Below are 45,128 nucleotides of genomic sequence, written 5' to 3' on the forward strand. Positions count from 1 at the left end.
TTTTTGTGGTCGTCTTCTTGGTGGCGTTTTCTTCCCCCCCCCCTTTGCCCCCCGGGGGGGGGGGGGGGGGGGGGGGGGGGGGGTGGGGTTGGGGTTAGGGGAGGTGGGTGGTGGCTTGGCGGCCGGCGGCTGCTGCTGCCAGGAAGTAGGCGTGGTCGGCGTCCAGGGGGCGGCCCATGGTGGACAGGGGGACGGGGCTGGCGCGCAGCGCGGCGTCGAGGCCGGCGGTGGGCACCTGCACGATCCGGTGCCGGGCCGCCAGCGGCGCCAGGGCGGCGTCGACCTCGGCGGCCAGGGCCGGGTCCAGGCCGTCGGGCACCACCAACTCCGCCGGGGCGAGCGCCACCCGGCCGTACGCGGTGAGGCTGTGGTGCGACACCCCGTTGTGCCGGGGGCGGGGGTCGGCGTCGGAGATGCGCAGCGAGCCGACCGGCCGCCCGCCGAGCGTGGCGATCGCGTTGACCGCCTCACCGACGGCGACACCGGAGAAGCCCCACCGGGTGCCGGTGCCCAGGTTGCCGGGGCCCTGCGCCACGATCGCCACGTCGGCGCGCAGCACGTGGTGGGCGGCGAGCAGACCGCCGTGCAGGGTGGTGGCCTCGAGGTCACCGCCGAACGCCTGCCCGACGGTGATCGTCCCGACCAGCTCGTCGCGCAGCCCGGCCAGGGTGCGGGAGAACCAGGCCGGCAGCGCGCCACCGTCGGTGAGCAGGTACGCGACCCGCGCCCGAGGGGCGTCGGCCCGGATGCCGGCCAGGATCGCCGGCAACGCCGAGTGCAGGTCGGCGGTGACCACGGGCAGGCCGCCCAGGTCGTCGGCGTCGGCCAGCATGGCCCGGTGCGGGGACGCCTCCTCGTCGACACCGAGCAGGATCGGCTGCAACGGCGTGTAGCGGGCCTTGACCAGGTGCCCGGCGTCGCGGGTGTCGCCGGCGTCCGGCGGGTCCGGGGGCAGCCGGTCCGGCACCGCCACCACGAGGGCGTACCCGCCGGTGCCCAGCCCCATCAGCAGCGCGCCGGCGTTGAGCAGCACCCGGTCGCCGGGCTCGGGCGTGCCGACCAGCTCGGGATAGGCCAGCGCCCGCATGCGCGTGCCGTCGGGCAGGTCGACGTCGAGTTCCACCGCCCCGGTCCACTGCCGTCGCAGCGCCGCCACCGTCCCCGTACGCCATCGCACCATGACGGGCACGCTAGCCGCGCGGGCGCGGCGGACCGCGACCGGGTGCGACGCCGCTCGGGTTCAGGTCCGCTCGTCGCCGGGGGAGGCGGGCGGCGCGGCCTGGGTGTGGCGGGCGGTGCCGGTGGCGCCCGGCAGTGAGCGGGTCGGGTCGAGGAAGACGAACCGGATCTCCGGGTAGCGCTCGGTGAGCCGCCGCTCGGCCTCGTCGGCCGTGGTCTCGATCTGCGCGCCGGTGGCCTCGTCGCGGAAGTCGACCTTCGCGGCGACGAGGATGTCGTCCGGGCCGAGCTGCATGGTCAGCAGGGTGTCGATGCGTTCCACCTCGGGCAGGCCGGCCAGTTCCTGCTCGATCTCGCGACGCAGCCGCTCCGGGACGGCCCGGCCGACCAGCAGCGACAGGTTGTTGCTGGCGAGGATCCCGGCGACGGTCAGCAGCAGCAGGCCGATGAGGATCGACGCGACGCCGTCCCACACCTCGTCGCCGGTGGCGTGCGACAGGCCGACGCCGAGCCCCGCGAGCACCAGGCCGATCAGGGCCGCGCTGTCCTCCAGGAAGACGGCCTTGACGGTGGTGTCGGCGGTGAGCCGCAGGAACCGTCGCGGGGTGGTCTGCCAGCGCTCGGACTCGCGCCGGACCTGCCGCACGGCCCGGGCCAGCGAGATCGACTCGATGACGAACGAGACCGCCAGCACGATGTACGACACGAGGTAGTCGCCGCTGTGCTCGTGCACGAGGATCGTGGTGACGCCGTGGGTGACGGCGAAACCGGCGCCGGCCACGAAGGTGAACATCGCGGCGAAGAACGCCCAGACGTAGCTCTCCTTGCCGTACCCGAAGGGGTGCCGTTTGTCGGCCGGCCGGGCGCCCCGGCGCAGCGCCTGAAACAGCAGCACCTCGGTGGTGGTGTCGGCGACCGAGTGCGCCGCCTCGGACAGCATCGCGGCCGACCCCGAGATCAGCCCGGCGACCAGCTTGGCGACCGCGATGGCGAGGTTGGCGACGCCCGCGACGACCACGGTGCCGACGCTCTCGCTCTCGGTCTTCATCCCGGCTTGCGACATGAGGGAAACCCTATGGCGGTGAGCGGCGGCGCGCCGGGGGAGGACCCGATCCGAACAAGTGTGCGGCACGCCCCGCGTGGGTGCACGATGTGGGCGCGTCGGCTGCTAGCGTCTACCGCGTGTCGCGGACCCGCACCGAACGCCTGGTCAACCTGGTGATCTGCCTGCTGTCCACGCGACGGTTCCTGACCGCCGCGCAGATCGCCGCGACCGTGCCCGGCTACGAGCACGATCCCGACGACGCGCGCGACCACGAGGCGTTCCAGCGCAAGTTCGAGCGGGACAAGGCCGAGCTGCGCGAGTTGGGCGTCCCCCTGGAGACCGGCACGGCCAGCGTCTTCGACGCCGAGCCCGGCTACCGCATCGCCCACCGCGAGTACGCGCTGCCCGACATCCCCCTCGAACCGGACGAGGCCGCCGCCGTCGGCATCGCCGCCCGGCTGTGGCAGCACGCCGGGCTGGCCGCCGCCGCGTCCTCCGGGCTGGCCAAGCTGCGCGCCGCCGGGGTGGACGTCGACCCGCAGGCCACCCTCGGCCTGGAGCCGATGGTCACCGTCGACCCGGCGTTCGCGCCGCTGACCGCCGCCGCCCGGGACCGCCGGGAGGTGGGCTTCGACTACCGGGTACCCGACCGGGACGCCCCCAGCCGCCGCCGGCTCCAACCGTGGGGCGTGGTCTGCTGGCGGGGCCGGTGGTACGTGGTCGGCCACGACCTGGACCGGGACGCCACCCGCTGCTTCCGCCTCTCCCGGGTGGTCGGCGCCGTCCGGGTGACCGGCGCGTCCGGCGCCTACGAGCCGCCGCTGGGAGAAGACCTGATCAGTCACGTGGCCCGCTGGTCCGGGCCGGTGGAGCGCACCGGCCGGGCGACCGTGCTGGCCGCGCCCGGCCGGGCCGCCGGGCTGCGTCGGTGGGCGGTCGAGGTGACCGCCGGGCCGGACGGCGACCGCCTGGTCCTGCCGTACGCCGACCCGGACGGTCTGGCCGGCCACCTTGTCGGGTACGGGCCGGACGTCCGCGTGCTCGACCCGCCGGAGGTCCGCGAGGCGGTCATCCAGCGGCTCAAGGAGATCGCGGTCCGCCACGACGAGCTGGCGGTTTCCGGGGGTGCCCGGTGACCCGCCCGGCCGCCCGCGGCGGTTCCAAGACCTCCGCCGACCGGTTGGCGCGCCTGCTCAACCTGGTGCCCTACCTGCTGGCCCGACCGGGCATCGAGGTCGCCGAGGCGGCCGGTGACCTGGGTGTCACCGAACGACAGCTCCGGGAGGACCTGGAGCTGCTGTGGGTGTGCGGGCTGCCCGGTTACGGCCCCGGTGATCTGATCGACATGGCGTTCGACGGCGACCGGGTGACCATCACCTACGACGCCGGCATCGACCGGCCGCTGCGGCTCACCCCCGACGAGGCCCTCGCGCTCGTGGTGGCGCTGCGGATGCTCGCCGAGACCCCCGGCGTCGCCAACCGGGACGCCATCGAACGGGCCCTCGCCAAGATCGAGGACGCCGCCGGTGACCTGGTGGGCGCGCCGGTCGCGGTCCGGCTCCCCGGGGACACCCGGCGGGTCGAGGCGCTGCGCGCCGCCGTGGAGGGCGGCCGAGCGCTGCGGATCACCTACTACACGGCGGCCCGGGACGAGACCACCGAGCGGGTGATCGACCCGCTGCGGATGCTGATGGTCGGCGGTCGGGCGTACGTGGAGGCGTGGTGCCGGCGCGCGGAGGCGGTGCGGCTGTTCCGCGCCGACCGGATCGACGCGATAACCGAGCTGGACGAGCCGGCCGCCGTTCCGCCGCAGGCCGTCCCGCACGATCGCACCGAGGGGGTCTTCCGGCCGTCGCCCGACCTGCCGCTGATCACCCTGCGGATCGGGCGCGGCGAACGGTGGATCACCGAGTACTACCCGTGCGAGCGGGTCGAGGCCGGCGACGGTGACCAGTGGCTCGTCTCGCTGCGCGTGACCGACCTGGGGTGGGCGCGACGGTTCGTGCTCGGCCTCGGCCCGGACGTCACCGTGGTCGCCCCCGTCGAGCTGGCCGAGCAGGTCCGGGCGACCGCGTCCGCCGCGCTCGACGCGTACGCGGTGCCCGCGCCGGTGACGCGGCTGCCCGACGACGACCGCACGGCCGCGGCCCCCGGAGCGCCGTCGGGCGATCCGGCGGTGGCCGGCCGCACCCAGTAGGCTGGCCGGCGTGCTGATCTGGATCGTGCTCGCGCTGGTGCTGCTCCCGCTCGTGGCGCTCGCGCTGGCCGTACGCCCGGTGCTGGCCCGGCTGCCCAAGCTGCGCCGCGCCGCCGAGGCGTTGCAGCGCCGGGCCGGTGAGGCGGAGGCGCTGCGGGAGACCGCCGAGGCGTTGCAGCAGCGCGCCGAGGGCGTCCAACGTCAGCTCGACACCGCCCAGCAGCGCCTTGAGCTGATCAAGGCCAAGCGCGGCTGACCGCGCCGTCGGCCCAGGTGGTTGACGGATCATCGCGCGTTGGTCAAGACTTCACCGGCCGGGCCGATCCATCACCACCCGGCGGGTGGCATCGCACCGATCCGCACGTACGATGGGCTGCGTACCACCCCCCGGACACAGAGCGACTGGAGCTTCTCATGGGTGCCCTCAAGCCGTGGCACATCGCCGTTCTCGTGGTTGTGCTGATCCTGCTCTTCGGTGCGAAGCGGCTTCCGGACGCGGCCCGTTCGCTGGGTCGCTCGCTGCGGATCATCAAGGCCGAGACCAAGAGCCTGCAGGACGACGACCGCGACCTGGCCGAGAAGGCCGACGCGCAGGCCGGCTACCAGCCGTTGCCGCCGCACGCCGGGCAGCAGGCGCCGTACGCCGGGCAGCCGCAGCAGCCGCCGTACCAGCAGGCGCCGGCGCAGCAGCCGGTCGTCGACCCGGTGCACCGCGTCCGCGACAACTGACCGAAGGGCCTTCGCACCGTGGCCTTCGCCCTGCGTAAGCGCGGCCCGAGCACGTTCGAGCGGGCCGCCGACGGCTCGATGACGCTCATCGAGCACGTCCGTGAGCTGCGCAACCGTCTGTTCCGCGCCTCGCTGGCGATCCTGGTCGGTTTCGGCTTCGGCATCTGGCTGGCCGAGCCGGTGCGGCATTTGCTGTCGCAGCCGTACTGCGACCTGCCGGGGTCGAAGGACGCGTCCGGCAAGTGCCTGTTCGTCCAGCTCGGCCCGGCGGACCTCTTCCTGCTGAACCTGAAGATCGGCCTCTGGGTGGGCCTGATCATCGCGGCGCCGATCTGGCTCTACCAGCTCTGGGCGTTCATCGCGCCCGGGTTGCACCGGCACGAGCGGCGCTACGCGTACGCGTTCACGGCCCTGGCGGCGCCGCTGTTCGCCGCCGGCGCGGTGTTGGCCTTCTTCGTCACCGCCAAGGGCCTCGAGTTCCTGATGAACGTGTCCGGCGATGACATCTCGACCACGCTGGAAGTCACCCGGTACATCTCCTTCGTCACCAACCTGATCCTGCTGTTCGGGGTGGCGTTCGAGTTCCCGCTGATCGTGCTGATGCTCAACTTCGTCGGCCTGGCCAGCGCGAAGCGGCTGCTGAGCTGGTGGCGGGTGGCGATCTTCGTGTTCTTCGCGTTCTCCGCCGTGGTCACCCCCACCCCCGACCCGTTCGGGATGACCGCCCTGGCGGTCTGCCTCTCCGCGCTCTACTTCGGCGCGGTGGGCATCGCGTTCATCAACGACCGGCGGCGGGGTCGCGGCAAGGAGGTCTACGCCGGTCTCGACGACGACGAGGTCTCGCCGCTGGAGTTCGACCCGGACCCGGTCGTGGCCGGGCAGCGGGTCGACGCGACCGCGCCGATCGGCGCTCCGGAGCCGATCGCGAAGCCGGCGCCGATCGAACGCCGTTACGACGACATGACCTGACGGCCCCGCGCCGCCAGAGCCAGCCGACGCCGTCCCCGCCAGGTGGGGGCGGCGTCGCTGTGTCCGCCGTCGACCGATTCGAGCCGCCCGGTGGGTTGGGAGCGCTACCTCCGCACGATGAACATCAGATGTACGACGAGTACGGTGCTGGCCGTGACCGTGAAAGAGTTTCGGCCCGGACCGGCGGAGGACGCCGCGTCGGCCGCCGGCCCGGTGGCCGTGCTCGCCAACCCGACGGCCGGCCGGGGACGGCGGCGGGCCCTGCTGCCCCGACTGCTGGACGGGCTGTCCGCCGCCGGCCGGCCGGTGACGGTGCTGTCGGCGTCCACCCCCGATGAGGCGGAGGTGGCCTGTCGGACGGCGGTCGCCGAGGGCGCGGGCGCGCTGGTCGCGATCGGCGGAGACGGCACCGTGCACCGGGCGCTGCAGGCCGTGGCCGGCACCGACATCCCGTTCGGACCGGTGCCCGCCGGCACCGGCAACGACTTCGCGATCGACACCGGTTTTCCCGCCGATCCGGTCGCCGCCGTGGAGGTGATCGCCGAGGCGCTGCGTACCGGCCGGAGCCGCGAGGTCGACCTGGCCCGGATGACGGGCGTCGATGGCGCGCAACGCTGGTACGGCGCGGTCCTCGCGGCGGGCTTCGACGCGATCGTCAACGAGCGGGCCAACCGGATGCGGTGGCCGCGCGGCCCCCGCCGGTACGACCTGGCGATCCTGATCGAGATGGCCCGCCTGAAGCCGCGGCGCTACACGATGCGCCTCGACGGGGTGGTGCACGACATGGACGCGGTGCTGGTGGCGGTGGGCAACTGCCCGTCGTACGGCGGTGGGATGCGGATCTGCCCCGACGCCGACCCGACCGACGGGCTGCTGGACGTGGTGGTGGCCGGTCGGGCGGACCGGCGCACGATGATCCGGGTGAAGCCGCACATCTACCAGGGCACCCACGTCGAGCACCCGGTGGTGAGCAGCTACCGGGCCCGTACGGTGGAGTTGGCCGCCGACGGGATCGTCACGTACGCCGACGGGGAACGCTCGCTCGGCCTCCCGGTGACGATCACCGCAGTGCCCGGGGCCCTGCGACTGCTGCGCTGACCCGTACCGCGCCGATGCTGGCGGCGATGACCAACACGATGGCGACGCACTCCGACACGGTCAGCGCCTGGCGCAGCACCAGCCAGCCGGCGAGGGTGGCGACGGCTGGGCCGAGACTCATCAGCACCGCGAAGGTGGCGGTGGGCATCCGGCGCAGCGCCAGCAGTTCCAGGGTGTACGGCAGGCCGGAGGCGAGCACCGCGAGGGCCGCGCCGAACGCGAGCACCTGCGGGTCGAGCAGGACCGCGCCGCCGTCGACGATGCCCAGCGGCAGGGTGACCAGCGCGGCCAGGGTGAGCGCGAGGGCGAGCCCGTCCGCGCCGGGGAACCGGCCGCCGACGCGGGCGCTGAGCACGATGTACGCGGCCCACATCGTGCCCGCGCCGAACGCGAACGCCACGCCGGCCGGATTGAGCCGGTCGAAGCCGCCCTGCCCGAGCAGCGCCACCCCGGCCAGCGCGAGTCCCGCCCAGCACCAGCTCGCCAGCCGGCGGGCGGTGAACACCGACAGGGCGAGGGGACCGAGCACCTCAAGCGTCACCGTCGGTCCGAGCGGGATGCGTTCGATGGCCTGGTAGAACAGCGAGTTCATGCCGGCCAGGGCCAGCCCGAACGCGCCGACGGCGAGCCAGGCCGAGCGGTCGTGTCCGCGCAGTCGCGGCCGGCACACGACGAGCAGCAACACCGCCGAGATCGTCAGCCGCAGGGTGACCGCCCCGGCCACGCCGGTACGCGGAAAGAGCAGCGCGGCGACGGCGGAGCCGAACTGGACCGACAGCGCCCCGCCGAGCACCAGCCCCACGGCGAGGACACCACCGTGCCGCTGTGGGGGCGCGTCGGTCGGTGTCGACGCAGGCAGGAGGGTGTCCGTCACGGCCCTGACGCTAGGCGGTGGGCTCCGGGGACGCGCGGGCGGCCTCGACGCGGATCAGCCCGGGGTCAGGCGGGCAGGGCCAGGTCGAGGACCGCGCCCAGCCCGTTCTCCCGGCCCGGCTCGGCGGCCGGCAGCACCAGCACCGCGCAGCCGGCGGCCACCGCGCCCGCGTCGGCCGGGCTGTCGCCGACCATCAACGTCTGCTCCGGGTCGACGCCCAGCATCCCGCAGGCGCGCCAGAAGATCGCCGGGTCGGGCTTGCAGCGCCCCACCTCGTACGACAGCACGAACGCGTCGACGAGGTCGGTCAACCCCCAGGCGTCGAAGTGCGGGCGCAGGTCGAAACCGATGTTGCTGACCACCGCGACGCGTACGCCGGCGTCGCGCAGCGCGGCCAGCGTGGGGGCCGTGTCCGGGTAGGGCACCCAGCCCTCGGCGATCAGCAGCCGCTCGTAGAGCGCGTCGGGCAAGCCCTCGATGCCGGCGTCCACGGTCTCGGCCAGCCCGGTGTACGCCCCCCGGTGGGCGTGCGGGTAGAGGTCCCGGTCGGCCCACAGCTCGGCCAGCCGGGGCGGCACCCGGGCCGGTAGCGGGCCGCCCGCGCGGCCGGCGGTCAGCAGGCGGTCGGCCAGCGAGGTGGCGCGGACCCGGTCCAGGGTGACCCCGCACGCCGCCGCGGCCTCCAGCACCCACTGCCGAGGCTCCTCCACCTGGGCCAGGGTGCCGTGGAAGTCGAAGAGCACCGCCTTCACGGGCCGTCGGGACGTCCGGCGGGCGGTGGCGCTGCCCGGCGGAGTGGTCTGGGGCGGTTCGGCATGGTCCGGCACGCCGTGCACCCTACCGACCCTCGCCGACAGCCCTGCCGGACGGCCTTGTGGGGTGCACTGTGCCGGCACGCACTAATCTTGGTGCCATGTCGAGCCCCGCCGAGCGGTACGCCGCGGCGCGCCGCCGGACCGCGCAGGCCTCCGAGTTTCCGGCGTTGGACGAGTTCGCCCTGGACCTGGGGTTCGACCTCGACGACTTCCAGCGCGAGGCGTGTCAGTCGTTGGAGCGGGGCAGCGGTGTGCTGGTGTGCGCCCCGACCGGCGCCGGCAAGACCGTGGTCGGCGAGTTCGCCGTACACCTGGCTCTGCGGGGGCGGCCCGACGACCCGGCGGCGGCCGGCGGCGCGACGCCGCCGACGACCCGGCGCAAGTGCTTCTACACGACGCCGATCAAGGCGCTGTCCAACCAGAAGTACCACGACCTCGTCGACCGGTACGGCGCCGAGCAGGTTGGCCTGTTGACCGGCGACAACGCGATCAACGGCGACGCGCCCGTGGTGGTGATGACCACCGAGGTGCTGCGCAACATGCTCTACGCGGGCTCCAGCACGTTGCAGGGGCTCGCCTACGTGGTGATGGACGAGGTGCACTACCTCGCCGACCGGTTCCGCGGCGGCGTGTGGGAAGAGGTGATCATCCACCTGCCGGAGTCGGTCACCCTGGTCTCGTTGTCGGCGACCGTGTCGAACGCCGAGGAGTTCGCCGACTGGCTGGTCACCGTGCGCGGCGAGACCGCCGTGGTGGTCAGCGAGCACCGGCCGGTGCCGCTGTGGCAGCACATGCTGGTCGGCAAGCGGATGTTCGACCTGTTCCACGACGCCGACGCCGCCCGCAAGCACGACGTGCACCCGGAGCTGCTGCGCTACACCCGCGACACGATGCGCCGGCTGGAGCTGGGCGAGGGGCGCAGCGCCGGGCCGGGCTCCGGACGCCGAGGTCCGCGCTGGCGCGGCCCGATCCGCCCGGACATCGTGGACCGGCTGGACCGGGAGGGTCTGCTGCCGGCCATCCTGTTCATCTTCAGCCGCGCGGGCTGCGCCGCCGCCGTGCAGCAGTGCCTGGCCGCCGGGCTGCGGCTCACCTCGCCCGAGGAGCGCGCCGAGATCCGCCGGGTGGTCGAGTCCCGGGTCACCGCCATCCCCGGCGAGGACCTGACGGTGCTGGGCTACTGGGAGTGGCTGGACGGCCTGGAGCGCGGCCTCGCCGCCCACCACGCCGGCATGCTGCCGGTGTTCAAGGAGGTCGTCGAGGAGCTGTTCGTCCGGGGCCTGGTCAAGGCGGTCTTCGCCACCGAGACCCTTGCGCTGGGCATCAACATGCCGGCGCGCTGTGTGGTGCTGGAACGCCTCGTCAAGTACAACGGCGAGGCGCACGTCGACCTGACCCCGGGGGAGTACACGCAGCTCACCGGCCGCGCCGGCCGGCGGGGCATCGACGTCGAGGGGCACGCCGTGGTGGTGTGGTCCCCGGAGACCGACCCGCGGCACGTGGCCGGGCTCGCCTCCACCCGCACCTATCCGCTGCGGTCCAGCTTCCGCCCGTCGTACAACATGGCGGTGAACCTGGTCGGCTCGGTCGGCGCGGAGCCCGCCCGGGCGCTGCTGGAGTCGTCGTTCGCCCAGTTCCAGGCCGACCGGTCGGTGGTCGGTCTGGCGCGGCAGGTGCAGCGCAACACCGAGACCATCGAGGCGTACGGCGCGGAGGCCGCCTGCCACCACGGCGACTTCGACGAGTACTTCGCGCTGCGGGTGGCGATCGCCGACCGGGAGAAGGCCATCGCCCGGCAGGGGCAGACCCAGCGCAAGGCCGCGGCCGTGGCGTCGCTGGAGCGGCTGCGTATCGGCGACGTGATCCGTGTTCCGTCGGGCCGGCGGGCCGGTCTGGCCGTCGTGCTGGACCCGGCGACCGGCGGGTTCGGCGAACCTCGTCCGCTGGTGCTCACCCAGGACCGCTGGGCGGGGCGGGTCAGCCCGGGGGACTTCACCACGCCCGCCGAGGTGTTGGCCCGGATCCGGGTGCCCAAGCACTTCAACCACCGCTCGCCGGGGGCCCGGCGGGACCTCGCCGCCGAGGTCAGCGGCACCGGCCTGGACCGGCACGGTGGCCGCCGAGGTGGCCGCTCCCGGCAGGCGCCCGGCGAGGACCACCGGCTCAGCCAGCTCCGCACCGAGCTGCGTAACCACCCCTGTCACGCCTGCCCGGAGCGGGAGGAGCACGCCCGCTGGGCGGAGCGTCGCCGTCGTCTCGAACGGGACACCGACGAGCTGCGTGAGCGGGTGTCCGGGCGTACCGGGTCCCTCGCCCGGACGTTCGACCGGATCGTCGCGCTGCTGACCGAGCGTGGATACCTCGGCCGCGACGGCGCGGTCACCGACGCCGGTCGGATGCTTGGCCGGATCTGGACCGAGGCGGATCTGCTGGTCGCCGAGTGTCTGCGTCGACGCGTGTGGGACGGGCTCTCCCCGGCCGAGCTGGCCGCCGCGGTGTCCGTGGTGGTCTTCGAGGCGCGCCGCGACGTCGACGAGCGGGCCTCCCTGCCGCGCGGCCCGGTCTCCGACGCCGTGGACGAGACGCTGAAGCTGTGGGGCGAGATCGAGGCCGACGAGGCCGCCCGTGGGCTGGCCGCTACCCGCGAGCCGGATCTGGGCTTCGCCTGGCCGGTCTACCGGTGGGCCCGGGGCGAGGCCCTGGCGAAGGTGCTCGGCAGCGGGCACGAGATTGACGGCGAGATGCCGGCCGGCGACTTCGTCCGGTGGGCGCGGCAGGTGGTCGACCTTCTTGGTCAACTTTCCGACTCGGGCGGCGCGTCGCCGGAGCTGCGTGCCACGGCCCGGCAGGCCATAGCGGCCATCAACCGGGGAGTGCTCGCGTACCACACCTCCGCCTGATGATCACTTTCGGTCAACCGGGTCGGTGAATCGACGCATCGGACGGTCACCGTGACGGCACCCCACGAATAGCCCGGGGGTGCTATTGCGCCTGCTCGGAGCACCCCTGATCATTGCCCGGGCGCTGTGCATACGCGCCGGTAACGAGTGGGGAGAAACATCGCCGTGGCGGACATCAATCACTTTGAGTACGGGTGGATCACGCCCGCGCTGAGCTACGCGCTGTCGGTGCTCGGGTCGGTCCTGGGGCTCGTCTGCGCCGGCCGCATCCGCACGGCCCGTACCGCCCGCCAGCGCGCCTGGTGGGGCCTGCTGGCCGCCTGGGCGCTCGGCGGCACCGCCATCTGGGCCATGCACTTCATGGCCATGCTCGGCTTCGCCGTCGACGGCACCCGCATCCGGTATGACGTGCCACTGACCGCCGCCAGCACCGCCATCGCGGTGGTCGCCGTCGGCATCGGCCTGGCGATCGTCGGCACCGGCCGGCTGAACCCGGTACGCCTCATCGCCGGCGGCGTGTTCACCGGCGCCGGGGTCGCCGCCATGCACTACACCGGCATGGCGGCGATGCGCCTCAATGGCAGCCTCGGCTACGACACCATCCGGGTCGTCCTCTCCGTGGTCATCGCGGTCGTCGCCGCGACCGTGGCCCTGTGGCTCGCGATGACCGTCCGGCGCGGCCTGGCGATCTTCGCCTCCGCTCTGGTCATGGGCGTCGCGGTGAACGGCATGCACTTCACCGGCATGAGCGCCCTCTCGGTGCACCTGCACGAGCGCTCGGGCGGAGTGACCGGTGCCGGGGTGAGCGCCCTGCTGGTGCCGATCGTCGTGGCGGTGATCTTCGGCGTGGTCGGGCTGCTCTACGCCCTGCTCGCCGCCCCCACCGACGACGACCTGGCCGCCGCCGCGTACCTGGACGCGCGCCGGACCCCGGAGCCCACCCCGGCCGCGCCGGCAGCCGCCCCGGACCCGGTCGGGCTGCGCGCCCGCTCCACCCTCGGGCAGCCCGGCACCCCGTTCCCCTCCCGCCGGGACACCCCGCCGCGCTGACGCCGGCCGGTGCCGTCCGGCGCTGAGGCGACCCGGACCACATGATCCACACGACATCAGCGATGTGGGGGTGACCTGTTCTTGGGTCACCCCCACATCGGCGATCCGATGTCGATCGTCGCGCCACCCGGCCGACGCGGCGCGGTGGCCGCGTCCCAGTCCGCCGACCGAGGTGATCCCGCTGTGCGGGCGGCGAGGCGTGTCGGTGTTGAATGCGGTGGTGTCCGCCACCCCCCGCGATTCAGCCGGACACAGAGGAGGGTGAGATGAACTTCCAGCGCCTCGGCCCGAGCGGCCAGGAGATCCCGGTCGTCCAGCACGACGGTACGGCCTTCGACCTGCGGCCACTCACCGCCGACCTGGACGGGGCGTTCTGGGCGTCAGACGGGATCGCCCGGACGCGCGGCGCGCTCGACCGGGGCGAGCTGACCGAGCTGCCCGGGGCCGCGTCGCTGCGGGTGGGCGCTCCGGTGGCGCGTCCAGCGAAGATCGTCTGCATCGGACTCAACTACCGCGACCACGCCGCGGAGACCGGCGCGGCGCTGCCCGCCGAGCCGGTGGTCTTCATGAAGGACCCGATGACCATCGTCGGGCCGTACGACGACGTGCTCGTTCCCCGTGGCTCGACCAAGACCGACTGGGAGGTCGAACTCGCGGTCGTCGTCGGGACGACCATCCGCTACGCCGACACTCCGGAGCAGGCGTTGCGGCACGTCGCCGGGTACGCGGTGTCGCACGACGTCTCCGAGCGCGCCTTCCAGTTGGAGCGCGGCGGCCAGTGGGACAAGGGCAAGAGCTGCGAGACCTTCAACCCGCTGGGGCCGGGTCTCGTGCCGGCCGACGAGGTCAAGGACCCGCAGTCGCTCGCGCTGCGTCTGTGGGTCAACGGCGTGCTCCGCCAGGACGGGTCCACCGCCAACATGATCTTCCCGGTGGCGCACGTGCTCTGGTACCTGAGCCAGTTCATGGTCCTGTACCCGGGCGACGTCATCAACACGGGAACGCCGGCCGGGGTGGCGCTGGGTCTTCCGGATCACCCGTACCTGCGCGCCGGTGACGTCGTGGAGCTGGAGGTCGCCGGCCTGGGCCGGGCACGCCAGACGCTGGTGGCGGCATGACCGCGGAGTTCGCCGGGCTGGCCGCGATCGTCACGGGCGGCTCGTCCGGCATCGGACGCGCCACCGCCGTGGAGTTGCGCGCTCGGGGCGCCCGGGTGGCGGTTCTCGACCTCGACCCGAGCGGGCTTGACGACGGCATCGCGGGCATCACCGCCGACGTGTCGAGCCGGCCATCGGTGGACGCGGCGGTCGCCGAGGCGGCCACCGTGCTCGGCGGCCTCGACGTGGTGGTCAACAACGCCGGCATCGGCGCGACCGGCACCGTCGCCGACCAGGGCGACGACGAGTGGCACCGGGTGCTCGACGTCAACGTGGTCGGCATGGCCCGGGTGGTCAGCGCCGCGCTGCCCTGGCTGCGCCGCTCGGAGCACGCGTCGGTCGTCAACATCTCGTCCATCGCGGCGCTCAACGGGCTGCCGGGCCGCGCGCTCTACTCGGCCAGCAAGGGCGCCGTGCTGTCGCTGACCCTCGCCATGGCCACCGACCATGTCCGCGAGGGCATCCGGTTCAACTGCGTCTGCCCCGGCACGGCCGACACGCCGTGGGTGGGACGACTGCTCGCGCAGGCGGGCGACCCGGCGGCCGAGCGCGCGGCGCTGCGGGCCCGCCAACCCATCGGACGGCTGGTCACCCCGGAGGAGGTCGCCAACGCGATCCTCTACCTCGCGTCACCCCGATCGGCGTCGACCACGGGTACGGTGTTGGACGTCGACGGTGGGGTCACCCACCTGCGGGTCCGACCGTGACGACGGGCGGGGGTGTGCCGTGCGGATCGCGCTCTTCGTGACCTGCCTGGCCGACACCATGTTCCCGCAGGCGGCCACGGCGACCGTACGGCTGCTGGAACGGCTCGGCCACGAGGTCGTCTTCCCGACCGAGCAGACCTGCTGCGGGCAGATGCACGTCAACACCGGCTACCGGCGCGAGGCCGTGCCGCTGGTCCGCCGCCACGTGCGTACCTTCGATCCGTACGACGTGATCGTCGCGCCGTCGGGCTCCTGCGTCGGGTCGGTCCGGCACCAGCACGCGATGGTGGCCCGGCAGGCGGGCGACGAGGGCCTGGCCGACCGGGCCGAGTCGGTGGCCGCGCGGACGTACGAGTTGTCGGAGCTGCTCGTGGACGTGCTCGGCGTGACCGACGTCGGCGCGTACTACCCGCGCCGGGTCACCTACCACCCGACCTGCCACTCGCTGCGGATGCTGCGGGTGGGCGACCGGCCGCGACAGCTGCTGCGCGAGGTGCGCGGCCTCGACCTGGTCGAGTTGCCGGCGGCGGAGCAGTGCTGCGGCTTCGGTGGCACGTTCGCCGTGAAGAACCCGGAGACGTCCACGGCCATGCTGGCGGACAAGATGCGCCACGTGCTGGACACTGGCGCCGACGTGTGCGCCGCCGGTGACGTGTCCTGCCTCATGCACATCGGCGGTGGACTGTCCCGGCTGCGCACCGGGGTGCGTACCGTGCACCTCGCCGAGATCCTGGCGTCGACGGAGACCAGCGGCGCAGCGGCGGCCCGGTCGTGACCCGCCGCACGTTCCTCGGCATGCCGGCGACCGCGCCGCCCGGCGTGGGGCACCTGCGCGGCGACGAGTCGTTCCCGACCGCAGCGCGGCGCAGCCTGGCCGACCCGCAACTGCGGCGGAACCTGCGGCACGCGACGACGACGATCCGGACCAAGTCCGGGTCAGTGATCGCCGAGCAGGCCGACTGGGAGCAGTTGCGCGCGGCCGGCGCGGCCATCAAGACCGACACCCTGCACCGCCTTCCCGAGCTGCTGGAACAGCTCGAGACGAAGGTCGCGGCGGCCGGCGGTGTGGTGCACTGGGCGACGGACGCGATCGAGGCCAACCGCATCGTCACCGACCTCGTCCAGGCGGCCGGCGCGGACCGCGTCATCAAGGTCAAGTCGATGGCGACCCAGGAGATCGGCCTCAACGAGGCCCTGGAGGCGGCCGGGATCACCGCCGTCGAGACCGACCTCGCGGAGCTGATCGTGCAGCTCGGCGATGACCGGCCGAGCCACATCCTGGTACCCGCGATCCACCGCAACCGCGCCGAGATCCGTGAGATCTTCCTGCGCGAGATGCCCGGCGTCGACCCCGCGCTCACCGACGACCCGACCGCCCTGGCAGCCGCCGCGCGCCGGTTCCTGCGCCAGACCTTCCTGAGTACGCCGGTGGCGGTGTCCGGCGCGAACTTCGCCGTCGCCGAGACCGGCACCCTCGCCGTGGTGGAGTCCGAGGGCAACGGCCGGATGTGCCTCACCCTGCCGGAAACCCTCATCACCGTCATGGGCGTGGAGAAGGTGGTGCCCACCTGGCGCGATCTGGAGGTTTTCCTCCAACTCCTGCCGCGCGCGTCGACGGGGGAGCGGATGAACCCGTACACCTCGATGTGGACGGGCGTCACCCCCGGCGACGGGCCGCAGGCGTTTCACCTGGTCCTGCTGGACAACGGGCGCAGCGCGGTGCTCGCCGACGAGCTGGGTCGGCAGGCGCTGCGGTGCATCCGCTGCTCGGCGTGCCTCAACGTGTGCCCGGTGTACGAGCGCGCGGGCGGGCACGCGTACGGATCGGTGTATCCCGGGCCCATCGGGGCGGTGCTGTCTCCCCAGCTCACCGGCATCGAGGACAATGCTTCCCTGCCGTACGCGTCGACGCTCTGCGGCGCCTGCTACGACGCCTGCCCGGTGAAGATCAACATCCCGGAGTTGCTGGTGCACCTGCGCGCCGAGGCCGTCGAGGCGCGGCAGCGACCCACGGCCGAGTCGATCGCGATGGCCGCCGCCGCGTACACGATGGACCGACCCCGGTTGTACGCGGCCGGGCAGCGCGCGGCCCGGCTGAGCCGGCTCGCCGGTCGGCGGGGTCGGGGCCTGCCCCCGCCGCTGAACGGCTGGACCGCCAGCCGCGACCTGCCCGACCCGCCGGAGCAGACGTTCCGCGAATGGTGGGCCGATCGGTGACGTCCCGCGACCTCGTCCTCGGCCGGCTGCGTGCCGCGCTCGCCGGCAGTCCCGCCGATCCGGTGCCGGTGCCGCGCGACTACCGGCGGGCCGCCGACGCGGACCTCGACCAGTTGGCGCAGCGGCTGACCGACTACCGGGCCCACGTACACCGGATTCCCGAGGCCGCCGTCGCCGACACGATCGCCGACATTCTGCCGGCGGGCGGCACGGTCGTCGTACCCCCGGGTCTGGCCCCCGCCTGGCTGCCGGCGACGGTGACCGCGCTGCCCGACGACGGCCTCGACCACGCGCGGATCGGCGCGGCGGACGGGGTCGTCACCGCCGCTGCGGTCGCGATCGCCGAGACCGGGACGGTGGTCCTCGACGGCTCGCCCGACCAGGGACGCCGCGTGCTCAGCCTCCTGCCGGACCTGCACATCTGCGTGGTCCGCGCCGACCAGGTGGTGGCCACCGTTCCCGAGGCCCTGGCCCGGCTGACGCCGCAGCGCCCGCTGACCTGGATCAGCGGGCCGTCGGCGACCAGCGACATCGAGCTGATCCGCGTCGAGGGCGTGCACGGCCCGCGTCGCCTGCACGTCCTCCTGTTGCCCTGACCCACGACTGTCACGGTGTGTGACGGCACTCATGTGGGCTCCCTTAATCGAACGGACTAGTCTGTTCGATTAAGGGAGGGGTCATGGCTACGAAGATCAGGAAGACCACCACCGAGGAGCGGATCCTCAACACCGCCGCCGAGCTGTTCTACGCCCACGGACTGCGGGGTGTCGGCATCGAGCAGGTCATCGCCGAGAGCGGGGTGGCCAAGTCGACCCTGTACGTCCACTTCCGTACCAAGAACGACCTTGTGGCCGCCTACCTGCGCCGCACCGACGACTCGTGGATGGCGCAGTTGCAGCGGGCCGCCGAGCGCGCCGGCGCTCGGCCGGCGGACCAGCTCGTCGGTCTCTTCGACGCCCTCCTGGACGCGTTCGACCGACACGGCTTTTTCGGATGCCCCTTCGTCAGCGCTGCCGTGGAGGCATCGTTGGACTCGGAAGCCCGCGCCATCACCATCCGGCACACCGAGCGGCGCCAGACGTGGCTCACCGAGTTGACCAGGCAGGCCGGTGCGAGCGATCCGGCCGGCCTCGCCCGCCAGATCGGGCTCCTGATCGACGGCGCGTTGGCCTCGGGTCGCCTCCTGCAGGACCGGGTGGTCGTGCACGAGGCGAAGAACGCCGCCCGGTCGCTGGTCGCTCACCAGACGACATGACAAAGACCAACAATGTGCTCATCAGCAGTGGAAAGGGTGAGGTAGCGCCATGCGCGCGGTAGTGCTCAACGAGTTCGGCGGCCCGCTCGTCGTCGAGGAGGTCGACACGCCGGTCCCCGGCGCGGGGCAGGTGCTCGTCCGAATCGCGGCCAGTGGCGTCAACCCCCTGGACGCCAAGATCCGGGAGGGGAAGGCGCCGCACGCCCGGAACCATCCGCCCGTCGTCCTCGGCCTGGACCTGGCCGGAGTCGTGGCGGAGGTCGGGCCGGGTGTCGTCGGCTTCGCCGAGGGTGACGAGGTGTACGGCCTCACCGGCGGAGTCGGTGATGTTCAGGGGTCGCTCGCCGAGTACGCGGCCGTCGACGCCCGGCTGCTGGCCCGCACCGCGAAGGCATGGAGCCTGCGCGAGGCGGCGGCGCTGCCGCTGGCCGTCATCACCAGTTGGGAGGCGCTGGTGCACCGAGCGCAGGTGCGCGCCGGCCAGCGGGTCCTGGTGCACGGCGGCGCGGGTGGCGTCGGACAGGCCGCCATCCAGATCGCCCGCGCCCGGGGCGCGGAGGTCTTCGCCACCGGTTCACCCCGGAACCTGGAGACCATCGCACGGCTCGGCGCGACGCCGATCGACTACAACGCCACCGAGGTCGCGGACTACGTGGCCGCGCACACCGGCGGCGAGGGCTTCGACGTCGTCTTCGACACCGTCGGCGGCGCCACCCTGGACAAGTCCTTCACCGCCGTGCGCACCTACACCGGCCGCGTGGTGAGCGCGCTCGGTTGGGGTACGCACAGCCTGGCACCGTTGTCGTTCCGGGGTGCCACCTACTCCGGCGTCTTCACCCTGCTGCCACTGCTGACCGGTCAGGGGCGCGACGCGCACGGCGAGATCCTGCGCGAGGCCAGCGCCCTCGGCGACGCGGGCGCGCTGCGGCCGATCGTCGACCCCCGACGGTTCACGCTGGACACCGTCGCGGACGCCCACGCTCTCGTGGAAGCCGGCGCCAGCACCGGCAAGATCGTCATCGACGTGCCCTGAGCAGGCGGGGCCTGTTAATCGGATTGCTCCGCTTCAGCCACGTAGAGACCCTTACCGGGATGTCCCTCGACCAACCCGCGATCCTTCAGGATCGTCGTGACCCGGTTGATCGGGGAGATGTGCACGCCGTGCTGTCCGGCCAGTTCCCGCGTGGACGGTAGCTTCTCGCCCGGCGCAAGCTCGCCGGACTTGATCCTTCCTGCTATCTCGTTCGCTATGCGCCGGTAGTCCACTCGCTCGGTCGGCATCAACCGCTCACCGTGGGTCGGAGTTGGCTCAGGACGGTGGGGTCGGTGATGCGGTCGTCGGCGGCCAGCATGATCGCCTTGGACAGGATCGTGGCGAGCATGGGGTCGTCGTCGAACGGCAGGTGCAGGCGACCGGTCTGGGTGCGCGCGGCGACGATGCAGAGGTACCTGTCATCGGGCTCCATCATGATGTTGCCCGACCCGAGGTGGATGCGGTACGCGCGCAGGTTGCCCCGCACCCGCAGGTACCGCTCCGTGAGGTCCACCCGGTCCGCGATGGCCATCCGGGGCAGCAGCCGGGCGAGCGCGTCCCGACGTACCTGCGCGGACGGAGTCAGCTCGGCCACCGCTGTCCGGTGCCAGTAGACGGAGAAGCGGTCCTCACCACGGTCGGCCCACTGCGGGTCGGTGGCGATCGAGGTGACGCCGACGAACAGGTCCACGTCGCGCATGGCCTCGGTGAACACCAGCGGTGGCACGTCGATGATCCGCGCGGGTTGCCACGTCTTGCCGTCGTGCCGGGCGAAGCGCACCTGGTCGGTCGAGCAGTACTCGACGTCGTGGCGGCGCTCGTGCGGGTCGTCGACGAGCGCGTGGTGGAAGGACGCTTGCCACGCGCCGCCGCCGAAGACCTTGGTGGCCTCGCTGTCGTACCCGCCGTCCCACGTGCCCAGGTAGCCCGCCTGCCAGCCGCGGGCGCGCAGCAGGGCGTTGGCCTGCCGGTAGCGCAGGATGTGCGCGGCGAAGCGGTTCGAGTAGGTCTCCGTCTTCTCCTCCGCCGGCGTGCGCAGGTAGACCTCGCGGAACGCCTGTTTGAACGGCTGCGTCAGGCCGGCGGCGACCAGGTGCGCGCGCCAGGCCAGCACCTCGGCCGTGTCCGCGCGGGCCGGATGCCACAACCGGACCGATCCCTGGGCGAGGGCGTGGCCGTCCCGATCGACGATCGCCCACCCGTCGCCGTTGCGCCGGGGCAGACCGGCCGTCCAGCGCCGGCCGTCGGCGCTGGTCTCCCACAGCAGACGCCGCCCGTAGGTCGCGGTCACCGGGTGGTCGAGCAAGCGCGACGACCAGTCGGGGTACGACCAGACGCGCTCCTCGGACAGCAGCCCCTCGACCCGCTGACGTTCGCTGACCAGCGTCGCGCCGATCCGCTTGACCAGGCCCCGCAGCTCGGCGAGGTCGTCCTCGTGGGACTGCTTCACCTGGGCCGGAACGCCCTTCATGTCGACCCCGTCGCGGGCGAAGACCAGGCGCGCCCGTTCGCCCACGATCTCGACCGTCGCCTCGTACGGGCCGACCGTCCTGCGCAGCCGCCCGTCCGGTCCGAGCCCGTGGTCGTCGACGGCCAGTTCCATGACCTCGCTGAGCGACCAGCCACGCCGGGCCCCGAGCTGGGTCAGCGCGCTCTGGACCCGGCTCCGTACGGCCTTGTTGCGGACCGTCACCGCGAGGCGGGCCAGCGTGCGCAGCGGCACGTCACCGTCCCGGTCGGCCAGCAGCCGTACCGCCGCGATGGCGGTCCGCGAGGCGTACGGGAATCCGGCGGCCTGGCGTGGCGCGGACGCCGCGCTCGTGGTGGCCCGGGCCAGCAGCTCCGTCGCCCGCTCGTCGCGCTCGCGGGACAGCGCCCAGACCAGCCCGCGCAGGAGGCGGTCCGTGTCGTCGTGCACGCTCCGCCCGTGGGCGGCGAACGCCTCGAGGAGCCGGCGGACGACCTGCCGGCCGCCGTGCGCGGCCACGAGCAGTTCGTCGAGGCGACGCAGCCACTTCGCGGTCGCCGCCGGTTTCTCCAACGCGGCGCAGTGCTCCAGCAGCTCCGGCACGCCGGGTGCGGCGAGGTCGGCGTCCAGGTCGGCGCGGACGGCGGGCCCGAAGCTGTCCCCGTGGTGCAGCAACCACGCCGGCAGGCGGCTGCCGGTGGCGCGGTCGATGGCCTGGCCGAGCAGCGTGACGGTACGCCGTCGGGTCGCCGCCGTGACGAAGTAGTCGTCGAGCAGCTCGCTGTTCAGGGCGGACAGCGCCGGCACCAGGTCGGCCAGCTCGGCGGCCGTCAGGCGCGGCGCGATCAGGGCGGGTAGTTCCAGGTCGGTGCCGTCGTCGACGCCGCCTCGGCGAGCGACCACGTCCAGGCACCACAGCAGGTCCGCCCGCGTGAAGGGGACATCCTCGGTGGCGAGATCGGGCATCACCCCGCTCATCCCGGACGCCGACTCCCGGTGCAGGGCCAGGGCAGCGCGGCGGCGCTCCCCGGCCGACCACGACTCCACCGTGGACCACTCGGGCACGTTCGTCACCGAGGATCCCCAGTAGTAGGTGCTGGCGATGCGCAGCACCGCGCGGATCCGTTCGTCGGCCTCGGCGAGACCGGTCTCCACCTGCCGCCGGTCCGCGTCGCTCAGGTGGGGGAGCAGTGCCGTCCAGTCACCCATGTCAGCCGCCCACCAGCGCGACGAGCCGGACGAACGCCACGTCGAGGTCGGATCGCAGGTCGATCTCCTCGTCGAGGTCGTCGACCTGGTGGTCGCCGACCAGCAGCAGGAAACCGTTGTGGGAGAACGCGGCACAGGCCCGGTCCGCCTGCGCCTCCCAGTCGAGTCGCCGGCCCGGGGCGACCCGGTAGCCGTTCAGGGTGGCCTCCGTGTCGGTCGGCTGCACCAGGCCCCGGAAGTGCCGCGGCCGCGCGGCGTTGAACCGCGCCACCTCCTCGCGGACCCGCAGCCGGACCAACTCCCGCGCGGAGATGCGCTCCGGCAGGCCCGTCAACGGCCAACTGTCGACGGCTCTGCCGGTCGCCGTCTCGTCCCGAACCATCACCGTGACCATGCGTTGCGCTCCTCGCCCTGAAGGTGAGCGGCAGCATGGCACGACCGTCCGACGAAAACGCGCCCCCAGCGCGTCGGGCCAGCCGCTAGGGTGCAGCCGATCGGATCACGGGAGAGGGCGGTTGTGAGCTACACCTTCCACGTCGACCTGCGCGGCATCGTCGACCTGCTCAGTCACCACCTGTACGCCAGCCCACGCGTCTACGTCCGCGAGCTGATGCAGAACGCCGTCGACGCGATCACCGCCCGTCGGGCGGGCGAGCCCGGCGCGCCGGGCTCGATCCGGATCTACCCACCGGAGTCCACCGGGGACGGCACGCTGCGCGTCGAGGACACCGGCGTCGGTCTGACCGAGGCGCAGGTGCACGAACTGCTCGCCACGATCGGCCGCAGCTCCAAGCGGGACGAGCTGGGATTCGCCCGACACGAGTTCCTCGGCCAGTTCGGCATCGGGCTGCTCTCCTGCTTCCTGGTCGCCGACGAGATCCGGGTGTCCACCCGTGCGGCCGACTCGCCGACCGTCGAGTGGATCGGCTACGGCGACGGGCGCTACGAGCTGCACATCGCCCCGGCCGAGCGGGAACGCCCCGCGCAGGGCACCACGGTGACCCTGGTGCCCCGGCGCGGCGCCGAGCACTGGCTGCGCAGGGACACCGTCGTCGAGATCGCCGCGCTGTACGGGTCGCTGCTGCCGATCGACGTCCACGTCGAGCACGAGGCCATCACCACCGGCCTCGCCCCCTGGGAGAACGACCCGGCCGAGCCGGCGGCGGCACGGCGGGAGCGTCTCGACGCGTACGCCCAGGAGGTCTTCGGTTTTCCGCCCTTCGACGTGATCGACCTGGCGGTTCCCGCGGCGGGCCTGCGCGGGGTGGCGTTCGTGCTGCCCATGCCGGCCAACCCGACGTCGCGGGTGGCCCACCGGGTCTACCTCAAACAGATGCTCCTCTCCGAGGACATCGAACGGCTGCTGCCGGAGTGGGCCTTCTTCGTCCGGTGCGTGGTCGACACCACCGAGTTGCGCCCGACCGCGAGTCGGGAGGCGCTCTACGAGGACGCGCTGCTCGACGAGGTCCGCGACGCGCTGGGCGACACCCTGCGCGGCTGGATGACCCGGCTCGGACGCACCGACCCGCGTCGCCTCCAGGCCTTCCTGCGGGTGCACCACCTGGGCGTCAAGGCCCTGGCGGTGCACGACGACGAGATGCTGCGCCTGGTCGAGCAGTGGTGGCCGTTCGAGACGAACATGGGCCCACTGACGCTCGCCGAGTTCCGGGATCGGCACGGCGTGGTGCGGTACACGCCGTCGGTGGACGAGTTCCGGCAGCTCGCCGCGGTCGCCGCCGCCCAGGGGATCGCCGTGGTCAACGCGGGCTACGTGTACGACGCCGAGTTGCTGCGTCGGCTGCCCGACGTGGACAGCGGCGTCGTCACCGAGATCCTCACGGCGAGTGACCTGGCGACCCGGCTGGAACCGCTCGACCCGGACGTCGAGCTGGCCGTGCGGCCCTTCCTCGTCCTGGCGCAGCGGACCCTCGACCGGCTCGGCGTGCAGGTGCTGGTGCGTGCCTTCGAACCGGCCAGCATGCCGGCGCTGCACCTGCTCGACGGCGACACCGCCCTGGCGGTGGACCTGCGTCAGGGGCAGGAGCAGGCCGACGAACTGTGGTCGTCGATCCTCGGCACCTTCACGCAGGGCCGCGACGAGCGACCGCAGCTCGTGTTCAACCACCGCAACCCCCTCGTCCGGCAGGCCATCGCCGCCGGCGACGACGAGCTGACGACGCTGGCGATCGAGGGCCTGTACGTGCAGGCGCTGCTGCTGGGCCACCAGCCGCTGCGGCCCGCCGACACGGCCGCGTTGAACCAGTCGTTCCTCGGTCTGCTCGCCCGCGCCATGGAGGGAACCCGATGACCACCTCCGAGCAGGAGCTGCGGGACCGCCTGGCGCAGGCGTACGCGCTGCCACGTGGTCCGGCCCGCTTCGCCGCGCTGGACGCGGTCTTCCGGCACGCGGACGCGGCCGGCGACGTGCCGTTCGCCTTCTCGGCCCGGATGAACGCCATCAGCGACTTCCACCACGGCGGCGACCCGACCCGGGCGTTCCTCGCCTTCTCCTGGTGCCTGGCGACGGCCGACCGGCAGCCCGAGGTGGTCGAGGCCTACCACACCCGCACGTTGCTGTGGGACTTCAAGTGGATCGTCTGGGCGCTGCCCCAGTTCCCGGACATCCCGCTGGAGCGCACCAGGGCGGTGCTTGACGACATGCAGCGCCGCTACCGGCTCGCCGGGCACAGCCTGCACGCGGTCCACCAGCACCGCTGGCTCGTGGCGCACCACGTGGGGGACATGGATGCCGCCCAGGAGGCGTACGACCGGATGGCCACCGCCAAGCGCGACTCGATGTCGGACTGCCAGGCGTGTGTTCCGTCGGGGCAGGTCCGGCACCTCACGTCGCTCGGCAGGTTCGACGAGGCCATCACCATCGGGGAGCCGTACAAGCGCGGCGGCTGCACCGAACAGCCACAGTGGATGCTCAGCGAGCTGCTCACGCCGTACCTGCGGACGGGCCGTTACGACGAGGCCGTCGAGGCCCACCGGGACGGCTACCGCCGCATCCGCGACGACCGTCACCACCTCGACAACCTCGCCCAGCACGTGCTGTTCTGCGGGCTGACCGGCAACGAGGCGCGGGGCCTGGAGCTGGTGGAGCGGCACCTGAGCTGGCTGGAGCGCCCCTCGTCGCCGTACGCGGCGATGGAGTTCGCCGCGTCCGCCGCGCTGGTGCTCGGCCGGCTGCGCGCGGCGGGCCACGCCGACCTGGTGGTGTCCCGCCGCTCGGACGACGGCACCCGCCGCTGGGAGGCGACGGTCGCCGAGGTCCACGACGAGGTGGCCGCGCAGGCCCGCGCGATCGCCGCCCGGTTCGACGTCCGCAACGGCAACCGGCACCAGAGCGAGCGGGTCGAGGCGCGGATGGCGGCGACGCCGGTGGCGCGGCACGTGCCGCTCACCGTCCTCGCCGGGCGGGTCACCACGTCCGAGCGGGCAGCCGACCCGGCGCTGGCCGCGCTCGTCGAACGGGTCGCCGCGCTCACCGCGGCCGGCGACCAGGCCGGCGCCGCGCGGACCCGGCTCGACGTGGCGCACACCCTGCGCAACGCGGGCCGGCAGGAGGACGCGATCGAGGCCGCCGAGGAGGCGGTCCGCAGCCTCGACCGGGTCGGTCTGCGCGACGACGCGCTGCGCTGCCGCCACCTGCTGTGGGAGCTGTACCGCCGGGGCTACCACCACCGCGATGCCGCGCGGGTGGTGCTGGCCGAGCTGATCCGGGCCGGGGAGCTGCCCGACGGGCTGCCGCCGCTGGCGGCTGTCCTGGAGGACGCCGCCGACCTGCTCCACGGTACGGAGGGGTTCACGCACCTGGTCACGGCCGCCGACCGGCACCGGGCCAACGGTGACGCCGACGCCGAGCTGCGGGTGCTGCGCAAGGCGCTGGGCCGGCTCGCCAACCGGCCGCCGGACGACGTCGCCTGGGCGGTGCTGGCGCGCGTCGACGCCCTCGGCGCGGCAGCGCGGCCCACCTCCGCCGAGCTGTCGGGCCGGGACCAGGTGGCCGCCGCGCAGTTGCTGGACCGCGCCGGCCGTACCGGCGAGGCGCTCGACCGGCTCGACAGGGCCGTCACCCTGTTCGACGGCGACGAGCTGGCGGACGGTCGTCGCTCGGCCCGGCTGCACCGGGCACGGTTGCGGTTGCGCCTCGGCGAGCCGGCCCGCGCCGAGGCGGAGGCCCGGGAGGTGCTGGCCGAGGACCCCGACGAGTACGGCTACGAGGCCACCGCGGTGCTGACCCTCGCGCTGCGGGCGCAGGGTCGCGCCGACGAGGCCGAGAAGACGCTGGCCGCGCAGGACATGGACGAGGAGGACCTCGACTACTACGAGCAGGACCTCGAACCGGACGACGACGAGGACTGACGGGCCGGGCGGGCGCAGCCGACGACGAGGGTGGCCAACAGGGCGGGGTGATCGGTCGCCCCGTCCAGGTCCACCGACCGGGCGCAGCACATGCTGATGTCGTCGCTGGCCACGATGTGCTGCACCGCCCCGTCACCGACGCGGGGATGACCGGGCGGCACGCAGGACCCGACGTCGCCGGGGCGCAGGTTGAAATCGCCGCTCAGCACCGTTGGGGCGTACCCGGCGCTGCGGGCGATGGCGGGCAGGATCCCGTCGATCAGGTGGCCGCACTGGGTGAGCGCGACGCTGCGGCTGGTGGCCGCCAGGTGGGTGGTGCAGGCGTTGAACCCGCCCTCGACGTGCACGCACAGCCAGGGTCGTTCCTCGGGGTCGGCGAGGTCCTGCGCCGGGTGGATCCCACCGTGCACCGTGTACCGGCTGACCGTCGTCGGCAGTCGGGCCAGCAGACCGATGCCGTACGCCCGGCCGTTGCGGCACCGGGTGTCGGCGCCGCTGGGCCGGTCGCCGGCAGCCTGGAAGGCGGACGTGACTCTCGCGCGGCCGTGGACCGTCGCGAACACCGCCTCCAGCGTGGGCACGTCGTCCTGGCAGATCTCGTTGAGGGTGACCAGATCGGGCCGCTCGGTCCTGATCAGTTCGGCGGCCCTGGGCACCGCCCGGCCGGCGTAGCAGGCGGCGCGACCGCTGTCGCACAGGTTCATCTGCGCCACCCACAGGGTCGTGGGCCCGGGGGAGGCGGGGACGGGCCGGGCCGGCACAGCGGCGACGACGACGAGACAGCCGACGGCGAGGGCCCGGCGAATCGCGCGGAACGGGCCGTTCGCGCGCCGACCAGGGACGGTCGTGCCCCGGCGGCGGTCGGTGTCGCCGGGCGGATCGTCGGACATGCGGACTCCGGCAGCAGGGCGGCACTCTTCGCCGAGGTGTCCGCGATCCTACTGCCGGCCGCCCGGAGCTCTATGGTGGACCGATGATCACCTGCGTCGTGCACTACACCATCGACCCCGCGCAGATCGAGGCGTTCGAACGGTTCGCCCGCGCGTGGATGCGGCTCGTGGCCCGGCACGGCGGCGTGCACCACGGCTACTTTCTGCCCGCCGAGGGCGCCAGCGACCGGGCCGAGGCGTTGTTCAGCTTCGACAGCCTCGCGGCGTACGAGCGGTACCGCGCACGGTTCGGCCAGGACCCGGAGTTCGTCGCGGCCGAGGCGATCCGTGACGAGTCGGGTTGCGTGGTGCGCTACGAGCGGACGTTCATGCGTCCGCTCCTGCCCGATGACGACATGACGGTGGCCCGCTGACACGGGCCGTGCGGGGAGGGTGGACCCCGCACGACCCGTGCCGGTTCAGCGGTGCGGCCGGGGCGCGACGCGCGGCAGGACGTACGGCGGGCCGGCGAAGATCAGATCCGACTTCAGCTCCTGGTACGCCCGTTTGGGCTGGTAGTTCTCGTCGTAGATGGTGGCCAGGCCCTCGGGCGGGTCGTTGAACCAGTCCGGCACCCACGAGTACTTGTCGCTGAAACCCCAGACGGTGTACGACAGGCAGTCGCGTACGGCGAGGCACGCCTTCATCAGCACGCTGAAGTTGGCGGCCGACGCCTGCAACCGGGGATTGATCTCCTCGGAGTTGCCGGCCCGGACGCCCTCGGTCAGCTGGCTCCGGACGTCGACCTCGGTGAACGCGGTGGCCAGGCCGAGCGCGGAGAAGCGCTTCAGGGCGGCGGTCACCTGCAGGGTGTCGAAGTTGCCGTACTGGGTGCCCAGGTGGCCCTGCGAGCCGACGCCGTCGATCGGGACGCCCTTGGCGCGTAGGCCCTTGGCCATGTCGTAGACGAACTGCGTCTTGTCGTCGGCCGGGTTGCCCGAGCCGAACGCCTCGATGTTGTAGTCGTTGTAGAACAGCAGCGCCTTCGGGTCGGCGGCGCGGGCCCAGCGGAACGCGTCGGCGATGTAGTCCGGGCCCAGGTTCTGCGCCCAGAAACCCTTGTAGTGCAGCGTCGACGGGGTGTCCCAGGGGTCGCTGACCGCCTCGTTGACGACGTCCCACTGCCAGATCTTGCCCTTGAAGTGGTCGACGACGGTGGTGATGTGCTTGCGCAGCAGCTCGCGCAGCTCCTGCTTGCTGATGGTGCCGTCGGCGACGCCGCTGGTGAGCCAGGCGGGCAGTTGGTTGTGCCAGACCAGCACGTGGCCCCGGACGCTCTGGTGGTTGCGCTGGGCGAACTGGATGAGCTGGTCGGCGGCCGTCCAGTCGTAGGTGCCCCGGGTGGGCTCCAGGCTCTCCCACTTCATCGCGTTCTCGGCGGTGACCGAGGAGAACTCTGAGGCGGCGAGCTGGCGGTAGCGCGGGTCGTTGGCGTCGTTGAGGGCCTCTGCGTTGACCGCGGTGCCGATCTTCAGGCCGTGGCGCTGGCCGAGGGCCGCGAGCGTCTGGCTGGTCGGGTCGTACGGCCGGCTCGCGGTGGCCGGAACCGCGTTCAACGCCGCAGCGGTCGCGACGGCGACGACGCCGGCGCTGATCCACCGTCTTGGCTTCATCTGCCTACCTCTCGATAATGATCGACAAGTGTCGATCTTTGAAGGAAGGGTGCGGCCCGGGATGAAAGGGCGCGGGGAGTGGCTTCGAAGGACCGGAAACTCGTTCGAAACATTATGGCCGTCGATGGGCCCCGTCAACTCTGAAAACTTCCGGAAAATAGTCGGGTGAGCTGCGCGACTGTGGATAGTCATCGGATGAAAGTTTCGCCGCTGCGCCGAGCGGCAGGGCGTCAACGACAGCGGGGACGGCACCGACCCGGATGGGTCGGCGCCGTCCCCACTCAGCGGGACCGGCGGCGGATCAAGCGTTCAGCCGCGCCTCGATCGCCTCGATGACGCGCGGACGCAGCTCCGCGGCGCGGATGACGGCGTCCACCGAGCCGACCTCGACGGCCCGTTGGATGTTGTGCACCCGGTCGAACTCGGTAGCCACCTCGCCGAGCTTCTCCGCCCGCACCGAGGACCGCAGCTCGTCGAGCTCGGCCGTCAACGCGGCGCGCTCGGTGCCGGACGCGGCGGCGACACGGGCCTCCAGGGCGCGTACCCGCTCGTCGGCGGCCGTCCGGGCGTTGACGTCGGCGGAGAACACCACCGCGGCGGCGGGAGCGCCACCGAGCACCGAGGCGAACGACCCTTCCAACGCGAGCACCGTCATGCTCGGGTTCAGCGCCTTCGAGAACACCACGAACGCGCCGCCGTGGTACCGCGAGATCACGCAGAACACGATCGGGCCCTGGAAGTTGACGATCGCCCGGCCGATCTCCGCGCCGTACTCCAGTTGCAGCTTGCGCATCGACTCGGGCGAGCCGTCGAAGCCCGACAGGTTGGCCAGCACGACCAGCGGCCGGTTGCCGCTGGCCGCGTTGATGGCCCGCGCGGCCTTCTTCGACGAGCGGGGGAAGAGCGTGCCCGCCGTGTAGGTGTCCGGGCCGTCGGTGGGCGGGAACCCCCGACGCGGCACCGACCGGGACTCGATACCGAGCAGGCACACCGGGATGCCGCCCAGGTGGGCGTCCTGCACGACCGCCGTGTCGGCGTCGGCCATGCCCGCCCACCGCTCCAGCACCGGGCGGTCCTGGTCGGCGATGGCCCGCAGCACCGTCCGGATGTCGAACGGCTTCTTGCGGTCCGGGTTGGCCTCGGCGGAGAAGATCTCGCCGACCGTACGGAACGGGCTGCCCGCCACGTCGTGCGGGAACTCCGAGATGTCCCGGTCCACCGGGTCGGTGGTGGTCGCGCGACGCGGCGCGTCCTCGCCGGGCGCGACGTACGTGTGGTCGTAGTGGGCCATCAGCACGTCCCGCGCGGCGGTCAGGTTCGGCGCCCAGTACTGCGCCTGCCCGTTCGGACCCATCACCCGGTCGTACCCGCCGATGCCGAAGTTGTCCTCGGCGGAGACGCCGCCGGAGAAGTCCAACGACTGCTTGCCGGTGAGCACCATCGCCGAGTCCGGGGTCATCACCAGGACACCCTTGGTGTGCATGAGCATCGTGGCCTCGGCGTTCCAGTACGGCTGCGCGCCCACGTTGATGCCCGCGACCACGATGTTGATCTCACCGCCGGCCTGGGTGAACTCGACGATGCGCTTGAGCGCCGCCGCCACCCAGTCCATGTTCTCGGTACCCGAGGTCATCGAGATCCTGGCCCCGGCCGACAGCGCCCACCACTCCAGCGGCACCCGCATCCGCTCCGCCAGGTCCAGGGCGGCGATCACCCGCCGGCACTCCGGCTCGGACAGCGCGCCCAACGACTTCGTCGGGTCGCCGAGCAGCACGACCCGGGTCACGCCCTGCGGGTGTCGCTCGGTGGGCGCGGTGACGACACCGGCGACGATGGCGGCGCGGTTGCGCCCCTTGGGCCGGTCCACCGGCACCAGCACGTGCGCGTCGTCGAGGTCGTGCTCGACGAACTCACCGAGCCGACCGGTCAGCTCGTACGGGTACACCGTGTTGCGGCTGCTGGCCCGCAGCACCTTCAGCCGGTACTCGTCGAGCGGCTCGACGGGCTCGGCCGGCGGCTCGCCGACGGTCAGCTCCGCGCCGCCCTGGGCGTCGAACGAGATCCGTACGGCGATCTTGGTCAGCTCGCCGGTGCGGCGGTCGCGCTGACGCGCGATGAACAGGATCTCCTCCAGGCCGGCGCCCACCGTCGTCGGGCGCACCCGCCCGGCGATCATCTCCATCTCCTCGCGGGTCAGCTCGCTCGGCGGCCACACGTAGACGACGATCCGGTTGGTGGTGAAGCGCGTCTTCGACGGCCGGCGCGACTGGGCCCGGCGGATCGAGTCGAGGCAGGCCGCCACCGCGTCCTCGGCGGTGGGCAGCGCCACCAGCCGGCCGTCCTGCTCGCGCAGCTCGGTCAGGTCACGCACCTGGGCGAACGCCACCAGGCGCTCGTCGGCCGGGTTCTCCCGCGCCACGCACTGGAAGAGGTAGACCTCCTCGTCCGACGACGGCAGCCGGGTCAGGTCGAACTTGTGCAGCCGCTCCAACTGCATCCGCTGCGCGATGTACGGGTGCAGACCGCGGATCAGCCGGTCCTCGACCATCCCGGCGTCCGACGGGCGGAAGGTGAAGTGGTGGTGCATGACCGCCCCGCCGCGACCCGCGACGGTGGCGGTGAGCCGACGGACCCGCGCCGGCAACGGATGGGCGGCGAGCACGTCGCGCAGCGCGGCGGCCATCGCGTCGAAGTCCTCCGGCTGGTTCTCCCAGCCGAGGTAGATGTCGGCGTCGACGGAATCCTCGGCGCCGGCCAGCTCGGCGAGCCCGCGCAGCGCGTCGCCCAGCCCGTCGAAGCGGACGGCCGCGGAGACCACGGTGGAGTCCGCGCGCTCGGCGACCACGAAGGAGCAGTCGGCGACCTCGCGGGTCCGCACCCGGTTGAGCGCCTTGTTGCCGTAGTAGCGGCGGGTGAGCACCTCCAGCATGACCGTGTTGTCCAGGTGGTGCCGCACGAGGCGCTGGCCCAGCAGTCGGACCAGTGGCTCGGTGCTGCGGACCATCTCGGCGACGCGCTCGGCGCGGTCGGGCGAATCCGGGTGGGCGTCCAGGTGTCGCAGGTGGGCCCGTACCTGCGCGTAGACGCGGGCGCGGTTGCGGCGCAGCAGCGGCTGCGCGAACCAGGCGAACACCACGCCCCGGGCCAGGTCGGCGATCGCGGGGAAGCGGACCTGCGTCGCGGCCACCAGCCGCTCCAACGCCAGACCGGCGGGCTCGCGCAGCGACTCGTCCGGCGGCGTCTCGCGCAGCCACTCCCGCAGCAGCGACGCCACGACGGTGGCGTCGACGGACGCGCGCTGCTGGGCCAGGAAGATCCGGAACACCGCGGCTTCCAGGCCGGGGGAGCGCTCCAGGTCGGTCACGCCGTAGTGGCTGAGCGCCTTGGCGAGCTTGGCCTGGAAGGCGTCCGGCAGACCGGCCCGCTCCACGTCGAGGCTCTGCAGGTAGGTGTGCAGGTACTCCCGGTCGCTGCGCGCGTGCGCGCCGCCGTCCTCGCCGGTCGGCCGGTTGCGGCTCAGCTCGGCCAGGTCGGCGAACGCGTCGACGAGGTCCAGCTCGGCGGCCAGCGGCCGGTGCCCGTCCTCGGCCGCCAACCGGCGTACGACGAGATAGTCGTCGAGCACCCGCCGGTCGTCGTGCGGGTCGACGTCGAAGCCGAGCAGCAGGCCGCGCAGGTCCTCCTGACCGCGCCGGCTGCGCTCGTACGCCGACAGGCCGGCGTCGGCGGCGGGCAGGTCCAGCTCGACGGTGGGGCCGCTCGGGGCGGCCACGGTGTCGGCGGCCTCGTCGGCGACCGGCTCCAGCCGCAGCAGCGGCGCACCGGCCTCCACCTGGCTGCCCACCGAGACGGCGCACTCCTTGAGTCGGGCCCGGAACGGCGCGCGCAGCACCGTCTCCATCTTCATGGCCTCCAGCACCAGCACCGGCGCGCCCGCCTCGACCTCGGCGCCCACCTCCAGCGGGGTGGCGACGACGAGCGCGGGCATGGGGGAGCGCAGGACGCCGCCCTCGTCGCGGCTGACCCGGTGCGTCACGCCGTCCACCTCGACGAGGTGGGTCGGGCCGTGCGTGCCGGTGAGCAGCCGGTACCGGATGCCGTTGACGGCGATCTGGCCGGTGTGCCGGTCGAAGCGGTCCAGCTCGACGTCGGCCGTGCGGACGTCGCCGCCCGCCTCGATGCCGACACGGAACCGGTGCGCGCCGATCCGGGCCACCCGCAGCCGGTAGGTGACGCCGCGCAGCTTGAGGTCCAGCGGTCGGCCGCTGGCGTGCTGCACCTGCGGACGCCCACCGGCGGCGGTCGACAGGAGCCGCTGCCGCTCGGCGTGCTCCTCCTCCTCGTACGACTCGATCGCGGCGGCGGCCAGCGCGACCGCGGAGTGCCGGTGCGTGACGAGCCGGCCCTCGCCCCGGACCCGGTCGATCCAGCCGGTGTCGGCGCTGGCGTCGATGACCTCCGGCTGGTCGAGCAGGTCGAGCACGAAGCTCTTGTTCGTCGCGCCACCGTCGATGATGACGGTGGTGTCGGCCATCGCCCGCCGTAGCTTGCCCAGCGCCTCGTCCCGGTTCCGCCCGTACGCGATGATCTTCGCGATCATCGAGTCGAAGTCGGCCGGGATGGTGTCGCCCTCGCTGACGCCGGTGTCCACCCGGATGCCCGGCCCGGCGGGCAGGTCGAGCCGCGCGATCCGCCCCGGCGACGGCGCGAAGTCACGGTCGGGGTCCTCGGCGTTGAGTCGGGCCTCGATGGCGTGCCCGCGCTCCACCGGCGGGTCACCCACGAGCCGGCCGCCCGACGCGACGTGCAGCTGCGCCTTGACCAGGTCGAATCCGGTGGTCAGCTCGGTGATCGGGTGCTCGACCTGCAGGCGGGTGTTGACCTCCAGGAACGCGAACAGCCGGTCGCCGGGGTGGTAGAGGAACTCGACGGTCGCCGCGCCCCGGTAGCCGACCGCCACGGCGAGCCGCTCCGCCGACGTCTTCAGCTCGGCGGCCTGCGCCTTGTCGAGCACCGGCGAGGCCGACTCCTCGATGACCTTCTGGTTGCGCCGCTGCACCGAGCAGTCCCGCACGCCCAGCGCCCACGCGGTGCCCTGACCGTCGGCGATCACCTGGACCTCGACGTGCCGGGCACCGGTGACCAGGCGCTCCAGGAACACGATGCCGCTGCCGAACGCCCGCGCCGCCTCCTGGCTGGTGCGCTCGTACGCGTCGGCGAGTTCGGCGTCGCTGGTGACCACGCGGATGCCGCGCCCGCCGCCGCCGGCCGTCGCCTTGAGCATCAGCGGGTAGCCGATCTCGGCCGCTGCCGCCGTCGCGGCCTCCAGGCTCTCGACGGCGCCGCGGCTCCACGGCGCGACCGGCACGCCGACCTGCTCGGCGATCAGCTTCGCGCCGATCTTGTCGCCGAGCTGGCGCATGGCCTCCGGGCTCGGTCCGACGAAGGTGATCCCGATCTTCTCGCACAGCTCGGCGAAGGCGGGATCCTCGGCGACGAAGCCCCAGCCGACCCACGCGGCGTCGGCACCGGTCTCGGTCAGGGCGCGCTCGAGCGTCGCGAGGTTCAGGTACGGGCGCGCCGACGCGGGCCCGAGGTCGTAGGCGATGTCGGCCTCGCGCACGAAGGTGGCCGTGCGGTCGACGTCGGTGTGGAGGGCGACCGTCTCGATCCGGCTGCCCGTCTCCGCGGCCAGCTCCCGGACCGCGTGGATGAGCCGCATGGCGGCCTCACCACGGTTGACGATGGCGACGCGGTTGAACACCCGACTGACCCCTTTGGTAGACCATCTGTACGTGCCGAGACACGACGGCTCCCGGCAGTGATCACTTTTCCGGCTCGGAGCGGACGGCGCCATGGTGCAACGGCCGAACCAACCGCCGCTGAGTTGTAGAGACCCCACAAAACTTTTTGGCTGTCAGCGGCCGGGTGCCGGATAGATGTCCCCTCTTCGCGATGAACGCCCCGACATCACCTTTCGGCTCCTTCGCCCCATTGCGCCCGCCCTGGGCACCGCCCTCACCATCACCCGACCGCCGACCGCCGACCGCCGACCGCCGACCGCCGACCGCCGACCGCCGACCGCCGACCGCCGACCGCCCGCCCGACCCTGGGACGGAAAACGGCCCGCGCCCTACGCGGGCGCGGGCCGGGCGAACCGCCTTCGTCCTACTTGGACGGCTCGGGCAGCTTGCAGTCGATCTTGGGATTGGCCCCGATGTAGTTCAACGGTCCGGCCACGATCGTGACCAGGATCGTGCCCGCCTCGGCGCAGTTGGTGTCGTCGCCGCTGTAGTAGCCCCGCTGGCCGGCGGCGACCGCGCCGATCACCAGCCAGATAACGACGATGACTCCGAGTATCGAGGTGCCGCGCATCGCTGCCTCCTGAAGGAATGTGGTGGAGCTGAGGTGCACGCGTTGTACCCAATCGGGTCGCGCCGCTAACGGTGGACGCGTCGTACCCCCGCCGCATCGTCCGTCCGGCCGATGCCGGCATCGGCCGCCCGCACGAGGTCTCCGCGCGCGGCTATCGGATCGCCGACCGACCCGGCCGCCGCGCGGGGCATCGGACGTAGAACTGCCTCACGGCCCGCCGAGGAGGACCCATGGACGTCCCGACACCATCGCTCTACGTCGACCGCCCCCACGACGTCGCGGTCGCTGCCCGCGCGCTCGCCGGAGGCGCGGTCGTCGCGGTGGCGTTCGCCAACGTCTACGCCCTCGTCGCCCGCCCGGACCCGGCCACCGTCCGTCGGGTGAACCTGGCCAAGGGTCGGGCCGTCGACCAGGTCGGCAGCATCACCACCGCGATCGGACGTATCCCGGGGATGTTCGACTGGTCCCGCATCTCACCCCGGTTGCCGGTCGGCCGGGTGCGGGCCCTGATGGACGCCCTCTACGGTGCCGGGCCGTTCGGCTTCCGGGGTCCGGCCGCCGACCGGTTGCCCGACCACCTCACCCAGGTCGACTGCGGACTGCGGACCGCCCAGGTCATCGCTCCCGGCCTCACCTGTCCGTCCAACACGTTCTTCGAGCGGGCGCTCGCCGAGACCGGCACCGACCACCTCTACATCACGTCGGCGAACCGGTCCCGGCACCACACCGGCGCCGCCGACGAGCCGGCCCACTGGAAGGCCGGCGCGCTCGCGGCCGACTTCGCTCACCTGCGCGACCTGGTGGTGCTCGCCCACCCGGACGAGGCGGTGGCCCGCGCTGCCTACCCGGGCTACCTCACCACCTCGGTGACCCTGCTCTCCTTCCACGCGCCGGTCGGCGAGCTGGAGGAGCCGCCGGTGCTGACCGTGGACCGGCACGGCTCGCTGCACGTGGACGACGTCCGCCGGGCCGCCGTGCCGCTGGGCCTCCAGGTGCGCCTCGGCAACACCGCCGGGCAGCGGCTACAGGCCCGGGGGTACGCGGGCGCGCTGGTGTGACCGCCCGCCGGCCGGCGGCTGGTTCAGTGCGGCGGTGCGGGGGGCTCCGGCGGTTTGCCGTGGCTGCGGAGGTGGTCCGCGTAGGCGACCCCGGCCAGCACCAGCAGCGCGCCGAACGAGGCGGCCAGCGGTGGCAGGTACATCACCACGGGCGCGATCGTGAGCAACGCGAGGAGCCCACCGGGGCGGGACGGCGACACCCGACTGAACACCTCGTACTCGAACGAGGACCGGCCGACCAGGAACAGTGCCGGGCCGCCGAGGATCACCGCCACCCAGGCCGGCGGCGTACGTCCCGGGTGGTCGTGCAGCACCAGGTCGAACCCGGCGGCCGTGGTCACCACTCCGGCGATCATCAGCAGGTGGGTGTACGGGGCGGTGAACAGGAACTTGGCCGGCGCGCCGGACATCTTGATGGCCGTCGGCAGCAGCTGGCCGGACTTGTGGACGTAGATCCGCCAGAGCAGCAGCGTGGTCCCGAACGCCACCGCGAACGAGGCGATGTTCTGGGCCTCGGTGTGCGCCAGGTTGAACATGGTGCCGATGGTCAGGATGGCGTCGCCGAGCGCGATGATGAAGAACTGCTGGTACCGCTCGGACAGGTGCTCGGCCGTGACGTTGCGCTGCGGCTCCGGCACCACCCCCAGCCCCGGCACCGGGTACGCGAGCCGGAAGCCGGTGTAGTCGATGGCCAGCGCGATGGCCCAGCACGCCAGCCGGGCGTCACCGGCGACGAACGCGCCGATGATCCAGGGGATCGCCGACACGACGAACCAGGTGAAGATGCGCAACGCCCGGCGCTGGGTCTGTGGTTGGCGACGCACGGCCGGCATCAGGAACAGCCCGCGCCCCAGGTGGATGGCCACGTACGTGCCGGCGAAGACGATCCCGCGCGCGTTGAACGCCTCGGGGATCGCGGTGGTCATCAGCAGCGCGCCGAACATGACCGAGGCGATCAGCAGCTTGATCTCGGTCCGTTCCGGGTCGTACAGGTCGGTGACGAGGGTGGTGATCGCCCACGTCCACCAGACGGCGGCCAGCAGGATCAACGCCTGTCCGGCGCGGTGCCAGTCGAGCTGGTCGACCATGCCGCGTGAGATGAGCGCGAGCGCGACCACGAACACCAGGTCGAAGAAGAGTTCGAGCAGAGTCACCCGGCGGGGGGAATCCGGGTCGCGTACCGGTGGTCGCGTCCTGCCAGGCCCGGGCTCCGGCGCGGAGAACTGCACGCTCGCTCCTGCGGTGCCGGTCGACGTGGCGGACCGTCCGGCCCACCCCGACCGACGCTAGCCAGCGGCCCACCCCGCCACCTCGGGATTCGTCCCACCGTCCCCCGACCGGGCGGTTGGTCGACCCGCGTCCCGGCCTCCGTCGGGCGCGCTCGGAACGAGCGAACCCCCGGACGTCCGCGCGGACGTCCGGGGGTTCACGGTGGTGCGTCAGCCCTGGTCGCCGCCGGGCAGGACGGCGCTCGCCGCGTCGCCGGCGCCGGCCAGCACCCGAGCCTGCTGGGGCCAGGTGGCCAGCGCGGGCGCGGCGCGCAGGCCGGCGGTCCGGATCAGGTCGCGCAGCGCCGGCTCGTCCAGCTCGCCGAGCTGGCGGTAGGTGCGCACGCCGGCCGCCTGCAACGCGGCCGCCATCTTCGGCCCCACACCCTGGATCCGACGGAAGTCGTCCGCCGGGCCCGTCGGGTCGGTGTCCGCCGGGCCCGTCGGGTCGGTGTCCGCCGTGGCCGCCGGGATCGGCGGGGCGTCCGTCGCGCGGACCGGCGGCGTGGCCCGCGCCGGCTCGGCCTCGTCGACGTCCACCGCCGGCAGACCGGCCGCGACCGCCGGGGTCGTGTCGGCCGGCGTCGTCCCGGTGTACGCGCTCTCGGCGGGAACGGCCTCGGCCTGCTCGTCCGGCGCGGCCGGGACGGTCTCGGCCGGGGTGGCGTCGATCGGCTCGGCCGGGGTGGCGTCGGCCGGGGTGGCGTCGACCGGCTCGGCCGGCGTGGTGTCGACCGGCGTGGCGTCGATCGGCTCGTCGGACGGAGTGTCGTTGCGGTCGTCCAGCGGCTGACGTGGGGCGACCACCGTCGCCGGGGCGGGCTGCTCGTCGACCGTGCCCGGCTCGTCGAACGCGGCGGTCCGGTCGTCGGCCGGAACGGCCGGCGGGGCTTCGGTGAGGGCCATGTCGCCGGGGTCGACGGCGTCCGGCGCGGAATCGTCCGACGTGGTCACGGTGGCCGGCGCGCTGACCGTGTCGACCGGGGCCGGCTCGTCGGCGACCGCCGCGGGCGGGGAGTCGATGCTCGCCGCCGGCCGGGCCTCGTCGGTCATGGCCGGTGGCTCCGGGCTGGTGACCACGGCCAGACCGGCGACGGGATCGCCGTCCACGATGGGCCGTGCGGCGGCCCCCGCGCCCTGCCGGCCGCGCAGCAACCATCCGGCGGCCAGGCCCAGCAACACCGCCACGACCACTATCAGCGAGTGTCCGATAGACCACTCCACGGCGAACCTCCCTCTCACCTCGTCGAGAAAGTCACGAGAAAAACTCGCCGCAGCTTCGCACACGCGATCGGACGACGACAGACAGGACCGGTCGTACGGCGCGCGCCGACGCCCACCACCTCGCGGGGTGCCCGACGGGTGACGCAGCGTCGCGCCCACCAGCGCCGACGTCGCGACCGGCGCCCGCCGGGCACGAGGCGACCCGGGTACGACGCTCGCACGTCGTACCCGGGTCGGTGGGTGCCGCGGTCAGTCCTCGTCGCCCTCGTAGGTGTGGAAGTCGTCGACGAAACGGCGTCGCAGTGGGGGCACCCGACTGGTCACTCCGAAGTAGCCGCGCGCGCCGAGCAGGGCGAGACGGCCCACCACCGGGCGGTACATCCGGTCCTCGCCGTTGGTGCCGCTGCGGTTCAGTGATTCGGCGACCCGTGCGAAGCCGTACGGCACCATGGCGGCTTCGTAGTCCGCCACGGCCTGCACGAGCGTCTTGTCCCCGGCGACGGCGCTGGTGAGGTGCTGGCAGAGCAGGCGGGCGTCGCGCAGCGCGGTGTTCGCCCCCACCCCGCGCCCGGGGGTCATCGTGTGGATGGCGTCCCCGAGCAGGGTGACGGTGCTGCTCTTCCAGGGTGGCGTCGGCTCGGACGTGCTCACCCTGATCGGCAGGACACTGCCCGGGTCGCTGACCCGCAACAGTTCCCGCAGGTCTGGGTGCCAGTTCGGGGTCAGGTCCAGCGCGACCCGCTTCAGGTCCTCGCCCCGGCGCTCCAGGACGTCGGACGGGAACCGACGGGCGGTGCTCCAGATGATGAGGTTGATGTAGTCGGCGCTGGTCTGCTCGGACAGGCCGGACCAGGCCCGCAGCAGGGCGGCGTCGTCGTCGCCGACCCCGGGCTTGATCGTCCGGTTCGCGTCCCACTTGAACTCCATCACGTGCAGCACGCCCATCGTGCCGCCGACGCCGAAGATCAGCGAGATGCCCTTGGCGACGCGCTCGGGCACGAGACCGCGGGTCTGCGCGGTCAGCGGGATGCGCGTGGCGATGTTGATCGTCCCGGCGTCCCGGATGACCGCGTGCGGCAGGTACTGGTGGCGGACCGCCGAGTGCGTGCCGTCCGCCGCCACCAGCAGGTCGCCGGTGGCGGTGGTCCCGTCGGCGAAGTGGGCGGTGACCGTGCCGTCGTCGTGCTGCTCGTACCGGACGAAGGTCTTGTCGAAGTGCACCACGTCGGCCAGGCCGGTCAACAGCACCTGGCGCAGCACCATCCGGGCCACCGAGTGTTCCGTCCGCACGGGATCGACGGCCGGCCGCAGCTCGAACGACGCGGTCTCGCGCAGCCGCTGGGTGACGACGTTGAAGTAGCTCGGCGGCCGGGCGCAGGTTGCCAGGAACGTGGCGAACAGTTGAGGTGGCAGGCAGTCGCGCAGTGCCCGGCTGCCGGTCGGACCGATGCCCACGCGGTATCCGAGCAGCCCTTCTCCGCTGTGCCGATGCCGCTCGTAGACGGCGACGCTGATGCCGGCGCGGCGCAGCCCGTGCGCCAGGCACAGGCCGCCGGTGCCGGCGCCGATGACCAGGACGTGCGGTCCCGTGGTGGACATGTCAGCCGGCCGGGTGAGGCGCCGCCGCGTCGGCCGCGTCCCAGCGGTAGAAGCACTCGGCGATGGCGTCCTTCGGGGAGCGCCAGGTCGACAGGTACGGCGAGGTGTGCGCCGCGAGCCTTTCGTTGACCTGCTGGAACAGCGGATGGTTACGGGCGGCGGCGAGGGCGCCCGGATTGACGTCCGAGGTCTCGATGACGTGCACGAACACGTCGTGCAGGCCGTACAGGGACCGGTGCGTGACGCCGGTGAGGCCGGGCAGTTCGGTGGCGTCGGACTCGGCGAAGATCTGGGCGACCCGCCCCTCCGCGCCTGGGATGATCCGGCTGACGATCAGTAGACGACTCATGGGACCCCTTCCGCCGGTGGCCGATCCCGACCCGCAGGCCGGTGGTCACGTGCTTGATGCGGTCACCGTGCCGCAGGCCGTGTCACGTCACCGTCACGTGTGCCGACCGGCCGGTGACGGCCGTACGGCGGTGTCCCGGCCGGCGGCGGGGCGGGTGGCCGCCCGGATCGGGGCGAGCGTGTCGTCGAGCAGGGCGCTCATCGCCGGGCTGGGTTCGAGGCGCAGCTCGCGGCGCAGCAGGTCCCGGTAGACGTAGAAGGCGTGCACGGCCTCGAACGCGTTGCCCTCCGCGAGGTGGATGCGGACCACCAGCCGGTGCGGTGTCTCGCGCAGCGGTTCGGCGGCCATCGCTTCCAACGCTGCCTCCAACGCCTCGCCGTGCCGCCCCGCGGCGAGGTGCTGGGCGGACACCTGCTCCAGCATGTGCAGACGCAGTTGCCGCAGCCGTTCCCGGTCCAGCAACACCCAGTCGTCGTACCAGCCGGGCAGCAGGTCGTGCCGGCCGGCGGCGAGCGCCCCGGCGGTGGTCCGCGGGTCGTCGCCGTTGCGGACGCGCTCGGCCGTCCCGACGAGGTCGTCGACGTCGAGGCGGACGGCCGGGGCCAGCCGGACGGTGTCGCCGGCCACGACCATCGGGCAGCACGGGTCCTGCCGCAGCCGCCACAGCGCGGTCCGTAGCGACGACAGCGCCCGCTCCTCGGACACGTCGGGCCAGAGCAGCCCGGCGAGTTGGCTGCGGGTGGCGCCGGGGCGCAGCCCGATCAGGGCGATCACCCGTTGCAGTCCGCGCGGCACCACGATGTGCGCGGTGGCGTGCAGGAGGCGGAAGCCGCCGAGCAGGTGCAGCGCGAGGTCACCCTCGCCGGGGCCTTCGGCGGTCGGCACGGACGGATCAGCGGCCACGGCGGCACCCCTCTGTGGAACGCTCGTCCCGACTGTCTGCTGTGTCCCGGATCGGCTGCCCGCGTCGCCACCGTCGGCTCCGTCGATGGAATCCGACCACGGCTGTCCACGCGCGGCGTCACCCGCCGGAGCCGCCGGGCTGACCACCGTGAAGATTATCAATTACGGTCACGGTGAGTCAACGCCCATGTTGGCCCAATCTCGCCCATGAAATCGGTTCTGAACTGCAAAAACATCGATCATTCGAGGCGGGCTGCACATGGGACGCATAGCTCATACACAGGTTGCGTCAACGCAGCGTCACCGTTTGGCGTCGCCGGTCGATCCGTCGCGGTGACGCCGCCGTGACGACGACTGCCGCATCGTGGCGGCAGTCGTCCAGCGCGTCCCCGGGGCTCATCCGGCCGACCCGGACGCCGTGGGGGGAGGCCCAGCCATGGACCGATCGCTGATCATCGCGAAGGTCGTACCGACCGCGCAGGAGCAGGTCGCCGAAATCTTCGCCGAGTCGGACGCGACCGAGCTACCGCGCCTGGTCGGCGTCCGGCACCGCGCGCTGTACCGGCTGCACGACCTCTACGTGCACCTGCTCGAGACCGAGCAGCCGGCGCAGCCGGCGGTCGAGGCCGCCCGGGGCCACCCCGAGTTCATCCGGGTCAGCGACCGGCTCCGGCCGTACGTCTCGCCGTACCTGCCGACCTGGCGCTCCCCGCGCGACGCGATGGCGCGCTGCTTCTACCGGTTCGACGCCGGAGGGCGCTCGTGACCGCCGCCGCGGGGCAGGAGGAGCAGCTCTGGTCCCGCTGCGCCGGCTGCGCGAGCCTGCTCTACCGCAAGCGGCTACGCCGCAACCTGGACGTGTGCCCGGAGTGCGGGGAGCACTCCCGCCTCGGCGCGCCGGAGCGGCTGCGGCAGCTCGTCGACCCGGGCTCGCTGCGCCTGCTGCCCGACCGGATACCCGAGGCGGACCCGCTGAACTTCGTCGACGTGCTCCCGTACCCGCACCGGCTCACCGCCGCGCGGGCCGCCACCGGCCTGCCCGAGGCTGTTCTCTGTGGCACCGCCACCATCGGCGGGCACCCGGCCGCCCTGGCGGTGATGGACTTCCGCTTCCTCGGCGGCAGCCTCGGCGCCGCGGTGGGCGAGCTGATCACCCGCACCGCCGAGCGGGCGCTCGACGACCGGGTGCCGCTCATCCTGGTCACCGCGTCCGGCGGCGCCCGGATGCAGGAGGGCGCCCTGTCGCTGATGCAGATGGCCACGGTCAGCCAGGCGATCGCCGCCCTGCGCGAGGCGGGCCTGCTCACCGTCAGCGTGCTCACCGACCCGACCTACGGCGGCGTGGCGGCATCCTTCGCCACCAACACCGACCTGGTGCTCGCCGAGAGCGGCGCCCGGATGGGCTTCGCCGGTCCACGGGTGATCCGTCAGATCACCGGTCGCGCCCTGCCGGAGGGGTTCCAGACCGCTGACTTCCTGCTGCGTCACGGGCAGGTCGACATGGTGGTGCAGCGCCGGTCGTTGCGCGGTCGGCTGGCGGCGCTGCTGGCCGCGGCCCGCACCGGCCGTCCGGCGCGGGCGTCCGTACCCCGTCAGGAGCCGGCGCGACACCACGAGCGTCTGGTGGACGCGGTCCCGCCGGCGGTGGCCGACGGGCAGCGACCGCCCACGGCGGCGGCCGACGACGGCACGCAGCCGGCGGTACGCGACGCGTGGGACACCGTGCGCACGGCCCGCCACCCCGGCCGACCCACCACCCTGGACTACCTGGACTCGGTCTTCGACGGGTTCGTCGAGTTGCACGGCGACCGGCTCGGCGGGGACTGCCCGGCCATCGTGGGCGGGATCGCCCGCCTGGCCGGGCGGCACGTGATGGTGATCGGCCACCAGAAGGGGCACACCACCGCCGACCTGGTCGCCCGCAACTTCGGCATGGCCAGCCCGGCCGGGCATCGCAAGGCGTTGCGGCTGATGCGTCTCGCCGCGCGACTCGGCCTGCCGGTGGTCACCCTCATCGACACGCCCGGCGCGGACCCGGGGATCAGCGCCGAGGAGCAGGGGCAGGCGGCGGCGATCGCGGAGAACATCCTCACCCTCACCGTGCTGCCGACCCCCGTCGTCACGGTGATCACCGGCGAGGGCGGCAGCGGCGGCGCGCTGGCCCTCGGCGTCGCCGACCGGGTGCTGATGCTCCAACACGCCGTCTACTCGGTGATCAGCCCGGAGGGCTGCGCCGCCATCCTCTGGCCGGACCGCTCCGCCGCCCCACAGGCGGCCCGCGCGCTGCGGCTGACCGCGCCCGACCTGTGTCGCCTCGGCGTCGTCGACGAGATCGTCTCCGAGCCCGCGACGGCCGCCCACGACGACCCGGCGGAGACCGCCCGGCGGCTGCGCGCCGCCCTGCTGGCCAATCTGTTGCCGCTGCTGGACGTTCCGCCCGCGATGCTGGTCCGCCTGCGACGGCAGCGCTTCCGTCGGTTCGGCGCCACCCGCGCCGGCAACCAGGCGGGTGCCCGATGACGGCCGGCGCGACGGTGTCCACCGCCGACGGCCCGAACGGCCGGGCGGACGTCGACGGGCGCGTCCGGGCGGACGGATCCCAGGGATCCGACACGGACGGCGAGGAGGTGCTGGCCGGGCTACGCCGACAGGCCCGGCACCTGCTCGCCGAGCTGGCCGGGCCGGTACGCCGGATCCGGCTGCGCAGCGGGGCGACCGTGCTCGAGATCGAGTGGCATCCGGACGAGCCGGTCGGCGGCTCGGGCGTACCTGCGGCCCTGCCGGTGGCCGCCGCCACGCCGCCGCCGACCGCGGCCGCGCCCGGTCCGCCGGCCGCGCTGATCCGCCCCCCGGTTCCGGGCCGCGCCGCGATCCGGGCGCCGATCGTCGGCACGTTCTATCGCGCGCCGGAGCCGGGCGCTGGGCCGTTCGTCGCGGTCGGCGACCTGGTCCGTCCCGGTCAGCCGGTGGCGATCGTCGAGGCCATGAAGTTGATGAACGAGGTGAGCGCCGACCGGGCCGGCCGGGTGGTCGCGATCCTCGTCGAGGACGGTCAGCCGGTGGAGTACGACCAGCCACTGGTCGAGCTGGATCCGGCCTGACGGCGGGGGTGGCGATGTTCGAGACCGTTCTGATCGCCAACCGGGGCGAGATCGCCCTGCGGGTGCTGCGGGCCTGCCGGGAACTCGGCGTCCGCACGGCGGTGGTCTACTCCGCCGCCGACGCGGACTCCGCAGCCGTCCGCCTCGCCGACCAGGCCGTCCGGATCGGACCGGCGTCCAGCCGGCGCAGCTACCTCAACGCCGCCGCGATCGTGGAGGCCGCCCGCCAGGTGGGCGCGCAGGCCGTCCACCCCGGATACGGGTTCCTCTCCGAGGACGCCGACTTCGCCGAGATCTGCGCGGACAACGGGCTGACGTTCATCGGGCCGCCGCCGGCGGTGATGGCGGCGCTGGCCGACAAGTCCTCGGCCCGGGCCCTGATGAGCCGGGCCGGACTGCCGCTGCCGGCGGGCAGCGTCGCGCCGGTGGCCACCGCCGC

Annotated in this window: 39 protein-coding genes; 23 read left to right on the top strand and 16 right to left on the bottom strand. The window is 73.2% G+C overall.

Going from position 1 to position 45,128, the window contains the following annotated elements; translation table 11 throughout:
• Positions 1-94: 94 nt before the first annotated feature.
• Both AB0J36_RS26650 and AB0J36_RS26655 read right to left on the bottom strand, forming a co-directional pair.
• Complete coding sequence (locus tag AB0J36_RS26650) at positions 95-1,180, bottom strand: DUF3866 family protein (protein WP_357119231.1); 1,086 nt, start codon at positions 1,178-1,180, stop codon at positions 95-97.
• 60 nt (positions 1,181-1,240) lie between these two features.
• Positions 1,241-2,242 carry a cation diffusion facilitator family transporter gene (locus AB0J36_RS26655; protein ID WP_357119228.1) on the bottom strand — a complete coding sequence of 334 codons (1,002 nt, stop codon included), beginning with the start codon at positions 2,240-2,242 and terminating at the stop codon, positions 1,241-1,243.
• Between the two features lie 119 nt (positions 2,243-2,361).
• On the opposite strand from AB0J36_RS26655, the gene AB0J36_RS26660 reads away from it, so the two are divergent.
• The 6 genes from AB0J36_RS26660 to AB0J36_RS26685 all read left to right on the top strand — a co-directional run bounded on the left by AB0J36_RS26660 (position 2,362) and on the right by AB0J36_RS26685 (position 7,217).
• Positions 2,362-3,360: a WYL domain-containing protein gene (locus AB0J36_RS26660; RefSeq protein ID WP_357119225.1), complete on the top strand. Its 999-nt coding sequence runs from the start codon at positions 2,362-2,364 to the stop codon at positions 3,358-3,360.
• Complete coding sequence (locus tag AB0J36_RS26665) at positions 3,357-4,421, top strand: YafY family protein (RefSeq protein WP_357119222.1); 1,065 nt, start codon at positions 3,357-3,359, stop codon at positions 4,419-4,421. Before AB0J36_RS26660 ends, AB0J36_RS26665 begins: the two co-directional genes overlap by 4 nt.
• A gap of 10 nt (positions 4,422-4,431) precedes the next feature.
• Positions 4,432-4,677, top strand: a complete 246-nt coding sequence (locus tag AB0J36_RS26670) for a hypothetical protein (RefSeq protein WP_357119219.1) — start codon at positions 4,432-4,434, stop codon at positions 4,675-4,677.
• A 158-nt stretch (positions 4,678-4,835) separates the two neighbouring features.
• Positions 4,836-5,150: a Sec-independent protein translocase subunit TatA gene (tatA, locus tag AB0J36_RS26675; RefSeq protein ID WP_355233542.1), complete on the top strand. Its 315-nt coding sequence runs from the start codon at positions 4,836-4,838 to the stop codon at positions 5,148-5,150.
• An 18-nt stretch (positions 5,151-5,168) separates the two neighbouring features.
• Positions 5,169-6,119, top strand: a complete 951-nt coding sequence (gene tatC, locus AB0J36_RS26680; RefSeq protein ID WP_357119216.1) for a twin-arginine translocase subunit TatC — start codon at positions 5,169-5,171, stop codon at positions 6,117-6,119.
• Between the two features lie 159 nt (positions 6,120-6,278).
• Positions 6,279-7,217 (top strand): diacylglycerol kinase, encoded by a 939-nt coding sequence (locus AB0J36_RS26685; RefSeq protein ID WP_357119486.1) that lies wholly within the window; start codon positions 6,279-6,281, stop codon positions 7,215-7,217.
• Here AB0J36_RS26685 and AB0J36_RS26690 read toward each other — a convergent pair.
• Together AB0J36_RS26690 and AB0J36_RS26695 are read right to left on the bottom strand one after the other, a co-directional pair.
• A complete protein-coding gene (locus AB0J36_RS26690; protein WP_357119213.1) occupies positions 7,180-8,091 on the bottom strand; it encodes an EamA family transporter in 912 nt (303 codons plus the stop codon). The genes AB0J36_RS26685 and AB0J36_RS26690 overlap by 38 nt on opposite strands.
• Before the next feature lie 65 nt (positions 8,092-8,156).
• Positions 8,157-8,918 carry an HAD family hydrolase gene (locus AB0J36_RS26695; RefSeq protein WP_357170293.1) on the bottom strand — a complete coding sequence of 254 codons (762 nt, stop codon included), beginning with the start codon at positions 8,916-8,918 and terminating at the stop codon, positions 8,157-8,159.
• 86 nt (positions 8,919-9,004) lie between these two features.
• Here AB0J36_RS26695 and AB0J36_RS26700 point away from each other — a divergent pair, with 86 nt between their 5' ends.
• The 9 genes from AB0J36_RS26700 (at position 9,005) to AB0J36_RS26740 (ending at position 19,225) form a co-directional block, all read left to right on the top strand.
• Entirely contained in the window at positions 9,005-11,806 is a 2,802-nt protein-coding gene (locus AB0J36_RS26700) for a DEAD/DEAH box helicase (protein WP_363661241.1), read from the top strand.
• Between the two features lie 165 nt (positions 11,807-11,971).
• Positions 11,972-12,856 carry an MHYT domain-containing protein gene (locus AB0J36_RS26705; RefSeq protein WP_357170299.1) on the top strand — a complete coding sequence of 295 codons (885 nt, stop codon included), beginning with the start codon at positions 11,972-11,974 and terminating at the stop codon, positions 12,854-12,856.
• A 266-nt stretch (positions 12,857-13,122) separates the two neighbouring features.
• Positions 13,123-13,974, top strand: coding sequence for a fumarylacetoacetate hydrolase family protein (locus tag AB0J36_RS26710; protein WP_357394194.1), 852 nt, complete (start codon positions 13,123-13,125; stop codon positions 13,972-13,974).
• Positions 13,971-14,720, top strand: a complete 750-nt coding sequence (locus AB0J36_RS26715; RefSeq protein ID WP_357119198.1) for an SDR family oxidoreductase — start codon at positions 13,971-13,973, stop codon at positions 14,718-14,720. Before AB0J36_RS26710 ends, AB0J36_RS26715 begins: the two co-directional genes overlap by 4 nt.
• Positions 14,721-14,739: 19 nt before the next feature.
• Positions 14,740-15,495 carry a (Fe-S)-binding protein gene (locus AB0J36_RS26720; RefSeq protein ID WP_357394196.1) on the top strand — a complete coding sequence of 252 codons (756 nt, stop codon included), beginning with the start codon at positions 14,740-14,742 and terminating at the stop codon, positions 15,493-15,495.
• Positions 15,496-15,515: 20 nt separating this feature from the next.
• Complete coding sequence (locus AB0J36_RS26725; protein WP_363661248.1) at positions 15,516-16,937, top strand: LutB/LldF family L-lactate oxidation iron-sulfur protein; 1,422 nt, start codon at positions 15,516-15,518, stop codon at positions 16,935-16,937.
• Entirely contained in the window at positions 16,919-17,533 is a 615-nt protein-coding gene (locus tag AB0J36_RS26730; RefSeq protein WP_357119192.1) for an LUD domain-containing protein, read from the top strand. Before AB0J36_RS26725 ends, AB0J36_RS26730 begins: the two co-directional genes overlap by 19 nt.
• An 83-nt stretch (positions 17,534-17,616) precedes the next feature.
• Positions 17,617-18,192, top strand: coding sequence for a TetR/AcrR family transcriptional regulator (locus AB0J36_RS26735; RefSeq protein ID WP_357119189.1), 576 nt, complete (start codon positions 17,617-17,619; stop codon positions 18,190-18,192).
• Positions 18,193-18,241: 49 nt separating this feature from the next.
• The gene (locus AB0J36_RS26740) at positions 18,242-19,225 is read left to right on the top strand and encodes a zinc-dependent alcohol dehydrogenase family protein (protein ID WP_357394198.1); all 984 of its coding nucleotides are present in this window, start codon (positions 18,242-18,244) and stop codon (positions 19,223-19,225) included.
• Positions 19,226-19,239: 14 nt separating this feature from the next.
• On the opposite strand, the gene AB0J36_RS26745 is transcribed toward AB0J36_RS26740, so the two are convergent.
• From AB0J36_RS26745 to AB0J36_RS26755, 3 genes are read right to left on the bottom strand one after another with little or no spacing between them, the layout of a single operon-like run.
• Positions 19,240-19,473: a winged helix-turn-helix domain-containing protein gene (locus tag AB0J36_RS26745; protein WP_357394200.1), complete on the bottom strand. Its 234-nt coding sequence runs from the start codon at positions 19,471-19,473 to the stop codon at positions 19,240-19,242.
• A complete protein-coding gene (locus AB0J36_RS26750) occupies positions 19,473-21,902 on the bottom strand; it encodes a DUF4132 domain-containing protein (protein ID WP_363661242.1) in 2,430 nt (809 codons plus the stop codon). The genes AB0J36_RS26745 and AB0J36_RS26750 overlap by 1 nt, the downstream gene beginning before the upstream one ends.
• 1 nt (position 21,903) lies before the next feature.
• The gene (locus AB0J36_RS26755; protein ID WP_357119177.1) at positions 21,904-22,296 is read right to left on the bottom strand and encodes a hypothetical protein; all 393 of its coding nucleotides are present in this window, start codon (positions 22,294-22,296) and stop codon (positions 21,904-21,906) included.
• 123 nt (positions 22,297-22,419) lie between these two features.
• Here AB0J36_RS26755 and AB0J36_RS26760 point away from each other — a divergent pair, with 123 nt between their 5' ends.
• A complete protein-coding gene (locus tag AB0J36_RS26760) occupies positions 22,420-24,210 on the top strand; it encodes an HSP90 family protein (protein WP_357394204.1) in 1,791 nt (596 codons plus the stop codon).
• Positions 24,207-26,270, top strand: a complete 2,064-nt coding sequence (locus AB0J36_RS26765) for a hypothetical protein (protein ID WP_357394206.1) — start codon at positions 24,207-24,209, stop codon at positions 26,268-26,270. Before AB0J36_RS26760 ends, AB0J36_RS26765 begins: the two co-directional genes overlap by 4 nt.
• On the opposite strand, the gene AB0J36_RS26770 is transcribed toward AB0J36_RS26765, so the two are convergent.
• On the bottom strand, positions 26,231-27,160 hold the full coding sequence (locus AB0J36_RS26770) for an endonuclease/exonuclease/phosphatase family protein (protein WP_357394208.1): 930 nt from the start codon (positions 27,158-27,160) through the stop codon (positions 26,231-26,233). The two genes, AB0J36_RS26765 and AB0J36_RS26770, sit on opposite strands and share 40 nt — an antisense overlap.
• A gap of 83 nt (positions 27,161-27,243) precedes the next feature.
• On the opposite strand from AB0J36_RS26770, the gene AB0J36_RS26775 reads away from it, so the two are divergent.
• Positions 27,244-27,573, top strand: a complete 330-nt coding sequence (locus AB0J36_RS26775; RefSeq protein ID WP_357119165.1) for an NIPSNAP family protein — start codon at positions 27,244-27,246, stop codon at positions 27,571-27,573.
• A gap of 45 nt (positions 27,574-27,618) precedes the next feature.
• On the opposite strand, the gene AB0J36_RS26780 is transcribed toward AB0J36_RS26775, so the two are convergent.
• The 3 genes from AB0J36_RS26780 to AB0J36_RS26790 all read right to left on the bottom strand — a co-directional run bounded on the left by AB0J36_RS26780 (position 27,619) and on the right by AB0J36_RS26790 (position 35,187).
• Positions 27,619-28,812: an endo-1,4-beta-xylanase gene (locus AB0J36_RS26780; RefSeq protein WP_357394210.1), complete on the bottom strand. Its 1,194-nt coding sequence runs from the start codon at positions 28,810-28,812 to the stop codon at positions 27,619-27,621.
• A gap of 301 nt (positions 28,813-29,113) precedes the next feature.
• Positions 29,114-34,576 (bottom strand): carboxyl transferase domain-containing protein, encoded by a 5,463-nt coding sequence (locus AB0J36_RS26785; protein WP_363661243.1) that lies wholly within the window; start codon positions 34,574-34,576, stop codon positions 29,114-29,116.
• 404 nt (positions 34,577-34,980) lie between these two features.
• Entirely contained in the window at positions 34,981-35,187 is a 207-nt protein-coding gene (locus AB0J36_RS26790; protein WP_355052696.1) for a hypothetical protein, read from the bottom strand.
• Positions 35,188-35,417: 230 nt separating this feature from the next.
• Here AB0J36_RS26790 and AB0J36_RS26795 point away from each other — a divergent pair, with 230 nt between their 5' ends.
• Positions 35,418-36,245, top strand: a complete 828-nt coding sequence (locus tag AB0J36_RS26795) for a hypothetical protein (protein WP_357170337.1) — start codon at positions 35,418-35,420, stop codon at positions 36,243-36,245.
• A gap of 23 nt (positions 36,246-36,268) precedes the next feature.
• Here the strand turns inward: AB0J36_RS26795 and AB0J36_RS26800 are convergent, their stop codons facing one another.
• The 5 genes from AB0J36_RS26800 to AB0J36_RS26820 all read right to left on the bottom strand — a co-directional run bounded on the left by AB0J36_RS26800 (position 36,269) and on the right by AB0J36_RS26820 (position 41,588).
• A complete protein-coding gene (locus AB0J36_RS26800; protein ID WP_357119151.1) occupies positions 36,269-37,474 on the bottom strand; it encodes a low temperature requirement protein A in 1,206 nt (401 codons plus the stop codon).
• Between the two features lie 210 nt (positions 37,475-37,684).
• Positions 37,685-38,737 (bottom strand): hypothetical protein, encoded by a 1,053-nt coding sequence (locus AB0J36_RS26805; RefSeq protein WP_363661244.1) that lies wholly within the window; start codon positions 38,735-38,737, stop codon positions 37,685-37,687.
• A 249-nt stretch (positions 38,738-38,986) separates the two neighbouring features.
• Positions 38,987-40,336 carry an NAD(P)/FAD-dependent oxidoreductase gene (locus AB0J36_RS26810; RefSeq protein ID WP_363661245.1) on the bottom strand — a complete coding sequence of 450 codons (1,350 nt, stop codon included), beginning with the start codon at positions 40,334-40,336 and terminating at the stop codon, positions 38,987-38,989.
• Between the two features lies 1 nt (position 40,337).
• The gene (locus tag AB0J36_RS26815; protein WP_357119142.1) at positions 40,338-40,685 is read right to left on the bottom strand and encodes a TcmI family type II polyketide cyclase; all 348 of its coding nucleotides are present in this window, start codon (positions 40,683-40,685) and stop codon (positions 40,338-40,340) included.
• 93 nt (positions 40,686-40,778) lie between these two features.
• The gene (locus AB0J36_RS26820) at positions 40,779-41,588 is read right to left on the bottom strand and encodes a BTAD domain-containing putative transcriptional regulator (RefSeq protein WP_357394214.1); all 810 of its coding nucleotides are present in this window, start codon (positions 41,586-41,588) and stop codon (positions 40,779-40,781) included.
• 436 nt (positions 41,589-42,024) lie between these two features.
• Here AB0J36_RS26820 and AB0J36_RS26825 point away from each other — a divergent pair, with 436 nt between their 5' ends.
• The 4 genes from AB0J36_RS26825 to AB0J36_RS26840 form a co-directional block, all read left to right on the top strand.
• Positions 42,025-42,354 (top strand): TcmI family type II polyketide cyclase, encoded by a 330-nt coding sequence (locus AB0J36_RS26825; protein WP_357119136.1) that lies wholly within the window; start codon positions 42,025-42,027, stop codon positions 42,352-42,354.
• Positions 42,351-44,108: an acetyl-CoA carboxylase carboxyltransferase subunit alpha gene (locus AB0J36_RS26830; RefSeq protein WP_363661246.1), complete on the top strand. Its 1,758-nt coding sequence runs from the start codon at positions 42,351-42,353 to the stop codon at positions 44,106-44,108. Before AB0J36_RS26825 ends, AB0J36_RS26830 begins: the two co-directional genes overlap by 4 nt.
• Complete coding sequence (gene accB / locus AB0J36_RS26835) at positions 44,105-44,689, top strand: acetyl-CoA carboxylase biotin carboxyl carrier protein (protein ID WP_357394218.1); 585 nt, start codon at positions 44,105-44,107, stop codon at positions 44,687-44,689. Before AB0J36_RS26830 ends, accB begins: the two co-directional genes overlap by 4 nt.
• A gap of 14 nt (positions 44,690-44,703) precedes the next feature.
• Positions 44,704-45,128: biotin carboxylase N-terminal domain-containing protein (locus AB0J36_RS26840; protein ID WP_363661247.1), on the top strand; the 425-nt coding region annotated here is incomplete at its 3' end.

Source organism: Micromonospora sp. NPDC049662, from assembly GCF_040675055.1.
GTDB lineage: Bacteria > Actinomycetota > Actinomycetes > Mycobacteriales > Micromonosporaceae > Micromonospora.

Bases quoted from the DNA above. Each gene is read 5' to 3' on its own strand.
- AB0J36_RS26650 (WP_357119231.1), bottom strand. From the start codon at position 1,180: ATGGTGCGATGGCGTACGGGGACGGTGGCGGCGCTGCGACGGCAGTGG.
- AB0J36_RS26655 (WP_357119228.1), bottom strand. From the start codon at position 2,242: ATGTCGCAAGCCGGGATGAAGACCGAGAGCGAGAGCGTCGGCACCGTG.
- tatA (WP_355233542.1), top strand. From the start codon at position 4,836: ATGGGTGCCCTCAAGCCGTGGCACATCGCCGTTCTCGTGGTTGTGCTG.
- AB0J36_RS26700 (WP_363661241.1), top strand. From the start codon at position 9,005: ATGTCGAGCCCCGCCGAGCGGTACGCCGCGGCGCGCCGCCGGACCGCG.
- AB0J36_RS26710 (WP_357394194.1), top strand. From the start codon at position 13,123: ATGAACTTCCAGCGCCTCGGCCCGAGCGGCCAGGAGATCCCGGTCGTC.
- AB0J36_RS26715 (WP_357119198.1), top strand. From the start codon at position 13,971: ATGACCGCGGAGTTCGCCGGGCTGGCCGCGATCGTCACGGGCGGCTCG.
- AB0J36_RS26725 (WP_363661248.1), top strand. From the start codon at position 15,516: ATGCCGGCGACCGCGCCGCCCGGCGTGGGGCACCTGCGCGGCGACGAG.
- AB0J36_RS26730 (WP_357119192.1), top strand. From the start codon at position 16,919: ATGGTGGGCCGATCGGTGACGTCCCGCGACCTCGTCCTCGGCCGGCTG.
- AB0J36_RS26735 (WP_357119189.1), top strand. From the start codon at position 17,617: ATGGCTACGAAGATCAGGAAGACCACCACCGAGGAGCGGATCCTCAAC.
- AB0J36_RS26740 (WP_357394198.1), top strand. From the start codon at position 18,242: ATGCGCGCGGTAGTGCTCAACGAGTTCGGCGGCCCGCTCGTCGTCGAG.
- AB0J36_RS26745 (WP_357394200.1), bottom strand. From the start codon at position 19,473: ATGCCGACCGAGCGAGTGGACTACCGGCGCATAGCGAACGAGATAGCA.
- AB0J36_RS26750 (WP_363661242.1), bottom strand. From the start codon at position 21,902: ATGGGTGACTGGACGGCACTGCTCCCCCACCTGAGCGACGCGGACCGG.
- AB0J36_RS26755 (WP_357119177.1), bottom strand. From the start codon at position 22,296: ATGGTCACGGTGATGGTTCGGGACGAGACGGCGACCGGCAGAGCCGTC.
- AB0J36_RS26765 (WP_357394206.1), top strand. From the start codon at position 24,207: ATGACCACCTCCGAGCAGGAGCTGCGGGACCGCCTGGCGCAGGCGTAC.
- AB0J36_RS26770 (WP_357394208.1), bottom strand. From the start codon at position 27,160: ATGTCCGACGATCCGCCCGGCGACACCGACCGCCGCCGGGGCACGACC.
- AB0J36_RS26775 (WP_357119165.1), top strand. From the start codon at position 27,244: ATGATCACCTGCGTCGTGCACTACACCATCGACCCCGCGCAGATCGAG.
- AB0J36_RS26780 (WP_357394210.1), bottom strand. From the start codon at position 28,812: ATGAAGCCAAGACGGTGGATCAGCGCCGGCGTCGTCGCCGTCGCGACC.
- AB0J36_RS26790 (WP_355052696.1), bottom strand. From the start codon at position 35,187: ATGCGCGGCACCTCGATACTCGGAGTCATCGTCGTTATCTGGCTGGTG.
- AB0J36_RS26795 (WP_357170337.1), top strand. From the start codon at position 35,418: ATGGACGTCCCGACACCATCGCTCTACGTCGACCGCCCCCACGACGTC.
- AB0J36_RS26810 (WP_363661245.1), bottom strand. From the start codon at position 40,336: ATGTCCACCACGGGACCGCACGTCCTGGTCATCGGCGCCGGCACCGGC.
- AB0J36_RS26815 (WP_357119142.1), bottom strand. From the start codon at position 40,685: ATGAGTCGTCTACTGATCGTCAGCCGGATCATCCCAGGCGCGGAGGGG.
- AB0J36_RS26825 (WP_357119136.1), top strand. From the start codon at position 42,025: ATGGACCGATCGCTGATCATCGCGAAGGTCGTACCGACCGCGCAGGAG.
- accB (WP_357394218.1), top strand. From the start codon at position 44,105: ATGACGGCCGGCGCGACGGTGTCCACCGCCGACGGCCCGAACGGCCGG.